This is a genomic window from Shewanella yunxiaonensis (assembly GCF_018223345.1).
GTDB classification, from domain to species: domain Bacteria; phylum Pseudomonadota; class Gammaproteobacteria; order Enterobacterales; family Shewanellaceae; genus Shewanella; species Shewanella yunxiaonensis.
Map to the genome: position 1 here is coordinate 2,802,705 of NZ_CP073587.1, position 44,796 is coordinate 2,847,500.

General features: G+C 45.2%; 38 protein-coding genes, 2 tRNA genes, 2 rRNA genes and 1 pseudogene (2 of these 43 running past the window's edge). 19 read left to right on the plus strand and 24 right to left on the minus strand.

Translation table 11 applies throughout. The annotated features are described in order from the left end of the window. On the minus strand, positions 1–310 hold the start of the coding sequence (locus KDN34_RS12870; protein WP_212594150.1) for a hypothetical protein. 347 nt of this gene lie to the left of the window's left edge; only the first 310 of its 657 coding nucleotides appear in the window; it begins with the start codon at positions 308–310; its stop codon lies off the left edge, out of view. Positions 311–500: 190 nt separating this feature from the next. Then, entirely contained in the window at positions 501–1,634 is a 1,134-nt protein-coding gene (gene chrA / locus KDN34_RS12875) for a chromate efflux transporter (RefSeq protein WP_037444854.1), read from the minus strand. Between the two features lie 419 nt (positions 1,635–2,053). Between chrA and KDN34_RS12880 the strand changes: the two genes are divergently transcribed. From KDN34_RS12880 to KDN34_RS12890, 3 genes are all read left to right on the plus strand, one after another. Further along, a complete protein-coding gene (locus KDN34_RS12880; protein WP_037444851.1) occupies positions 2,054–2,257 on the plus strand; it encodes a hypothetical protein in 204 nt (67 codons plus the stop codon). Between the two features lie 205 nt (positions 2,258–2,462). Next, entirely contained in the window at positions 2,463–3,674 is a 1,212-nt protein-coding gene (locus tag KDN34_RS12885; protein ID WP_037444848.1) for an NnrS family protein, read from the plus strand. A 47-nt stretch (positions 3,675–3,721) separates the two neighbouring features. Further along, on the plus strand, positions 3,722–5,077 hold the full coding sequence (locus tag KDN34_RS12890) for an ammonia-forming cytochrome c nitrite reductase subunit c552 (protein WP_407695807.1): 1,356 nt from the start codon (positions 3,722–3,724) through the stop codon (positions 5,075–5,077). 102 nt (positions 5,078–5,179) lie between these two features. Here the strand turns inward: KDN34_RS12890 and norR (KDN34_RS12895) are convergent, their stop codons facing one another. After that, complete coding sequence (gene norR / locus KDN34_RS12895) at positions 5,180–6,718, minus strand: nitric oxide reductase transcriptional regulator NorR (RefSeq protein WP_133040658.1); 1,539 nt, start codon at positions 6,716–6,718, stop codon at positions 5,180–5,182. A 224-nt stretch (positions 6,719–6,942) separates the two neighbouring features. On the opposite strand from norR (KDN34_RS12895), the gene hmpA reads away from it, so the two are divergent. Next, entirely contained in the window at positions 6,943–8,127 is a 1,185-nt protein-coding gene (gene hmpA / locus KDN34_RS12900) for an NO-inducible flavohemoprotein (protein ID WP_133040659.1), read from the plus strand. Positions 8,128–8,702: 575 nt separating this feature from the next. Here the strand turns inward: hmpA and norR (KDN34_RS12905) are convergent. Beyond that, on the minus strand, positions 8,703–10,256 hold the full coding sequence (norR, locus tag KDN34_RS12905) for a nitric oxide reductase transcriptional regulator NorR (RefSeq protein WP_037444839.1): 1,554 nt from the start codon (positions 10,254–10,256) through the stop codon (positions 8,703–8,705). 189 nt (positions 10,257–10,445) lie between these two features. Here norR (KDN34_RS12905) and norV point away from each other — a divergent pair, with 189 nt between their 5' ends. From norV to KDN34_RS12925, 4 genes are all read left to right on the plus strand, one after another. After that, entirely contained in the window at positions 10,446–11,903 is a 1,458-nt protein-coding gene (norV, locus tag KDN34_RS12910) for an anaerobic nitric oxide reductase flavorubredoxin (protein ID WP_037444836.1), read from the plus strand. Beyond that, positions 11,903–13,045, plus strand: a complete 1,143-nt coding sequence (gene norW, locus KDN34_RS12915; protein WP_037444834.1) for an NADH:flavorubredoxin reductase NorW — start codon at positions 11,903–11,905, stop codon at positions 13,043–13,045. Before norV ends, norW begins: the two co-directional genes overlap by 1 nt. 56 nt (positions 13,046–13,101) lie before the next feature. Further along, positions 13,102–13,659, plus strand: a complete 558-nt coding sequence (locus KDN34_RS12920) for a class I SAM-dependent methyltransferase (protein ID WP_037444830.1) — start codon at positions 13,102–13,104, stop codon at positions 13,657–13,659. Between the two features lie 92 nt (positions 13,660–13,751). After that, positions 13,752–14,087, plus strand: a complete 336-nt coding sequence (locus tag KDN34_RS12925; protein ID WP_037444828.1) for a DUF1971 domain-containing protein — start codon at positions 13,752–13,754, stop codon at positions 14,085–14,087. Between the two features lie 662 nt (positions 14,088–14,749). Here KDN34_RS12925 and KDN34_RS12930 read toward each other — a convergent pair. Beyond that, a complete protein-coding gene (locus KDN34_RS12930; RefSeq protein ID WP_212594151.1) occupies positions 14,750–15,475 on the minus strand; it encodes a hypothetical protein in 726 nt (241 codons plus the stop codon). 639 nt (positions 15,476–16,114) lie between these two features. Between KDN34_RS12930 and KDN34_RS12935 the strand changes: the two genes are divergently transcribed. The 4 genes from KDN34_RS12935 to KDN34_RS12950 all read left to right on the plus strand — a co-directional run bounded on the left by KDN34_RS12935 (position 16,115) and on the right by KDN34_RS12950 (position 19,178). Next, a complete protein-coding gene (locus KDN34_RS12935) occupies positions 16,115–16,501 on the plus strand; it encodes a hypothetical protein (protein WP_072670310.1) in 387 nt (128 codons plus the stop codon). Further along, on the plus strand, positions 16,494–17,657 hold the full coding sequence (locus KDN34_RS12940) for a hypothetical protein (RefSeq protein ID WP_212594152.1): 1,164 nt from the start codon (positions 16,494–16,496) through the stop codon (positions 17,655–17,657). Before KDN34_RS12935 ends, KDN34_RS12940 begins: the two co-directional genes overlap by 8 nt. A gap of 2 nt (positions 17,658–17,659) precedes the next feature. Continuing rightward, the gene (locus KDN34_RS12945) at positions 17,660–18,019 is read left to right on the plus strand and encodes a hypothetical protein (protein ID WP_212594153.1); all 360 of its coding nucleotides are present in this window, start codon (positions 17,660–17,662) and stop codon (positions 18,017–18,019) included. Positions 18,020–18,521: 502 nt separating this feature from the next. Beyond that, positions 18,522–19,178 carry a hypothetical protein gene (locus KDN34_RS12950; protein WP_212594154.1) on the plus strand — a complete coding sequence of 219 codons (657 nt, stop codon included), beginning with the start codon at positions 18,522–18,524 and terminating at the stop codon, positions 19,176–19,178. A 433-nt stretch (positions 19,179–19,611) separates the two neighbouring features. Here KDN34_RS12950 and KDN34_RS12955 read toward each other — a convergent pair whose 3' ends face one another. From KDN34_RS12955 to KDN34_RS13000, 10 genes and pseudogenes are all read right to left on the minus strand, one after another. After that, positions 19,612–20,001, minus strand: coding sequence for an ABC transporter substrate-binding protein (locus KDN34_RS12955; protein ID WP_212596716.1), 390 nt, complete (start codon positions 19,999–20,001; stop codon positions 19,612–19,614). Between the two features lie 31 nt (positions 20,002–20,032). Beyond that, the gene (locus tag KDN34_RS12960; RefSeq protein ID WP_109402156.1) at positions 20,033–20,845 is read right to left on the minus strand and encodes a hypothetical protein; all 813 of its coding nucleotides are present in this window, start codon (positions 20,843–20,845) and stop codon (positions 20,033–20,035) included. A gap of 236 nt (positions 20,846–21,081) precedes the next feature. Next, positions 21,082–21,342, minus strand: coding sequence for a vWA domain-containing protein (locus KDN34_RS12965; RefSeq protein WP_099659518.1), 261 nt, complete (start codon positions 21,340–21,342; stop codon positions 21,082–21,084). Positions 21,343–21,488: 146 nt separating this feature from the next. Next, positions 21,489–23,012, minus strand: a complete 1,524-nt coding sequence (locus KDN34_RS12970; protein ID WP_228730340.1) for a hypothetical protein — start codon at positions 23,010–23,012, stop codon at positions 21,489–21,491. Between the two features lie 99 nt (positions 23,013–23,111). Further along, on the minus strand, positions 23,112–26,222 hold the full coding sequence (mobF, locus tag KDN34_RS12975) for a MobF family relaxase (protein WP_212594156.1): 3,111 nt from the start codon (positions 26,220–26,222) through the stop codon (positions 23,112–23,114). After that, positions 26,219–28,186 (minus strand): type IV secretion system DNA-binding domain-containing protein, encoded by a 1,968-nt coding sequence (locus KDN34_RS12980; protein ID WP_212594157.1) that lies wholly within the window; start codon positions 28,184–28,186, stop codon positions 26,219–26,221. The genes mobF and KDN34_RS12980 overlap by 4 nt, the downstream gene beginning before the upstream one ends. After that, a complete protein-coding gene (locus KDN34_RS12985; RefSeq protein WP_010377289.1) occupies positions 28,173–28,529 on the minus strand; it encodes a hypothetical protein in 357 nt (118 codons plus the stop codon). Before KDN34_RS12985 ends, KDN34_RS12980 begins: the two co-directional genes overlap by 14 nt. 11 nt (positions 28,530–28,540) lie before the next feature. Continuing rightward, positions 28,541–28,933 (minus strand): hypothetical protein, encoded by a 393-nt coding sequence (locus KDN34_RS12990; RefSeq protein WP_212594158.1) that lies wholly within the window; start codon positions 28,931–28,933, stop codon positions 28,541–28,543. Next, on the minus strand, positions 28,933–29,397 hold the full coding sequence (locus tag KDN34_RS12995; protein ID WP_212594159.1) for a hypothetical protein: 465 nt from the start codon (positions 29,395–29,397) through the stop codon (positions 28,933–28,935). The genes KDN34_RS12990 and KDN34_RS12995 overlap by 1 nt, the downstream gene beginning before the upstream one ends. 616 nt (positions 29,398–30,013) lie before the next feature. After that, a pseudogene (locus KDN34_RS13000) lies at positions 30,014–30,930 on the minus strand (IS5 family transposase). 172 nt (positions 30,931–31,102) lie between these two features. Here KDN34_RS13000 and KDN34_RS13005 point away from each other — a divergent pair. Continuing rightward, on the plus strand, positions 31,103–31,360 hold the full coding sequence (locus KDN34_RS13005; protein ID WP_212594160.1) for a hypothetical protein: 258 nt from the start codon (positions 31,103–31,105) through the stop codon (positions 31,358–31,360). A 136-nt stretch (positions 31,361–31,496) separates the two neighbouring features. Continuing rightward, positions 31,497–32,828, plus strand: coding sequence for a HEPN domain-containing protein (locus KDN34_RS13010; RefSeq protein ID WP_212594161.1), 1,332 nt, complete (start codon positions 31,497–31,499; stop codon positions 32,826–32,828). A gap of 106 nt (positions 32,829–32,934) precedes the next feature. Here KDN34_RS13010 and KDN34_RS13015 read toward each other — a convergent pair whose 3' ends face one another. The 4 genes from KDN34_RS13015 to KDN34_RS13030 all read right to left on the minus strand — a co-directional run bounded on the left by KDN34_RS13015 (position 32,935) and on the right by KDN34_RS13030 (position 35,663). Next, positions 32,935–33,648 (minus strand): replication protein P, encoded by a 714-nt coding sequence (locus KDN34_RS13015; RefSeq protein WP_228730341.1) that lies wholly within the window; start codon positions 33,646–33,648, stop codon positions 32,935–32,937. Further along, positions 33,648–34,484: a hypothetical protein gene (locus KDN34_RS13020; protein ID WP_212594163.1), complete on the minus strand. Its 837-nt coding sequence runs from the start codon at positions 34,482–34,484 to the stop codon at positions 33,648–33,650. Before KDN34_RS13020 ends, KDN34_RS13015 begins: the two co-directional genes overlap by 1 nt. Continuing rightward, a complete protein-coding gene (locus KDN34_RS13025; RefSeq protein ID WP_212594164.1) occupies positions 34,481–34,714 on the minus strand; it encodes a hypothetical protein in 234 nt (77 codons plus the stop codon). Before KDN34_RS13025 ends, KDN34_RS13020 begins: the two co-directional genes overlap by 4 nt. A gap of 382 nt (positions 34,715–35,096) precedes the next feature. Beyond that, positions 35,097–35,663 (minus strand): hypothetical protein, encoded by a 567-nt coding sequence (locus KDN34_RS13030; RefSeq protein ID WP_212594165.1) that lies wholly within the window; start codon positions 35,661–35,663, stop codon positions 35,097–35,099. Between the two features lie 336 nt (positions 35,664–35,999). On the opposite strand from KDN34_RS13030, the gene KDN34_RS13035 reads away from it, so the two are divergent. The 3 genes from KDN34_RS13035 (at position 36,000) to KDN34_RS13045 (ending at position 39,722) form a co-directional block, all read left to right on the plus strand. Further along, on the plus strand, positions 36,000–36,668 hold the full coding sequence (locus KDN34_RS13035) for a hypothetical protein (RefSeq protein WP_228730342.1): 669 nt from the start codon (positions 36,000–36,002) through the stop codon (positions 36,666–36,668). 418 nt (positions 36,669–37,086) lie between these two features. Next, positions 37,087–39,258 (plus strand): hypothetical protein, encoded by a 2,172-nt coding sequence (locus KDN34_RS13040; RefSeq protein ID WP_228730343.1) that lies wholly within the window; start codon positions 37,087–37,089, stop codon positions 39,256–39,258. Between the two features lie 50 nt (positions 39,259–39,308). Then, the gene (locus KDN34_RS13045) at positions 39,309–39,722 is read left to right on the plus strand and encodes a hypothetical protein (RefSeq protein ID WP_212594166.1); all 414 of its coding nucleotides are present in this window, start codon (positions 39,309–39,311) and stop codon (positions 39,720–39,722) included. 57 nt (positions 39,723–39,779) lie between these two features. Here KDN34_RS13045 and KDN34_RS13050 read toward each other — a convergent pair whose 3' ends face one another. Beyond that, positions 39,780–39,920: a hypothetical protein gene (locus KDN34_RS13050; RefSeq protein WP_212594167.1), complete on the minus strand. Its 141-nt coding sequence runs from the start codon at positions 39,918–39,920 to the stop codon at positions 39,780–39,782. A gap of 486 nt (positions 39,921–40,406) precedes the next feature. Here KDN34_RS13050 and KDN34_RS13055 point away from each other — a divergent pair, with 486 nt between their 5' ends. Both KDN34_RS13055 and KDN34_RS13060 read left to right on the plus strand, forming a co-directional pair. After that, a complete protein-coding gene (locus KDN34_RS13055) occupies positions 40,407–40,634 on the plus strand; it encodes a DUF4224 domain-containing protein (RefSeq protein WP_011625439.1) in 228 nt (75 codons plus the stop codon). Continuing rightward, positions 40,627–41,643 carry a tyrosine-type recombinase/integrase gene (locus KDN34_RS13060; RefSeq protein ID WP_212594168.1) on the plus strand — a complete coding sequence of 339 codons (1,017 nt, stop codon included), beginning with the start codon at positions 40,627–40,629 and terminating at the stop codon, positions 41,641–41,643. Before KDN34_RS13055 ends, KDN34_RS13060 begins: the two co-directional genes overlap by 8 nt. Positions 41,644–41,736: 93 nt before the next feature. On the opposite strand, the gene KDN34_RS13065 is transcribed toward KDN34_RS13060, so the two are convergent. From KDN34_RS13065 to KDN34_RS13080, 4 genes are all read right to left on the minus strand, one after another. Further along, positions 41,737–41,813: transfer RNA gene (locus tag KDN34_RS13065), tRNA-Trp, on the minus strand. A 301-nt stretch (positions 41,814–42,114) separates the two neighbouring features. Then, positions 42,115–42,230: ribosomal RNA gene (rrf, locus tag KDN34_RS13070) — 5S ribosomal RNA — on the minus strand. A gap of 62 nt (positions 42,231–42,292) precedes the next feature. Then, a tRNA-Val gene (locus tag KDN34_RS13075) sits at positions 42,293–42,368 on the minus strand. Between the two features lie 128 nt (positions 42,369–42,496). Continuing rightward, a 23S ribosomal RNA gene (locus KDN34_RS13080) occupies positions 42,497–44,796 on the minus strand; it runs 589 nt beyond the window's last position.

The window sequence follows — 44,796 nt, forward strand, 5'->3', positions numbered from 1 at the left end:
CAGGATCGAAATGAGTTGTTGCCCAAGCACCAGCACCAACCTTCATATCAGGAAGATAGTAAGCAATAAAAGTCCTCTCATATTTCTTTAGCTCCGAATTCTTTAATTTTAGAGCAATCGTTTTTAGCACCTCTGCCGATACTTTCTTATCCAGCCTCACATCAACACTCCGTTTTACGTCACGAAAGCCGTTGTCGGAAATTATTGTGTAGGTTGCTCCTTCTACAGTTGCAGCTTGTACCCGTACCATTAGGACCATACAAATAATTAACATGGTAAAGCTGAAAAGACGTTTCGATAAAGTAATCATGCTCATTCCCTTTGAATTGCAACCATTCCTCTAGTCACTCTGTAGCATTACTTAAATTTGGTCAACTAGATCGAGCCATACAGATATGGACATAACGGGCTGAGAAACGTTTGGGGGCAGAAGTGGTTAATCCGCAAAGAACACGAAGCCATGCCGACGGTGCAACCATCTTTCGTTAGTGTTTTATTCATCATGAAACCAGAGAACCTGCCATAACAAAAAACAGTATTGTCCAAAGTAGTGATAAGTTGAACTTCTTGTATATGTAAAATCCAGCAAGGATCAACGCAACATCGGTCAATGTGCCAACGGCACTGCTAAAAACTGGTTGATATAGTGCAGCAAGCAAAAGTCCAACTACAGCGGCGTTTACCCCTTTAATTGCTCCCGCGATTCTTGGTTTACTTGCAAGTAGTTGCCAATTCCTCAACACGCCTAACAGCAGCAGAAATCCCGGCATAAATATACCAATAGTTGCTACCAGAGCTCCGATAATAGAGCCTGAAGACATCACATAACCGATATAAGTTGCCATTGTGAACATCGGCCCTGGTACAACTTGTGCTGCGGCATAGCCCGTCATAAAGGCATCCTGAGAAACCTGCTCACCAACCAATCCCTGGAGAAGTGGAAGAACGACATGACCACCGCCAAAAACGAGGCTACCAGCCCAAAAGAAGTTGCTAAATATCGCTAAAAGCGAGTGAAATCGCGTTGTTAGCGGCAAGCAAAAAAGCAGGAGCAAAAATAGAAGCAGTGGCATTACTGACGGTTTAAATGATCCACTTACCGCAGTAGCAGAAGCAACCAGATAGCGACTGCCAATCAATCCAGCAATCATCAGCAATATCATTTGAGTGCTGATTTGCGGTACAAGTAGCAGGACGCTAGCAGTAACAATGCAAATGCCAACAGTAAGTCGGCTTTTGCAGAAATTGCTATACATCCCCCAAACGGCATCAGCAACCACTACAACCGCTAACAATTTGAGGCTATGAACGACACTCTCATATACTTCTGAATCAAGAAAATGACGACTGAGCATTGCCAATAGCAACATGATAGTGACAGACGGTAAGGTAAAGCCTAAAAATGCAGCTATTGCTCCGGATAAACCACCTTTTTTATAGCCAAGTGCAAAGCCGACCTGACTAGAGCCTGGTCCCGGTAAGAACTGACTGAGCGCAACGATTTGAGCATACTCACTATCTTCCAACCATTTGTGTTTTTCCACAAAATACTGTCTGAAGTAGCCAATATGAGCTGCCGGTCCACCAAAGCTAATCCAGCCAAGAAAGAAAAAGCTTTTAAATATCGACCACATTGTTGATTATCCGATTTGGCATTTTAGCCTATTACTGACGCTCCCTGTCGTGAATGTCAATGCAGACAATCTAAGGGCAACGGATGTACCCAAAACTGTTCAAGGCCACTAACTTCTGTACAGCGATGAAACCCCGTTAAACGGGCACTCTGCATTTCCACACCCTACATTTGGTCACTTTGTAGCATTAGTACAACTTGGTCAGAATGAGTAACCGCCGTCTCATATCAAGTGGCGACTTGTAGCTCTTGAAATTATGCTGTTTAAAACGCACCACTTTGTAGTCCTTACGCTGTACCCACAAAGAGATAAATTTACTTATTAAAGCCAAAAAAATCTTGTATCAAAAACACACAATCTTTACATTTACGATACAAAACCTTAAAAATTTGTGATATTTCCGTGACGGAGAAAACGTTATGAAGACATTAGCGTTAACTATTCCGCAGGAAGCACCAGTTTGTATGGATACACTTTTCGACTACGTCCGCACATGGCACTCCAACAGCTACGTTTATGAACTCGGACAACTTGAAATCAAAGTTGAAAAAGAAATTATCCAAAGCGAGCTAATGATATTTCGCGAACATTTTCCTTGGCTAAACACAAACATAATTAATTGACGAGAGTATTTTGAGTAGTACAAGTTATTCCCTGAGAGCCAAAGGTCATCTGGAGTATTCACCGGATCGATAGAAATATCCCAAATCTCAATGGTCGTATCAAAGTGAGATGTTGATACCAAAATTGGAACCTAGATTTGGTATGGTGATGCCAAAACAATAAGCTGCATAATATATACACCTTTGGTTTTGGCAGTAACTGAACATGTTGAATATTGATGATCCAAGCAAAGTTGCTAAAACACCGGCCATTTGGCGCTTAGGTTTTCGGCCCTTTTTTCTTGGTGGGGCGATTATTGCTGCTCTCTACATTCCTTTGTGGGTGATAACTTGGCTCTTACCATCATACTCCTTATTTGAAGATACATTCTGGTCGCCAATCCTACCGTTGTGGTGGCACCCCCACGAATTACTATTCGGATTTGCCATGGCAATTGTGTCAGGATTTTTGCTGACAGCAGTACAAAACTGGACAAATCAGCCATCTCTTAAAAATTGGCCATTAGCGCTAACATTTTCTTGTTGGGCGTTGGCACGCTTGAGCTTGCTCATCCCTACACCGCTCCCCATTATTCTGCCCGCCGTATTCGACATACTATTTTTAGGAATAGTTGGCTCCACCTTATGGAGGAGTATTTATAAGGTAAAACAGTGGCGCAATATTGGATTTCCACTGATGATTATTGTCGCATTATGTATCAATATTCTCAGTTACTATTCATTGTATGTCCGTGATTTTATTCTGGCACACCAAATTTGGCAGTCTATGCTTTGGTGGCTTTCGTTACTGATCACGATTGTTGGCGGTCGAGTGATTGGCTTCTTTACTGCAATGAGATTGAATGCAATCAAGCAACCCGCATTACCTTGGGTAGAATATCCGTTATTACTGATCATGCTCACGCTGGTTTTACAAGCATTATTCGAGCTATTACCAAGTGCATTTATCCAAGTGCTGCTATTCATTGCGGGTGTACTCCACCTGATCAGAGCTTCTCGCTGGATGCCGCTAAAATCTTTCAGGGAACCACTGCTTTGGTCCTTACACATTGCTTATTTTACGTTGCCAATAAGCTTACTGATGATGAGCTGGTATTTTAACGACGAATTTGCTTATCGCTGTCTGCTACACTTATTCGCAATTGGCGGCATGGCAATGCTTTGCCTATCAATGATTTCGCGAGTTTCACTCGGCCACACTGGGCGGAATATCTACCAAGGACCCAACATGCGAATCGCATTTATCTGTCTGCCTTTGGCTGCAATTTTTAGAGCCATCATGCCGATTTACTTTCCCAGCCAAACCCACCTTTGGCTATGGTTTGCAGCAGTGTTCTGGTTTGGTTCATTTGCCATTTTTGTGTACCACTACACCAAGATTTTAACGCGTCCAAGAGTTGATGGACGTCCAGGATGATGCAAAACACTTTGGATAAATTGAACGTGAGACCATCTATGAAAATAATGTCGCCTCTGAACCTAAAACTGTGGTTATTCATTTTGCTTGGTGCCTCCGGCAATGCTGTTGCAACCGATGGAACAACTGATATAGCTAAATCCTACCCAAAGCAGTACAAAACGTGGGAAGCAACGCAGGAGCAATCAGAGCGAGAAGATGTACTAGCAAACAACCCGCGAAATGTCATTCTTTGGGCAGGGTCTTCGTACGCCAAGGAATACCACACACCTCGTGGCCATCAATTTGCTGTAGCCGACGTGAGTCATACACTCCGAACCGGCGTTGCGCCAAAGGCAGGAGAGAAAGGGCTATCTGCGAGTTGCTGGACATGTAAAACTCCGGATGCGCCACGCCTGATAGGCGAACTTGGCTTTGAAGGTTATGCAGCGAAAAACTTTACCGATTTAGGCTCTGAAATAAAAAATGTGGTGTATTGCAGTGACTGTCATGAATCGGGCTCAGAAAAGCTAACGTTGCCGCGCCCTCACGCCCGTGACGCGATGGCCAAAATCCATCAACCCTTTGAACAGCAAAGTGCCACAGTTCAAGGTGCTCAAGTCTGCGGGCAATGCCACGTTACTTATTATTTTCGCCCAGAAAAGAGCAATGTTGTTAACATCCCTTGGATCTTTGGTAATTCCGCTGATGACATAGAAAAATATTACGACACTCGTCGATTCTATGAGTGGATCCATCCGATTTCAAAAACGCCAATGCTTAAAGCTCGTCATCCAGAGTATGAACACTGGAATCGCAGTAAACATGCGGAACTTGGTGTAACCTGCGTCACCTGTCACATGCCTGAAGCAATCGATGAAAATGGTAAAGCATTTACTAACCATAAAGTTGATAAGGCCATGCCCTACTTTAAGAGCAGTTGCAAAGGCTGTCATAGCAGCCAAGAAAAAATGAAGCAACGCCTTACGAACTTGAAGCACGAGATAAATGCTAAGGCAAAAGACGTAGAAGAACTACTGGTTAAGGCGCACTATGAGGCCAAAGCCGCATGGGTCGCCGGCGCGAATTGGGAACAGATGAATGACGCCATAATGGACATTCGTCACAGCCAATGGCGCTGGGATTTTGCCATGTCATCACACGGAATTTACGCTCATAACCCAGAGGAAGGTAGACAGCTGCTCAATAAAGCTATCGAACAGGCAAAGAGCGCACGTAGCTCTTTGTCAAAAATATTGAAGCAACTCAAAGTCGAGCATGTCTATTATCCCGACATCAGTAGCAAAGCCAAAGCCCAACAAGCCGTGGGGATAGATGAAGCAGAATTAGTCCTTGAGAAAAAGGCGTTCATTGAGGAAGAAATCAATAAGCACTGGGATCCGGTTGCCCAGCGCGGTTACTAACTAACTGCATGATATTCCCCATCCTGATATTTAGGGATGGGGAATAAGCTGGATTTTCTTCATGCCTCTGCAACTTTTTAACACTGATTATGTTTAAAAATGTCATTTCAGCCCAAGCCGCCTCGCGAGCTTATGTAAATTGCTAGGGTCAAGCTTTAATAAACGGGCTGCTTCCGCCCAATTATCTTGTGTTGCTGCCAAAGTCTGTTGGATAAACTGACGTTGGAAATCTTCGATACTGTCCTTTAATGAACGTCCAGAGAGCACTGACGGTTCAGGCGACGTGCTATCGAGAGCTTGACTAAAATCACGAGGATACGTAAGCAATTCTTGATCCAAATGACGCGGTTCAATGGTCACAATTTCGGTCTTATTGGCACCTTGACTTACTGTACGCAAAGCTGCTCGGCTGATAACATGTTCTAGCTCACGTACATTCCCAGGCCATGGATAGCGCTGCAACAACTGCTCCGTCGCAGGTGCCAAACGTAAACTGCGAAAACTGAAGCGACTACGATTCAATTCCACAAAATAACCCGCTAATAACAGGATATCATCTCCGCGTTCTCTTAGTGGCGGAATGACCACCGGATACACGGACAGGCGATGGTATAAATCGGCACGAAAATCTCCTCGTTTGACCATCTCTGCCAAGTCCCGGTTCGTGGCGGCAACAATACGCACATCTACTTTTATTGGTTTATCTGCGCCTAAGCGCTGGATTTCACCGTTTTGTAGTGTTCTCAATAGCTTGGCTTGAACGGTCAACGGCAGCTCACCTATTTCATCAAGAAACAACGTGCCACCATCGGCAGATTCCACGCGACCAGCACGTTCTGATGCGGCCCCAGAAAATGCACCTTTGACATGGCCGAACAACTCACTTTCAACCAATGTTTCCGGCAGAGCAGCACAATTGACGTGGATCATTGGAGCAACTTTACGCTGGGAACGCTGATGTAAGCGCCAGGCAAATAGCTCTTTACCAACGCCCGTTTCCCCTTGGAGTAATACAGGTAGATCTGAAGTCGCCACAACATCTAGCTCTTTCAATAAGTTTTGTACCTGTGGATGCTGCCCAATCAGCTCTTGACTAGCGGAAATGCTACCATTGTCCTGTTTCAGTTGCTCATCAAACTGTCGTAATGCCCGCATTTCACTTTCAAGTCGATTAACTCTTAGGATGGTTTCACAATACACCGCAAGTTGCGGTATGAACGCTATCTGCTCGGCGCTAAAATGGCCTTTATACAGGGAGTCAAGCGTTAACACCCCCCAACATTTACCATCGGGCCATAAACTAATGCCCATACAGTCATGTACCGGCAGCGGCACTCCTTGCTGTGTAGCTAACAATCCATCATAGGGATCTGGTAGAGCACTGTCGGGAGCAAAATGTACTAGTTTGCGTTGCGATAAAATAGCCGACAACCGTGGATGATGAGCCACTGCAAAACGGCGTCCACTGGTTGTAGTCACTAAACCTGCGAGAGCCACAGGTTTCAGAATGTCGCCATCAAGTTGTAGCAGTCCGACTGCGTTACAGTCTAACAACTGTTGAACCTGATCAACGAAACGCTGTAAACGAACCGGCGGTGACAACTCGAGCTTTAAGTCACGAAAATCTAATGGGAATAACATGGTTCATTTTACCCTAATGGTAAATTATACCTATAATTATAGGGTGAAATTCACCATATAAAAATATTCATTTCTATATATTTCAACTAATTAACACTTGGCACGTCGTTTGATATAGACCAAGCAGAACAGTGAACGCCTCAGTATGAATTAACCCGTAATGACGTCACTGCTTTGGCATCACATCTCGGTGATTGCATTTTCATTTTCAGGAGTTGAAGTTTATGAATGAACAGCAAAAAGCTTTGGTTCGCGCGACTATACCAGTATTACAAAGCAGCGGTGTCGCCTTAACTAGCCATTTCTATCAGCGGATGCTAAGCCATAATCCCGAACTAAAACACATCTTCAATCAGGGGCATCAGGGCGCAGGTCGTCAACAACAAGCACTGGCAGGTGCCGTGCTAGCCTACGCTCAACATATCGATGATCCCTCAGTATTACTCCCTGTGGTCGAACGTATTGCCCATAAACATGTGAGCTTAGGTATTCGCGCCGAGCACTATGCGATTGTTGGCAAACATTTATTGACCAGTATTCAAGAAGTCCTCGGCGACGCGGCCTCCGCCGAATTGATTGATGCTTGGGCGGCAGCCTATGGCGAATTAGCACAATTGTTTATTGGGTTGGAAAATACGCTTTATCAGCAAAGTGTTGATAACACTGGAGGTTGGAGTGGCTGGAAACCCTTCCGTATCGTGCGCAAACAGCCTGAAAGTGACGAAATAACATCTTTCTATCTGCAACCTATTGATGGAGGCCGTCTGCCGAACTATCAACCCGGCCAGTATATTAGCGTCCGAGTATATGTTGAAGAGTTAGGGATTTTCCAACCTCGCCAATACAGCTTGTCAGATATTGCCGGTGGTAGTGCATTGCGTATTTCAGTTAAACGCCAAGGTGCCGGAGAAACTTCACCCGAAGGCAAAGTTTCCAACCTGCTTCACAGCCAATATGATGTGGGTCAGATTGTTGAGTTATCTGCGCCAGCTGGCGAATTCGTCCTACAACAATCTTCCGAACGTCCAGTAGTATTGCTTAGCGGAGGTGTCGGTATTACACCAATGATTGCTATTGCTCGTACGTTGGCACAACAAGGTAAACGTGATATCCATTTCGTACATTCAGCGCGTAACCGTCACGTACATGCGTTTAGAGACGTCAGCGATTCATTGGCCGAAAAAGGGGCAAAAGTACATTACTTCTATGATCAAACTGACGCACAGGATCAACATGTCAGCCCCGCACCATTTGCGTTAACCGATGTCCTACCTGAAGCACCACATGATGCAGAGTATTACCTGTGCGGTCCTGCTGCGTTTATGCGTCATTATCTTTCAGAGTTAAAAGCCCACGGTGTACCAGAAACGCAAATTTTCGCGGAAGCTTTTGGTTCTGGCGGCGTATAAACCATTTAGCTAAAGGGAGCATGAGCAGTCCCTTTTTAACATTATAAAGCAGCTCAAACATAACAAGACGCTTAACTAAATTAGTTGGGCGTCTTGTTGTATTCGAGTCGAACAGGCTTGCCACGGCTTCTCATCAGGTGACGGTGGGATTCACTGAAGTAATGATGCGTTGCGGCATTTTTTGTAGCACAACAAAATCTGCATGTTATTAAGACATCTCTTGATTGCATGAATATTTGAGTAATCTCAGGCCTTACCAAACGGAGTTAGGGACATAAATGCCATCGCTATTACGGCGTTGGTAGATAGCATAGGCTTGGTGCTGCCAATAGATTTCCATTACGAAGGTTTTCGTTCCAAATACTCTGTCCATGAGCATCGTCCTTTGATATTCCGACGTTCCAAGAACTAGCGAGTCGTCTAAGGGCCAACAGCCAGCTAGATCAAGGAGAGCAGAAAGAACACTGGTTTAATGTATTAAACTTAGCTGTGGAAAATTCCAATTACGTCACGAGGAACTTGAATGATACGAAATTGTAGACCAATTCAATTAGTGTCAAATGGTTACAAAATCGTTATTTTAAGTTGAGACGTTTCATTAACCGGTGCAAATTACCCGGATTGACTTTCAACTGCTCTGCAGTAGCACTTAGCTTCTTATCATTCTCCAGATAAGCACTCTGCACAAGCTGTGTCTGAAATAGATCAATGGCCTCTTTTAATCCTAGGTGCAGATACTCAGTTGTATTAGTTACCCACCCACCGTCAACCGGCAGGGAGTCAATAACGTGCTGGTTTGTCATCTCAATAGAAAAGTTAAAATGGTGCGGAAGCAGAATTATCTGCTCAGATTGGGTATTAGACTTTGCAATCACTGACGCTCTGTTTATCGCATGTTCCAGTTCACGGACATTACCGGGCCAGCTGTAATTCTGAATAACGGTCAGGGTTGCCGCATCTAGGCTGATATTGGCGACACCTAACTTATGTGCGCATCGCTCCGCGAAGAAGCCAGCAAGCAATACAACGTCTTTATCACGTTCTCGTAAGGGAGGCACAAAAACAGGAAAGACACCCAGTCGATGGTACAGATCTGCTCTGAAATTACCTTGCTTCACTTCTTCATGCATTACCCGGTTAGTGGCAGCAATAATTCGGACATTTACCTTGATATTCCGGTCATCGCCGACTCGCTGTATATCACCATACTGAAGAGCGCGGAGTAGTTTGGCCTGCAGTGAAAGAGATAGTTCACCAACTTCGTCCAGAAAAAGGGTGCCATTATCTGCCAGTTCAAATTTACCCTTACGGTTACTAATGGCTCCAGTAAAAGCCCCCTTTACATGCCCAAACAACTCACTTTCGGCCACAGATTCCGGGAGCGCCGCGCAGTTCAGGTATACCAAGGCATTGTCCGAGCGACGGGATTGGCTATGAAGCGCATTTGCTACCAGTTCCTTACCTACGCCCGTTTCCCCCATGATCAGTACCGAGAGATCAGTATCTGCCACTGCATCAATTTGAGATTTAAGCTCCAGCATTGGTGAAGACTGGCCAATAATCTCTTCAGGGTAATTTAGTTTTCTTGACCGCTTTGGGGATGCAGCTCCAACCCCAGCAGTCCGTTCCAATTGCTCCATCAATAAGGCCGTATTCAGGCTGCTGGCAGCCAAGGCACTCACAATCCGAAGATCATCATTGTTAAAATAATCAAATTGAGCCGGATCAAAAGCGTCGATGGTAACAGCACCAATTAAACGATCGTCCAGCATTAGCGGCAGACCGATACAGGAGTGAACCTTGAGCTCCTCCTCATGATTGGGTATCAGGCCGTCATAGGGATCGGGCAGATCACTATCGGGGGGAAAACGCACAATATCTCCAGCCCTAGCTATGGCCTCAAGGCGGGGATGCTTCTCAATATCAAACCTGCGCCCAAGTACATCCTCACTTAGTCCATTAATCGCCAAAGGTACAAACTGCTGATTGCGGAATAGTAACAAGGCTGAAGCATCACATTTCAGAGTATGGCGGATAGTAGAAAGTAGTCGGTCAAACCTATCCTGATCAGAAATACCGGAAGTTATGTCCAGCGCAACCTGTACCCATGCGTTACCAAGCTGTTCCATGACTATATCCTCACCCTTAAAAATTATCTAAACGACAATATTATTATCATATTGATAACTGCAATAAAATATCAAAATGACAAAAAGAATAAGCTGATAAAGTTATCTTGATGATATGAAAGGGATAATTTTTTGGCACGCTTCATGCCCTTATAAGACAAACCTTCACAACTGATTTAGGGTAAAAAGATGACGATTCATGTAAAAAACAATATTCACTGGGTTGGACAACGTGACTGGGAAGTTCAGAATTTCCATGGTACAGAATATAAAATGACAAAAGGAACCAGCTACAACAGTTACCTGATCCGTGAAGAGAAAACCGTACTGATCGATACGGTTGATCACCGTTTTAGCTACCAGTTCCTACAGAACCTAGAGATGGAGATAGATCTGAATGATATCGACTTTATCGTGGTAAACCATGCAGAGGAAGATCACTCAGGTGCTCTATCTGCACTGATGGAAAAAATACCGGGAACTCCCATCTATTGTACTGAAGCAGCAATCGACTCTATTGTCGGACATCACCACCATCCAGAGTGGAATTTCAAAACCGTCAAAACTGGCGACAGTGTTGATATCGGTAACGGAAAACAACTTATCTTCATTGAAGCCCCAATGTTGCACTGGCCTGACAGTATGATGACCTATATGACAGACGATGCGGTCCTATTCAGTAATGATGCTTTCGGCCAGCATTACTGCGATGAGCACCTGTTTAACGATGAGGTAGATCAAAACGAATTGATGGATCAGTGCCTTCGTTACTACTCCAATATCCTGACGCCATTCAGCAACCTAGTGACAGCGAAAATCAAAGAAGTTCTAAGCCTTAATGTACCTGTGGATATGATCGCCACCTCCCACGGTATCGTGTGGCGTGATAACCCGACTCAAATTGTTCATCAGTACCTTGAATGGGCAGACAACTATCAGGAAGAGCGGATCACCATTTTCTACGACTCAATGTCTAACAACACCCGCATGATGGCCGATGCAATTGCTCAGGGAATTCATGATATTGACCCGCAAGTGGCGGTAAAAGTATTTAACGTATCTAAACACGATAAAAACGAAATTCTGGCAAATGTGTTCCGCTCCAAAGGAATATTCGTTGGCTCATCCACCATGAACAATGTAATGATGCCCAAAATTGCCGGTATGCTGGAAGAGATCACAGGCCTGCGCTTCAAAAACAAGAAAGCAGCTGCATTCGGCAGTTATGGCTGGAACGGAGGTGCCGTTGACCGCATTCATGCCCGCTTGACCGATGCAGGATTTGAAACAGCCTTAAGCCTGAAAACCAAATGGCGCCCAGATGGAAAAGCTATGCGTGAATGTCGTGAACACGGCCGTCAGCTTGCGAAGCAGTGGGCACTGAATAACGAAACACTGATAGAGACAAAACCTGCACCAAGTGAATTGGCAGAACCTTCTGACAGTAAGGTACACCCGACAAATTGCCAGTGCATGATTTGTACTGTGTGTAATTGGATTTACGACCCTGCAATTGGCGAACCCAATCAGGGCGTTGAACCTGGTACACAGTGGGACAACGTACCAGACTATTTCCTTTGTCCAGAGTGCAATCTGGGTAAGGAAGTCTTTGCGAAACATGCGAACAATGACCAGGAGGCAGCCTGATGTATCCTCCTCTGATTATTATTGGGAGCGGCTTTGCCGCTTACCAACTGATAAAAACACTTCGTCGTAAAAATAGCGATATGCCTATCCAGTTATTTACCGCTGATAACGGGGACGAGTACAACAAACCGGATCTGAGCCACGTGTTTACCCGCCAGCAAAGAGCTAGTGACCTTATCACTATGACGGGAAAAGCATTTGCTACCCAGCAAAAAATTGAGATCTTTGCCAATACCAGAGTAGATAAGATTGATACCGACAATCACACCATTACCGCTAATGGCATCTGTTATCACTACTCCAGGCTTGTTTTAGCAACCGGCGCCAAAACCTTTATTCCTATATTGACTGGTGATGCGACTGCAGAAGTTATTACGCTCAATAGCCTAGAAGAATATCGTGTTTCTGAACAACGTGTTACACAGGCACAACGAATCTTAATCATGGGCGGCGGTCTTATTGGTACTGAACTGGCGATGGATCTTTGTTCCGCAGGTAAGAAAGTACAGATACTGGATCCGAGCCCCCATCTTATGGCCAGCATGATACCTGACTTTGTCGCTACAGCCCTTGAACAGCAGTTACGGAACGATGGGGTCCAGATTGACTGTCTGGACCATGTCATCAGTGTTGAATATGACCAAAGCTGTCTAGTTGCCACGACCAGAAACGGCTTACGCTACAAAACTGACTGCATAATCTCTGCCGCAGGACTGGTACCCAACACAGAACTTGCAAAAAAAGCCGGGTTAACGGTGCAACGAGGCATTGTTGTTGATAAGACACTGCGAACTTCGGTTGACAATATCTACGCCCTTGGGGATTGCGCCGAAATTAACGGCAAGGTGATGGCATGTATGCAACCTATTGTACTCAGTGCAAATGTGCTGGCCAGTCAGTTACTTTCCAGTACAGGAGAGCTAAGCCTTCCAGCCATGATGACTAAAGTGAAAACTCCTCGCTATCCGATCCAGTCTGGTGGTAACTGTGACTCCGCAGCGAGTTGGCAGGTGAATATCAACGAGCACGGCATTCTGGCCAGAGCCTACAATCATAGCCAGCACCTGACCGGTTTCGTCGTTACTAAAGACAATATAAGCCAAGCTTTCCCGCTGCTACGAGAGCTTCAGGCTGCTAACTAAGCGAATTGATTATTGTCGTCCGGTTAAATCAATCCATACATAGTGAGTAGATAAGCATGATGAATATCAGCTTCTCAGAGCCCGAAAGGCTAAAAGCAATTTTTGATAGCGAGAACCGAGAAGAGTGGCAAAAAACCAGCCATATCATTCGCAGCCTTGCGCTGAAAGAAAATGAAATTATTGCCGACATAGGCGCCGGCACCGGTTATTTTTCCGAAATTTTCTCGCATACAATCAAGGAAGGGAAAATCTATTCAATAGATTGTGAGCCCAATATGGTGGCCTATATGCGAAATAGATTTTCTAGTGAAGCGTTCAACAATATAAAGGTCATCTTGTCGCAACCGGACGACCCATCCATTCCCCCTAGGGTCGATACCGTGTTTATCGCTAATACCTACCGTTTTATCCAGAACCGCGATGCGTTTCTGAATAAGATGCGAGAACAGACGAGTCGGAAGACCAAGTTTGTCATCGTCGATTTTAGAGGCAGTAACGCACGCGTATCACCACAACTAGCGATTGATGAAGTTCAAAGAGCTGGATTTGAAGTGGTGGATTTTGATGTGGCGGGATGTCCAGAACACTATATTTTAACCTTCACGTTAAATTAGTAGCCGATTCCTACTTTTGCTATGCCTGCTTGTTAGACAGCGATTAAGTGTTTATTCAACCGCGAAGCGGATATTTATAGAGAAGAAAGATTATGAGTCACCAACGAATTCCAAAGAACTGGACCATTCAACGCTCAACACCATTTTTTACTAATGATAATGTACCCACAGCACTGCTTTCTCACCATAACACAGCAGCAGGTGTTTTTGGCCAACTCTGCGTGATGGAAGGTGTTGTAACCTACTACGGGTTTGCTGATGAAAACGCAACTGAGCCTGAAATTAAGATCGTTATTCCTGCAGGTAGTTTCGCTACTAGTCCGCCACAATACTGGCATTGTATTGAACTAAGCGATAACGCTCAGTTTAATATCAACTTCTGGTCTGATTCAGATAAAAAAGACCAACGGATGTACAACACCAAATAATAGTCGTAAAGCGGGCCAATCTCTCATTACCCTGCGCGTCAGTGATAGACTCAGATGGGTAGCGGTTGCCGCACCCAAATACCTCAGCCACGCTCCAGAAATCGATGAGTCAAGGATCTGAAGCAGCATAACTGCATCCAGCTACGTACCGGCTTTGGTGTTATATACCAGTGGAACTTTGAAAAATGGCAATAAGATGCGCCATCGATGTACCAGGTCAGTTATGCGTAAATGAAACGGCTATAGGTATGATATGGCGCTTGCTGGCAGAGGTATTAGGTACTTTTGGAAGAACGCATTGGACCTTTTTTGGAGAGTAGCACTCTACAAGTTGTATTGCCCGATTGGACACCAGTAGAAGAGCCGTTTTATCTCTATTATCCGGGCTGTAGACAAATACCGCCTAGCTGGAAAGAGTTGATTGATATCTTAAGAACTGACGCTAAAACGTGGGAAAGATGAACACTTGTCAACTAAACCGCCATTACAAAAATTAGGGCTAGTTTCGCCCCATGCTTAGTTCCGTCTTGAAGGTGCGAAAAACGGAATGGGGCAAAGATGCGTTAGCGATTCCTGTGCAGGCATACTTTTGAACAAAATTCCGCTTCTAGGCATTGTAGATTAGCAAACCATAAATCAACTAAGCTCTTAATATAATTAATCTAAAATCTGTAATCATTTAACGGCCAAACCACTCCTCTTTCAAATGATTGCATGTCCGTATTTAAACTCGGCACATCCAGCTCGTATGGAATCGCACCTAAATATCCATTGGAAAACCGTCTAACAATATAACCACTCAGATCTTTCTTGTAATCGGTAGGTATACACTGAGGCCATACACCACATAACAGTATTAAGTTAAACGATAAGTAGTGCCTGTCATAATTTGCACTTTCATATGAAATAGAAAGAGAAAGACCGTTACCGTACTTGACCTGAATTTGTACTAATTGACCATTCATCTTCAAACGAAAGTTCCCAAGTAAAAATATCAAACAGAAAACAAAATCACGGAAGCGTAGTTCGTTTCTAGACTCTATCGCATGGTTAATTCCAACGAGAGCAAAGATAGAACATAAACTAGCCTTAACTTCATCAAGAACGCCAATCCCGCTATTTCTTTGTTTCGGTAGATCTGCTCCATCAAAAGTTTCTAGAGTATTATCATCAAAAAAATCAATGACATCTTGGAATGCTGTGATCACTAGACCTCGGTCTTTTTCATCTGGATGAGCTAAAAAATCACCTAGCTCTCGAAAGATGCTTCCTTTAGGTGTGTAATCTCTAGCTAATACAATAAACATAGCAATATCATCTTGATCAAAAGATCTATTGATGAATTTTTCATAGAAACGTTCAATGTGATGATGTGTGTATTTATTCATTTCAACCACTAACTTAACAGATGTTTTTTCAGTCTATATGGGTTAATTATATTGGGTCAAACTAAGGACAAGTAAAGCGAGATAACTATCGCTCCAAACACAGAATGGGGCATAACTTTCTTCGCCTCAACTTAGCCCTGTTCATAAGCTTTAAAAACCTGAGTTTAGCAACAGTGCAACGTTCCCATAGACCTCCTAGTTAACCGTGCAACGGCCCCACATACGCTCTCAGACCAACGAAAAAGTCCGCATACAAGTGATTTGGCCTTCATTTTGTTCAGTAAACGCCCCCAATTGGGCTTTGTGCAGCCCCTATCGTGCAACCATCCCATGGGTTTAAGGGGTTAATCGTGCAGCCAACCAATATATCCAAGGCTTAAACGTGCAACGTTCCCACATATGCCCTTGCAGTGGCGTTACATGTCACATTTTACATTCGTGACATGTAACGATACATAAATATCTTTTTAAATTCATATATATACAATCAACCGGCAACACCAACCTAGCTCAAAATCTGGAAATTCCCTTCTGACTCTACAGACAAGACATTTGTCCAAATCGGGCAGTTTGGCGTGCCAATCTCGGCGGTTATCAGCGGGATAATGGCTCCGTCCACTAAGCACGGGAGTTATTTTTATGAAGTTAAATGGCATTGAACTGCTCAACCTAGCTGTAGCACATGAGCTAAGAGAAGTTTGGGTCGTCAGGTTAGACCCACCCGATCAGCCCGGCAATCGAGGACCAGATGGAGAACTGCTCTGGCCGGAGGTTTTGCTGTGCAAGAGTTCTGACGATGCAACTCATTTGGCTGAGTACCTAAGCAAAGCAGCCTTTGATGATTTTTCTGATTTTATGGCCGCAGAAGAAGATGGGGAAATCCATTCAGAACCTCAGGACGCAGATCAGTACATAGTTGCGCTCTGTAAAAGCATTCAAAGGTACAGATACGCTTGGCTGGTAGAGCCGAGCATCAATAGCATCTCACAAATCACCTTGCTCAAGGAGGCTTTTCAACATGATTAAAAAGTCATTGAGTTTGCTGGCCTTTACATTAATTGCATACTCAAACATTACACTTGCTCAAGAAAACGCCACTGTGGGCCAAAAATCCTCACAGGAAAAGCGCACCCAAAAAGAAACCACGTTGAACGATGAGACAAGCATGGAGTTACAACGCCAAAAGGGAGAGGAAGCAAGAAAAGGTGAGGAAAAAAGAGACACGACTTCCACGTCAGCTCGACATGCAAGCGAAGCATCATCTAGGCAGCAATATCAAAATGCTCGCCGTCTTTCAGTAAAAACAGCACCACTTTCTATTCTCATAGAGCTATTTGCCTATGTCGAAAAAGGCAAATCTATAAGAGGGAAAACAGCAAACCTCATCAGAAATTGTTCGCTCATTACAAACCCACAAGCGCCACAATTTCCAGAGCTAGAACCCAAACCCCTAGTTACAAGCGTGCAGGCCTGCATGGCCTGGAACAAAGAAAAAACACTGGGACAATGCCAAGTTGAGTTGCAGCAGGCAGCTTTCAACTGGGCGACCACTGGCATGCCTTCATCCATAAGAGTTCCATCTGAACGACTGAAAAAAGAAGGGGTTTGCTGGGCAGTCTACGGACTTGTAGCAGAAGCAACGCTGGATGAAATATCAAGCGGGATTTCGGTCAACGGAAGTGGCAAGTCAGCGATAAAAATGGCGCTTGCCAAGGCAATGAGTAAACAGCTCATACGTAATGACTTACCAGAAAAGGCCTTGAAGATAGTAGATAGACAATTTGGAAGGAACTGCGTAGTGCCATCTACACGAGGGTATCAGTATGAAGGAAAATACGAATGGTCTTGTGGCTCTTTTTCTGCTGATCCAAAAAATCTGTCAGCTTCAATCGGCGAGTTCACTGTCTTTGGCCGAGGAAACTCACTCTTTGGAGAGTCATGGGAGCTGGAGACATCATTAAATCACGACACTCTTTTTTCATTATCGACTACCAGAACTAACTCAAAAGAAGCATCAACGTCTAATGCTCATTATGCAAGTACCGACAACCGCTCATCCAAGTCCCGTAATCTTTCAATGAGAACGTCTGAACGATTACAAACCGAGGAAGCATCCAATCTCAGCAATTCCACGGAGGCAAGCTTCACAGTGTCTCAGCCAGGCATAAAAGGGGGTAATTAAAAATGAAATCTGTACTGTATGGCATCATCATTGCCTGCCCAATAACAGCCATCGTGATCTACTTTGCCTTAACTGGTAGGCAGGAAGTTCTTATCCAACAAAAAACACATGAAGTTCAACAACAAATTCGCTCGGAAGAGTTTCATCGTGACTTCTCCAAGGCCTGGGCTGAGTTTGATCTACCCAACCAGCATGATAAGGCCCTTCTCTCGTCGGAAAACGCTGAACGGAACGAGCGAATAAAACAGCTCAAAAAACTTCGCTCTCAGTTGGAAGCGGATAACGGTGAGTCAATGGATGACCTCAAAGGAGACTTAGCAGAGATGAGAAAAGCGTTAAAGGAATCCGCGCAGGAAAAGTAGTTGTAATACCATAGTGAATTTGACCACTTCATTACTGTTATATAAGTTATTTATCTGCTGCGGAACAGGGGGATTACGCCATGAAGCATCTTTTCTCCAGTTAGGTTACGCACTTAATTGTCCTATATGGACTCGGTTAGATTGAAGAATTGGTTGCCTTGCTAGGCATCCTCCAATGTCAGTGACCTAGAAAAATTGAAAAACCATAAAATATCAGTGAATATCACCAATTATCATTAAATCATCAGTCGCGTGATTTTTTGCCATTGATAGCATGTGCCTTGTACTTTTATACAAACAAGGAGACGACAAATGTCTAAGCAAAACAATCACAATTCAGATATGACTAACGCCAATAAGAGTACGTCTGGTACGAACAAGACTTACTCACAAAACCAAGGAAATCGAGGGTGGCAAATGAACCCTCAAAATCCGCAGAATGGCGGGAAGAAAAAATAAGTTGTGAAGGGGGCTTAATGCTCCCTTTTCTTTAAGGGGCTACATGGACAAGAGCAAAAACAGTAAGAAAAAACCGTTCAAATGGACAAGGGAACTTGTTCGGCTTGCCCTGAACGATGGATGGACGCAACAAGAGATTGCTGAAAAATGCAGAACACAGCAATCCATCGTAAGTGCATGGAACAAAGGTTCAAAACAAGGCACTGAACAACAACTGCTGCCATTGCTCAATATCTATGGCAACAAAATTCGTCGTAACAGTTTTAAAGTTTATTGGTCATTAAACACTGACACTATGGAGAAAACCTTTTACCGTGTTGAAGGAAAGGTAATTCTTAGCCAAGCATTTTATGATCCGCGAAGAGACCAACGAGGCAAACTGGTCAAAAAAGTTCCCGAACTAAAGCTTGTGATACACCATCAAGGTGCCGATCAGTTTCGCGTCATCAGTCAAAGTCGATTGACTTTCAGGCATACGAATGAAGAACTTGATCATAGCGTAGAGGATGCTGTTTGGAATTCACGGGTGCTCGAACCTGTAACGACGACGCAGCTTATCGATTTCATTGATCATTATTCCAATGAACAGTTAAGCAGATACCCAAGTGATGCTAATACATTGCCGTTTTTAATCAGACAATCTCTTTTAAACCATGGATTCCCAGTATCGGGTATTGTTGAATATCCTGCCGTTTGGTAGTGTGTAAATCCAACCCAAATGGAACGAGCGCCTAAAGCTCAAAATATCAGGCTAGTAGCCTGTTTGAATGTACTCCTACAGGGAAAGCCCCGCTAACTGCCTTTTGCAGTGGCGGCGCTAGCATTCTTTTCGGTATTCATGGCCGCCGCTTGAAATCAAGCTAAGTGAATGGGAAACCTATTAACTGAAACGCCGTCATGATAAACGGGTACGGGGTGGGATGACGCCCAAGCCGTCAGATATCTGGCCGCTTGGGCGTTTTTATTGTAATCAGGTGCCCAGTAAACAGCCCTGATTACTAGAACTGTTGTACCAACGACTTCGTGAATGCTGGCAGCAACAGGTAAGGTTTCAGACATAACCCTTTCAACGACTGTAGAGGTATTGTGGAGACCCATACCGCCACTAATGCCTAAGGTAAAGCCATCAAAGCTTATTTTGTCTTATCCGGTTTTAGCGCTACAAGTTCCTCTAATGGGCTTGGCCCTGTCAGTCTATAATTAATCACCGCCGGATTATTGTAACGAACATCAGAGAAGTCCAGATGTAATCCCACTTGGCTCTCTCCTGTTACATCCTCCAGGCAATGTCGAGATTCCATATCAAGAGCAGCCATATATTTCTCTTCATTACTTTGAGGGCCGAGCGCCATGGTAATGAGACAGTCTTTTCCATGCTCAATCTTGTAAGTAACATTAATAGTGTCACCACTTGCTGGGAACTTAGAAACCATAAGTGAAGCGTCGTTAATTCCAGGCTTTGTCGCACACCCAGCCAAAGAGAGCATAGATGCGGTTGCCACTGCTAAGATTGCTTTTTTCATTTCAGTTTCCTCATTTATTTGAATGTAATTCTCAACGACCAATTGACTGGTTTTTGTCGCGGTCGATTCTTTTTTCACTGTGTTGCTGGTGCTGAATTGACGATGCAGCTTGGCGTTCTTTTTCTCTCGATTGAGCCTGGGATATGGATTTTTGATGTTCTGGGCGAGGTTGATATTGGCTGTACTCTTTCTTGGCAGAATGAGATAGCTTGTTATAGGTACTAACTATCAGCTTATCAGCCTCCTTCTGTTGGCCGCTTTGTTCCAACCGTTTGGCATTGCTTATCGCATCTGACATCAGTTCATGCCGCTGTTCTGTTTTAACCTCTAGTCGAAGGCGGGATAACTCAACACCTAGCGCCTTTGTCATTTTCCCAATATCTTTTTTTAGCTCCTGGGCAGCTTGTTGCTGCTTAGCGTTATCTGACTCAAAAAAGATTTTCTGGATAGCCTTTGCAGCCATCCACACCATGGCTCCTGCTGCTTCAGTGAAAATATCGTTCTCCAGATAACCTCTTTGATAGTTAGAAAGCGTTTTAGATAGCCAGTTATCTTGAGTTGGTTTATCGAGCCCCATGCTTTCAACCTGCTTCATTAGCAACTGGACAGAATCAACAATTTTCATCTGCTGCTCAGATAGCTGTCGATACTGCTCATTCATGTGAGCATGATCAAAAACGCTAGTTTTAATCTGCTCATCTTTAATAGGATGACTATTCATACTTTGCACAATTGACTTAGCCGCCGATTCAAGCTGCCCAACCAACTTGTTAGGGTCAGAGACATCAGCTTTGCTAAGTTCTTGATAGAGCGCCGCAACTTTCGCTTTTTCGTTCAATTCCATTCCAGTTACCTCTTAATGACGATGTTTTACATGTAGATTTCCATTAACCCACTCTGCGCTAATGAAATTATTGGGCTCGGTAATGTGTTCAAAGTGGCTAGCTGACGCCTCTATATCTGCATGAAAGCGCTCGATCTCAGCCTGATAATTCCGAATTTCAGCCACAAGGTTGGATAGTTGAGAGTACAGATCAGGCTTGGGCTCTCTTCTGAAGATTTTTCTGAAAATACTGGTAATCATTGAGTGCCGCCTTGATACCAAGAAGCAATAGGTTCGAAGTGATCTCCCCACTCCATGATCTTCAAAAAGTCATCGGTGTTATCGACTCTGGCAAGTCCACAATATGTTTTCGTGTATCGACCATCGAGACACTTCAATACAGTGAAATGAAGAGGTTCACCAGACGCTGCTCTTGCAGCGGTTACGCCTCGTCTTTGATGAATGTGAGCATCATTTATTGGAAGTACTAATCCGTTAAGTTGAATCTCTGCCGCCATAGTGTCCTCATTTATCTCTACTCTCTTTGAGCTAATATTTTCTCAGGTGAGCAAGCGTTAGATGGCACGCCAAAGTGCCCAATTTGGACAAAAAGAAAGGGGCCATAGCCCCTAAACGAATGAGTGGAGAAGTTGAATTCGATGATCTAGCGTTTGTGTTCACCAGCTTCTATCTGTTCGCGAGAAAAGACTGTGGGACAACGTGACAGATCCGGTTTTCCATAACCATTTAAAGCCTCTGATCTGCTGCATATGTAGGCATCAAACCGACCTGCGGTTTGCATCATTTTTTCTTTGGCCTTCATTGACTCGCTTGCCTTTTCTAGGTAATCACAGGCAGGATAAGACCATGTTGCGAGTCCTGAATGGCCTGCCGCATATGTAGAGCAGGTTTCTCGCTCCGTGACTTTCTCTGTGTAACTTGCAATACCACTTCCTTTTTTCTGGAGTTGAGTCTGAATAGTTGAGTCGTGCTGGTACGGACCGGGATAGCTCCAATACGGCACCTGATAGTTGTTGAATGCAGGAGAGTACACCGACATAAACCCACGAAGACCCTCGCTTTCGCCAGCAATGTAATCAGCAATACGTTTCCAGTTACCGTCTGTCCATTTCAAACAATGGTAACCTCCATCCGCTTGACGAGGTTTAGCTCCCAGCGCGATAGCGAGCTCATCAATTTCGATGTCACTATCCTGGCTGCTATTATCTGTACCAAACGCTGCACACATACCACCCACGTGCATTACGGATATGACACTGGAGCGGCCTATGGCGTACGGTTTGATATCAAACGCATCAAAGTATCCAGTTCGTTGATAATTATAGAAGTTGGCAGCAATCATATTCATTGCTCCAGATCTGGATTGCATGTTTAACACATCACGAGACATTTTAAGCGCACTATCCCAACCAACTCGCGACGCCGCTGCCGCAATAAGGCTGCCCATCACATCATTATCATGAGCCGAGATAGTGTATTGAACAGATGAAACTGGAGTCCGCACTGCACAGTATTCGTAATATTCATTAAAGGCTAAATCCTTACGCGCTTGTGGAGCGGCTGTATTGTGCTTCACCAAGAATTTATCCAAGCTCAGTTCCTGACCGTTCTCCGTACACTCACTACCTCCGTTGATTAGACAACGCTCATAAAGCTCAACCGTGCTTTTGAAAGAGGCAACGTTGGTAAGCGCATAATGGTCGATAAAATCGTCTACTGAGAACAGTTGACCAGAATCATTGAAGCAATCATGGAATCCATACTTCATAGCCTTATCTGCTTCGTCGGAATAGCGATCTATTTTTGAAAAATTCACCTTCCTTTCTTTTTGGCGTCGCTCATCGTTGGCTGTACGAATGCGTTCTAGGGCTGCTGATTGATAACCCGGCTCTAGCAACGCCTCGGTCCAAGAGTTAAAGGTTTGCCACTCGGCACCTAAATTTGCCACCATCTTAGCTGCCGAGTTGAATGCCTCCTCACTGCCGAAGTCTTCCTGTCTGAATCCAACGAGTTTCATATCGGCTAGTGCCGCTTGTGTATCCGGATCTGTTTTTTCAATATTCTGGACCGACGTATCTGTCTTAGTCTTGCCGGCGATGTTAGGCATGGTCGCGGAGCAACCTGCCAGTGCAGTCATTACAACTATTGACGTAAAAAGAACTTTCACTTTTAGATCTCCCTTTTGGTTCTGTATCCATTCCATTTTCAAATAAAAGGGCAGTCTAGCCAGTACGCCAAACTGCCCTTTTTGGACAATAGACCGCAATTATCTAGTTAGACTGCGTTCACTGTCGCCTCTTGATATACCTTTAGCCTGAGATTTACCTGTTATCTGCGTTGACGAGCGTCCTGACTCTGGTTGTTGCCATAGCTTATCAATCAAGTGATCCAGCGGTTCCAGAGACTGGTAACGGCTTTCCTTAGCCGTCTGTTTTTGACCTGATCGTTGCTCTACAGCTCGAACCAGCCCTTCTTTTGAATCGGTATAGAGATACACGCGGTCCTTTGCTCTTGATATCTGCACATAGAACTGTTCCGTGTTCAATAAAGCTTCTCGGTTGGTTTCAGCGTGCACAAACACGTTCTGGGCTGTCTTACCTTGGGCAGCGTGAACAGTCATGGCGTAACCGTGATCCCAATGGGAATTAGCCAGCTTGGACATATCAAACTCACCAGTTTTACCATTTGAAAGTCTGAAGGTTACGTTCGTGCCTTCTATCTTCTCAACAGTGGCCGTGTCATTGTTCAATCGTCCAGTCGGCTTATCATTATCACGCCACACGATCTTCTCACCAACGGCCAAACCACTTTCAGTTAGTTCGAACAACTGGATGTTCTTGGCCGCATAGTTTTCAGGAGAGAAGCGAATCAGCTCAGCCTGCTCATTACCCCCCAACTTCTTCAATAAGAGATCGTGATTCTCTCGACCAACGACCTGATAATAGAGGCCCTGCTTGATGCCCTCACGCTTGAAGCTACGCGCAAACCGAACGATGCACCCATTTTGATATGACGTCACCATACGCCTTTCAGCTTCTGTTGCATCGACCGGTGATAGCTGGTTAGTACGCAGCTCTTCGCCCAGAGCATCTTCTTTTTTTAGGGCGTCACGAACTAATTCATTCGTGCGACGGCGGCCCTCACGGCTTGGTTCGAGGATAATACTTTTGGCTCGTTCATCCGGCGCAAGAGCCATGTAGTTCTTCACAAGCTCTTGTCTGCGGACTTCACCGCTTTTCTCATGGTCAATTTTTCCACTTTTCTTATGCGCGACCAATTCTTTTATCGTGCTGCCACTATCCTGTAACCGACTTAGAGCATTAGAGGCCCTTTTCATTAGGGAGAGGTATACCGCATCCCTTGTTCCTCGGTTCGTCTGCCGAACGATTTCTTCCAGATGGTAGGTTTCCATCCCGTGATTTTGAAGCTGCCTGAAAGCAGCCCCAGCTTCGACTGAGGCTAGCTGACGAACATCACCGGTCAATACGACACGAGCCCCCGATTGCCCCGCACGTTGCAAGAGGTCTCGCATTAGCTTGGTTCCTACCATGCTGGACTCATCCACAATCCAAAGTTGAGGAGTTTTTTCCAACATTTTTCCAAGACCGTCACGTTCTCCCTGTAACTCTGATCTTTCATATTGGAGTTCGTCGAGTCGTTTCTGATAGAGCGGCGAATTCTCGGGAATCCGAACCCCAGTCTTTTCATCAACATATGGATTGGAGAGGGCTTTTTCGATTTGCTCTAACCGCTTATCAATTTTATCGATCTGGGTATGAGTTTTCCGTTCTTGAACCCACTCGTTGCGGTTTTGTGCCAGAAAAGACTGAATTGTTCCAGACTGAATTTCAGCACCATCAATCAAACTCTGACCAGCAGAATTCGTAGGGGTAAGCCCCCTAACCTCATACCCCATATCCCTCGCGGTCTCAGCTACAGTTCGTAGGACGGAGGTAGTTTTAGCCGTACCTGCGAACCCTTGCACTCCAACGATCCGATTCTCTGTGAGCAGAATGCCCTCGGTAGCTCTCCGTTGGTCAGCGTTCCACTCATATCCCAATTCGTTGGCTTTCTCCTCGGCATTGGAAATGGCCACAGCCGCCTGTTCCCGGCTGCACAATGCCTGAACTCGGTCGCGGCCAAGGTATTCCTCCTTGATCACCTCATCCTCTATGGCGACGGCCGCTTTCGACGTATATCCACGCACATCAATCTCTTGCTTGCTGACCTTATCAAAGGTTCTAACCGACTTCTCTATGAGCTGACCACTGCCAATTGCAGCATCAATCGCATTGTTAACATCAGAAAGTAGTACTCGCGATCCGGCATAACGGCTAGCCTCTTTGACTAGATCGTGGTGCGTCCAAGATGTATCACGCTCTCCAAGGTGCTCAGTCGCCCACATGACGGCTTCGTTGGCTAATTGAACCCGCGCCAAAATCGTCTCGGATTGCTGCTCCAGGGATGGGATATTTTCCCGAGACTGAGCAATGACCCCTTCCAATTCTGCCAGCTTCTCTTCGCCCAATTCGGTATGCCAGCGATTCAGAAGCTCACCACGCTCAGCGGCGACTTTTCGATCCCGCGTGTCGAGCGTTGCAGTCTCCTTTTCCCCAGCCGTGGCCGTCTCGCGAGTCTTTCCCCTAGCCTCCAACGCATCTCCGATTGCCTCTGATCGTTTAGACAGTTCACGCACTGTATCTTTACTTACCCCTGCAATCTCCCAGATCCCATCTTTACCCTGGTGCTCTAGTCGAAAGCCCAGTGAACCAACCTCTTGAGCGAGAAATTGACGGTAGACCAGACCAAGGTGCTTTTGGTCAATGAAGATTGGTTTATTCTCCGTTGAGCGCCACTGGCCGTCATTTCGCGGTGTTAAGTTCATTACCACGCAGTGTGTGTGAAGCTGAGGATCAAGGGCACGACTGGTTGTGTGTTTGAAAGTGGCTGCGACCAGCGAACCTGTTTTCTCGTATTCAACGGTATCCTGAGTACGGTTGCGATTCCTTGTGACAATATATTCGCTCTCTATATGTTGAAGTACCGCTTGGACAGCCCGATCATGGGCTTCGAGAAGCCGTTTGTCACCTGCAACCTCTGCCAGAATAGAAACACTCTTAGGGGCCGAAAACGTAAGGTCGGTTCCTGGTTGATGTTTCCATTCGCCGTCACGGAAAGTGCCAACCTGTTGACCGTCAGGGAGCCGCCCATCCAGAAGTGATTTAAAAGTTTCCCGCTCCACCTCACCAACAAGACTGAGAGCCTCAGCTCCAGAGCCTACCCATGCGGAAGGAGATAGCCCGTCTACATAGTAGTCATCATGCTCAAAGTAATGACCGGCAGCTCCGGCACTTTTAATAGAAGACGCAGACATCATGATTTTTTGCCTCCTTTCCCAAGCAGGCCAAATACCAAATCATCATCCACTCCAACCGTTCCCAATACTGAATTTAGTTCCTGCTCTAAGTCACTTGGTATTGGCCTTTTAGACTCATCAACGTCCCGCTCATCGGAAAGCTCTTTCGGAACATAGCCAACATCAGCTTCCATTTTTAAGGCTCGTGCGGCATTGAGCAGGCGCATACCAACCGTCTCATTCTCATCACCTTGAATAAAACCGTCAGCGATCTTCGGAAGCCTCAAGAAAGGAATATCAATACGGGCTTTACTCTCCACGCCCCAAATTTTGGCAAAACAAGACAAATCAGGCAGGTCCATGATTTCACTGGGAAGCACAATTTTTCGGTTTTGACGTTTAGAACTGACCCGAACGCCGTCTCGAATGTCATCGGCGGAGTAGTTTAAGTCTTCATCAACTTCCTCACGCTCAGCTTCACCAAGCACCTTGGAGACCCATTCCGCAGTGTCGGCATTATTCAAACGGAAATGAAGCTGCGTGGAGCATAAGCCTAGTATGGTTTTAGAGGTGTTTTTCCCGAACTCTTCCTCTAATTGGTTTATTTCCTGAATACCCAAAATAACAGCGGCACCGAAGCCCCGCCCTTCAGCCATCAACATTGAAAGAGCAGGAATTTTTTTGAGGCTTGGTAGCTCATCGACAACAATCCAAAGAGTCCGCTCGTTATTAACCCCGCGTGCCATCAACCCTTTGGCCGCAGCTTGTATCCATGTCGAGATAAGCGGTTTCTGTATTTCTATTTCAGATTCTCGTACTGGTAAGAATAACCAACTATCATCGGCATTAGGTTCATCGCCTTCTGCTATCCAATCTCTTATTGAGAAAAACCCCTTTGTATTTTCTTCTTTCAGTAACCGCAGTGGTAAGACTCCATTAACTAAGGTTGACCGAATACTTGCTAACGTCTTCTCATTGCCTTCAGAAAAATGAGTTTCAGCCGGTGTCCCTGCTACTAATTCTGTTAATAGCTCTAAATCACTCCAAGCAGTAGCCCGCAAAAGGGTGGTTAAAGATCGGAAGCCATCCATATAGAGTTTTTGTAACACAGCGGAAAACACATGGCGCGGCGAGTCCCTAAAAAATGGATCACCTCCTTTAGATTTGTCCTCCGGAATGAGTGTCTCCGCTATCCAGTCTGCATCAAATGGTGAGGCCATTTCTTCCCATGGAGTCCATTGGTGTGAGCGGCTATCTGCCGGATTGAGTATGTGATCAATTCCGTCCCGATAGAACATCTCTACGAACTCGCCTTTTTTGTCATATACCACGGCTCGGTCTCCACGAGCGCGAATGGCTTTAAGCAAATGAGTTAGTGCTGTAGATTTACCGGCTCCGGTGGTGCCACTAATCAAGGTATGCTTTTTTGAAAATCCTGTGGGTAAAGGGAAATCGCCGAGGGTTAAATTAGAAATACCATGCTTTTCTACGATTTCTCCTTTCAACTTTTCGGCTGAAACGAGTTTTGCCCCTCGAATATATTTGTCTTCTTTGATTTCCTTACCTCTTTTAACGGCCTTAACAACAAGATAAACACCAATAGGCAAGTACAATACAAAGAGCGAACTGAAAGCCCATCCAAAGGATTTGAGAAGCTTAACAGCAGCGCCCTGGAATAGTGGTTCATTTATCACCACAGAGGATGGCAGAGATTCTCGCCCATCTAGGGCAACACAGGTTCCTACAGTTACGCTTGAAAATGGTTGTACTAGTCCCTTCAATTGTGCCCAAAGATATGTACTAGTGTTTTGCAAGACACATTTATCGGCGTCTACCCATAGGTATAACAGGCCCACGACAATCGCCAACAAAACACCAGGCAGAAATATCCAAATCCCGCTGAATAACAACATCTGCTGGCTATGAAGCCATGTGTCAGCACCACGAACAAAGTCACCGACTCGACCTTTTCTAATCGTTGCCATTTTCAGCACCTCCAATGAAATACTCTCGCAAAGCATTTGTGCGGGCTGAAATGACCTGTTTAGCCTCAGCCATTTCATCCTCAGAGCAGGTCTTTTTGAGCAGAAAATCGGTGGTTGCTACGTTGATCGACAGCAGGTTAATTAGCTGCTGATAAATCTCCTTCTGATCCACTTGTACATTTCTGATTTCGTGCAGTGTTGAGTCATTATTTAATGCCTGCTCAATCAAAGACACCGCCGTTTTACTAACTGTTTGCCCTGATTCTTTAGCTAGTTCCTTCAACAAAATATGTACTTGTCTAGGTGGATATATTTGTACGCGGTACGCCTTAGAAACTCCCATTGTAGTCCCCCTTATCCCTTATTCTCTTGCGTGCGACTCCTTTGCAACTCTGCATGTGCAGAGGCGCAGGGAGTCCCCTCAGAAGGCGCTACTGCGCCGGATGAGACAGACCACTCGCGGTGAGTGGGGTGTGGAGAAAAATCCGGGCGGAGCACGGCTTTTTCTTGCTGTGAGATGGGGTCCCCGAGCGCTAAGCTCGGGGTGATTGAAGAAAATAGTTCCGCTAGTTTTCTGGTAGAATATTCGCGTTGCTCTGCTGCCAAAAGTGCCAACTGAGAAGCTATGGTATTGATTGCATCAACGGCGGTACTAGATTCAGCAGCGATCTCTAATATTTTTAGATAGCTACTACCGCAGCAATGCAGGCAGGTATAAGGGTTGTTAAGACTAAATTGATTACGCATCACTTAGCCTCCTGCCATCGGATATCAATGGAATCACAGTTTGGTAAATTGAGCTCCGCCATTGATTCATAAGACCGACTGATGGCTGCTGGTTCATCTGGCCATAAACCATGTTTACCTTCATTTTTAGCTTTTAATGTTACTGAGCAAACAGGTCTCTTACCTCGATTATCCCATTGAAATTTAACTTCAGGATTAAGATACCGGCCATGAATCACTATGGAGTCACACTGATACTTGTAAATGGTATCCCGAATCTCACCAAGATCTTTCTTAAATTGATCCGAGTTGCCAGTATCGTGAGACACGATGCATGACTCATTTCCGTTTTTTTCGTCAATAACGAACAGGTCGCGGGCATTAAGGAAGTAGTGGTGCATCGTGATTGAATCAATGCTTTTGGTTGTACAACCAGCCAGCATACCGACAGCGACGAGCGCAGTAGTTAAAGTGATCAATTTCATTGGTTTATCTCCTGATTGATTAAAATCAGGATTATTTTTACTTAGAGGGGAGTCATTGTTGGCACGCCAAACTGCCCAATTTGGACAAATCGGTCACTTGGAAAAATGCCTGACATCACTCAAAAACCACCTGTTGATGGCTTTCTGATGTAGCACTGCCACAACTCTACTTGGTGGTCACCAAAATGCGACCTATTGATGGTGTTTCGGTTGCATTAACTAGAGTTCAGACAGCCTCCCCCCTCAGAGTCATCGAAAAGCCACCTATTGGTGGTGTTTCGGTGGCTATTGAGATAAACAACGAATGCAGTTTTTTTTTAGGATTCAAAAAACAATAGGTTGGGCTTAAGGAATGCACACAAGCCTAAGGGTAAATAGATTTAATCTTCAGGTCACAGATATCGGGATTTAATGGAAGGCTGTACATCATTTAGCTCGTCACTTTTCCTCTGCAAGTTAATTTGGGAGAAATGATGGTAAACATCTGGTCGAAAAAAGGCTTTTGCCCCAAAATCATTCAGATCTGACAGTGAGACAAGCTTCTTTTGGCAGTTATTGACGGCGTTGTTTCCTAAATCCGACAAGGAAACGCAGACCTCTAAAGGGCTGACTACCCTTAGCTGACCGCCTGGCGAACTGGCATGCCTAAGGTCAGAATTTTGTTCACGACCTTCACCCCTGCCAGGGCCTCGGCAACCTGGCCGTTGTAACTCCTCAGGCTGAGCTTCGGGCTGATGAGCTGCTTGTAACGCGACATCGCTGTTTCCGCTTTTGACCGTTGGTGATAGCCGCTTTCCCTTTTCCACTCGGCCAGTTGCCCGGCTTTCATTGCCGCCACGGCAGCGTTTAGTGGATGCCCGCGTTCCCAATACCCTGCCGTTTTGTGCGGCGGTATGGTTGCCTTAGCGCCCTTCATTTTCAGGAGTCGGTTGCAGGCTTTGCTGTCGTAAGCCCCATCAGCACTGACTTGGTGGAGTCGGCGGCGCAGCGGGTTTAACAGGCTAGGCAATACCTCGCTGTCACCGACGTTTTCCAGGCTCACTTCGGCAGCAATGGCCTCATGGGTTTGGCGTCTACCGTCAGGTGCAGCTTGCGCCACACCCGGCGCTGTTCCTGGCCGTACTTACGTTGTTTCCACTCGCCTTCGCCAAAGACTTTTAGGCCGGTGGCGTCGATAACCAGATGGGCCACTGCCCCTTTACTGGGTAGGCGGTACTGGATGTTGACCGTCTTGGCACGCTTGCTGATGCAGCTGTAGCTGGGGGACGTCAGTAGCAGTTTCATCAACTGACACAAGGAATTGATAAAGCCTTCCAAGGCCCGCAAGGGCAGTTTGAACAGTGCCTTGAGCATCAAGGCCGTCTCGATAGCGGTGTCACTGTATTCAAAGCCCCGCCCCCGCTTGCCGTGGTGTGCGGTGCAATACCAACTGGCGATGGCCGCCTTATCCATCCAAAAGCCTAGCAACGCTCGATTGATCAACGCGCGGTTGTACTCAGCCCAGTTACGGATTGGATGTTTGGCCTTGCCCATGGGTGCTCCCCTTCGATATGTCGAGGATCACAGTCTGGCGGATTGGTTCAGTGGATTTGGGAAACAACGCCGTTATTGACCTACTTTTACTAATGGTTGATTATGAACCTAGTTTGGCATTTGATTTTAGATAGCCATTGTTAGTTTTATCTCACTGTAAAAGGAAACTAATATGATTAGTTACAATGAAGAAACTGTTTTTAAGATTACTTTTGAAGCTAATAGAGCCGGAGTTTGGGCAGATATCTTTAAAACTGAAATTAACTTCAATTACCTTCCTCGTGTAGGTGATATTATCAATATCGACTCTTGCTACATGAAAGTGTTAGTTGTCGAGTACGATTATAAGTCTCAGTTTAATCCTACTTTACGGGTAGAAGAGCTTGGACACTTTGAAGATTATTCTCAAAATATCCTCTCAAATTTATAAAACAAACTGCTTAAGAGGGATTCGCAGCGCGTGGAATTTTGTCATGCGTTAATTTTAGTGAGTAAGGTGGCATGCGGCAGCATCGGTATTACGTTACCCCCTAGCAGGGCGTTATATTTCAAGAGGAGTAAATCAGATGGAAGTTACGCTCCTTCCTTTTTTGGATATGGATTTCAAGTTTAAGCTTTGTGAATATCAGTTAGCTCCTTTGAAGCTATTAAAAGACAGTTTGAAAGATTCTACTTTTGAAGAGTTGTGCGAGTTAGAAAAAAAGAATAATTTGCTATTAAAAGAACTTCATGGCGTCGAAAAAGGAAACCTTGTTGTTCTAATTGCTCCCTCTGGAAACTCAAAGCTGTTTATTGATAGCCTTTTTTTTCATATGCATAAAGGGGGACATGAAAAATTATTATGCTCTCCAAATCGATTTTCTATCGAAGATTTTAAGTATGTAACATATGGAGTCCCTGAGTATAATCCAGGTCAATTGATAGAGAGACAAAAGTTTAAATTTAATATCCACAATAAAATCAGCGATAAGTTATTTCTACCTTCAGGTTATGAAAATGTAACTTTGGGGATGACTGAATATGGTTATGATTTTAGGCTTCAAACAGAACATTTTTCTGCCTTCGACATGTTCTTTAAAGCTTGTAAAGACGATTTAAAACTACAGAGAAGTGTTCATTTTTATAATAAGTCAATTGACAACTCTTTAAACGATGATGAGAGGATATTATTTTCTTGTTGTGCAATCGAAGTGATTTTGGATGTCGCTGAAGAAAAGCAAAAAAGGGAAACAATCAAAATACGGCTTGAAAAAATAATTGGTGAAATATCATTTAAGTTTCTAGACAGTAACGATGTATCTAAACGTCTAAAAAATGTTATTGACGTACTATATGACTTTAGGTCTGGGTATGTTCATAGTGGTAACGCAGTAACGCAAAAAGCAATATCAGAATGGGATTTTATAGAAGAAAGCCAGCTAGCAATGTTTTCTCTTTCTTTGACATCATTCTTGATATCTAAGGACTTTATAAGAAGAGAAAAATTCGAAGGTTTACTTTGTAGTTACTTTTTTAGTAAGGATCTGCTAAATGAAACGATCGATTATTTTCGAGTCTCAGTAGATGACATATCCCAGAAAGTACAACGTAATCGCTTCGATTTTAATATACTCAAAGCTAACTTAAGATTCTTAAATTTATGTGACTTACAGACTTTAATATGGGATGAAAATTTAGAATCTAAGTGGTTAAGGTCTATGGACTATATAATCGGGTGGCTTTATCCAACACTCAAACCTTTAGTTGAAGGTATAGATAAAAAATCGCCCGTACGGCATGACAAAATTTCGGATCTCCATGCCGAAATAGAAGGGATATTGAGTGATGAGGCTTTGTTAGTCTATTCGATCTATAGGAAGTTATATCAATACAATCAACGCAAATGGGCGCTTTATTGAAATATAATTAACGAATATTGTTTTAAGATACTTTTTCTAACCCGAAGCAAGCGTGTTAGTGTTATAACCCTAACTCTATTTTGTCCCATTTTCATTTAAGGACGGCTTACTGGCCGCCCTTCAACATCTTTTTCAACCGCTCGATGTGCTGCTGCGCTACCTTTGGATCGACCGAACGCGGTTCCCGTTTTTGGGGTAGGGCTTTCGGAATTTCGCCGCTGAGGTCCTCCCCCTCCAAGACTCGGCGAACAGTGATAGAGTACGCTCGCTGGAAAAGCGGCCAGGTTTTATCGCAAGGAAGATTGGCAAGCTCGAACTTTCCTGCCTCCCTCGCGGCGACGTATACAGCCGGATGCGTCCATTTGCAGTCAACCGATGCCGGATGCGAATTTCGCGACGCTTCCCGGAAGGCTGCTTCAGGTGTAGGCAAACCGAATTCCGCCGGATCTGGCTGGCACCACTTGATGAACTGACCAACACTCGGCCAAAACGGGGATTCTGATCGTCGAGCCTTCCTTAGTCCCCACTGGAGCTGTTGTTCAGAACTGATACCAGCTTCCAGCAAGCCCTTGGTCCATGTCCTCTTCGCCGCGTCAACGTCAGATTTGCTCGGGAATGTCGTCTTCCAAGCGGGGAAGCATGACTGGAGCTCGGCAAATAAGATATTGATGATCCTTGCCGTAGCTTGAAGTTGATCAGAATCTGGTTTGCTTTCCACTTCATGAAAATAAGACTGTGTAGGCCCTGCGTTTTTTGCCGAGCAAACGACACGCTTCTGTTGATCAAGCTCAATAACTTCTGCAATGGATTTTAGTGCCATCACCATCCTCCCTGTGCCCAGCTTGTGTCAGTTAGGTCTTCAACAAGCGAGCGAGTTTGTGAGCTTCGCTCGTTGTTGGGTGTCAGCCAATCAGCCTTAAATCCGGCCCACCCCCTCAATGCGCAGGTCTCGATCGCATCTCCCAGGTTGATTCCTGCTTTCTCTGCCTCCCGTTCTGTGAGTAGCACCGCGTCCTTTGTGAGAGTCGCGCGTTTTTTCTTGCGGATAGCTTGCCACTCGCGGGCATGGATTGGATCTACTCCCCGCGATACAAGGGCATCAACAAAATCAAAACGCGCTTTAGCGCGGGTATTATTAATATCTTTGATGTTCTCTGGATACTCTCTGGAATAGTTTGCTGAAACCTCGCATTCTTGTGTGCGGCAACCGTGCAAACTAGTTTGCGGATATTCGGCGTCCAGTTTACGACTTTTCGCAGTCTGGATTTTCTGACCGCAGTCAGCAAGAAACTGTATATACGCATCATGATTTACACGGTAATGAAGTCTTGCTGGCACCCCTGAACGTTTTTCTTCTAGAATTTGCATATCACACAGCTTACGGCGAATTTTCCGTAGTGCATCTCTCTGAATCCCGAGGCAGGCTTGCCAGCTCCCGAGCTCTGAGAAAATATTTTTAGGCTCTGGGTCTGGTTCTCCCTCGGCAGGTAGGTCAAACCATCCATTCGCTTCTGCCTTGAGGCTGCTTAGAAACGACGCTTGTTGTAAAAATGCAGCGGCTTCCAGTCCAAGAGCTTGAATTGATGCACGAGGTATTGCGATCCGTGGGCCATCAATTGCTCTGGCGAGGTCCGTTGAGTTTAAAGAACTGTTCATTTATCCCCTCCAGCAACGCAGACGGGACTCATAACAAAACGACGATTAATTTCAGCTTCTAATGCTGGACTTACAGCGGCTGGAAGCAATTTGGCAAAGTGAGCAATAGCCAAGCATATGTAGGCCTTGTGAGTTATTGAGCCACTTGTAGCCGCCACATCGAGCATCAATGAAAATGGTTCCGACGAAACAATCTTGCGGAAATAAGAAGGGTGAATTTGTACGTTCATAATAAACCTCAACAGATAAATAAGTTGAGGCACTGCGCTCGCGGCTTAAATTTCAGCGCTCAGCTCCACCCGTGCCAGTTTGATGGAGGTTGATGGCGAGACGCAAAAGCTCAGGCAGGCTATCAACCTGCAAGGCCGCTCAGGACTTAGCCCAAACTCGCATTGGAACTTTCACATGTGAAAGTTTTTGCTTACCAAATCAATTAATCTGCTGTTTGTTTATGGAGGCCAGCTACCTCACCAGTTTAAAAACTTACTATTAATATGGAGGTAAATATTTTGCTGGCGATTCGAATTATGTCCACTCCGAACAAACTTGCGATTAGTAAGCCAGCGATTACCATTTCAATTTTTGTGATTTGTGTGTACATAACAAATCTCCTCAAAACAACGGTTGTTGGTCACCAGATCTAGGGCGGGTAACAATATGCCCCAGGCGATGCTCACTTTTTGGATGCTCCCAATTATTTTTTCCACAAGCAGGGCAGTATTTACTGACAACTTTATCTCTCAAACCCGGCCCACTGAAAACCTCATTATCACAATGTACGCACTCAGAAAAAAAAGCCTCACCTGTACTGATTTCCTCACAAGCTTTGTAGAACCCTGAAATATCAAAGTCTTTTTTACTTTTTAGACATGCATATGCTTCAAGAACTGATTCTAAATGAGTTAATTTCTCACGTAATTCACAGTAACTTTGTATTGCAGATGAATAATTCACCCAATCCTCCTTTGACAGAATATCCTGCCCGTAACTCGCTCGGCGATGTTCCTTAATGGCTAAATCTTCCCTTATTTTTCTAATTTGCTTATAAGTAAATGAGGTCTCTTCCATAATAATGGAAGTAGAAAACCCTTTTTTCACAAGAAAATAGCCAAACGCCCATCGATTAAGGTGATGGTTACCTGGCAGGAACGGTAGTGGTTTGAATACATTGGAACGCATAAAGCCCCCTGTTCAAAGTTTAAAACAATGAACAAGCGAGACCCCATGCCTTACTTGGTGTCCTAATCACAAATTGTGAATAGGCTATTTGAATGGGCTGAGTTGAACTCAGCTAAAATAATATGCTGTTTAAAGGCCAGCTACCTTTATATAAATAATAGCAACACATAGGGAGTTGTCAACAACTCCAAGGCCATAATTATTCAAAAATTTCATTTAGTTAAATTTGTTTCGTCAGAACAAATCTTAATTACTGTAATTATCATAATTACGATAATACCGTAATTTTCGTAACCCTAATCTTTTTTCCATTTTGTCCAAATTGGGCAGTTTGGCGTGCCTAAATATCTGCCGCCCACCCGCAAAATTCTCCATGCGAAAACGCATTTTCTATTCAATCAAGTGGAGATACAAGCAATGCAAACATTTAAATACGCCACCCTCACTACCGTTATTTTCCTGTCGTCCGCTGCCGCTTATGCAGGTACAGGGACGGGAACTTCTCAAATTTCAGCAACCCCGCCAGCTTTGTCTGTAGTCGAAGTTCAGCCGTACACGATGACCTTGGAACGCCTGCCGGGAGCCGCCCCAACTGGCGGGTTCTCTTTAAAAAGTTGGGCGACTTATTTGGCACAAAATCCGGAAGACACTGTACAGCCCGGTTGCTTAAAAGTCGCTGGAGACATGAATAAATCGGTCGGAATTACCATCACCAACCTGTCAAACCCGACTGCGCCGGGTGGAGCAGCTTTAAGCTTCTCTGGAACACCAAAAATTAACCTAACTACTTCAACTGTTGACTGCACAGATGCGATCTCCAAAACGAGTACAGGCATCGGTATAAACGCGGCACCAGTTGCAGCAACTACTTCATCTTCTGGCGAGCTTTATATCGCCTGGTCGTATCGCCAACCCGCCACCGCCTCGTCAGGATTCATGCAACTCAGTGCGTGGGAAGAAGGGGTCTTCACAGGAACCGTCGATCTTCAAATCGACTACCAGTAATCACTCTTTAGGGACTGACCAAGTCAGTCCCTAGTCCTTTGGAGGTCCCTATGAAGCCCCTTATTAATTCAATCATGATGGCGACGCTAGCAGTTCTTCTATCAGCACCCGCGACTGCATTTCAACTTAAAGCCCATGACGTAGAGATCAGTCGTAAGTCAACGACTGAAATCCCAGTATCAAATACCCTAAATTCGCCAATAATAGTGAAAATCACCCCACCAGATGGGGTACAAGTATTTCCCCGACGCTTCCAACTGCTGCCTGGAGAGCGGCAAGTAGTAAAAGCTCGAGAGAGAGATGGGAAAGTCTTATCTCAAAACGCAAAGATGGCATTTTCCTATGCCGTACAAAGCGAAGAAAAACAAGGCGTTCACTCGAGAATCACGCTCAGACTCCCAGTTAGGGAGGTGTCCCGATGAAGAAAAAACTTTCACATGTGAAAGTTTTTGTCCCCACTGTCTTGGCCGCAGCTTTCACACTCACAGCTTCACCAACACGTGCGGATAACTACCTGATGAAGTTTGTCGTGAACGGACAAAACAAGGGGGAATACCTTGTTTCTCGTGAAGTAGATAGCGCCATTGCTGAACCAGGGCTATGGCATGCTGCTGGTGTAAACACAACAGCATCACTTCCCTTGGAAAGGTTAAACAATCTTGGTCATGCCAAAATTGTTTGGTCAGAACAAACCATCTACTTTTACCCACGCAAAAACGCAGCCAAAGCCAGAAAGGTCAAACCAGAGGTTACAATTGAGCCAAATGTATCCAATCTGGATGTAAAATCCTTTGACTACTTTCTCACCTATCAAAGCAAAGGTGATATTTCGGGTAGCATCACGGGAACAGGCCGCGTCGCAGATCTCGATGTTGATGTTAGAGCAGGGTTAGGAGGGCAAGAATCATATTTCTCCAGCCAGTGGCACGACGAGGAGAATAGCAATGTCAAAGACATTGAAGTCGGTCGTGTTCAGCGTTACGGGCTGGATGGTTTCTCACTCACGAATGAAAGTAGCCTTGCCACTGGATCATTTTCTAATGACCAAATTGAGCTTTATTGGCCTGTTGGAACACGGGTAGATGTATACCGTGACGGGACCTATTTACAATCCTTGGTTCTGGATAGAGAGCCGTTCTCTTACAAAATCGAACTGGATTACAGCAATAATCAATATAAATTTGACGCTGTATTGCCCGATGGCACAACGGACACCAAAACAGTAGAAAGAGCCATTTCGGGACGACTTGCACCCGTAGGAGGGCTCAACTATCAAGTGGCTCTAAGCAAGTCTCCAACCACGGATGAAAGCAAGTTAATTGGACGCTTGAGCTACGGGATGACCAGTGAATTGTCACTTTTCGCTGGTCAGGATGAGCAGGAAAGACAGTATTTTTCCGCTTTATATTCAAGTGATAACTTTTCATTTGAGCCTGCTTGGTATGGCAGTAGTGGATACGCTCTGAACAGCTCTTGGCAGAATGATAAGTTCTCTATTTTTGGACAATTTAGCGATTTGGATAACTATCAACTACGCTCTTTTAGCATTTCATCTCGCTCTCTGTTCCAACCAACTATTCAATACTCTTCCCGCACGCACGGCGGCTATGAAACTCAGGAAACGACGCTACGCACGTATCACAGCACGCGCATTGAGGCACTGAATACATCAATTTCTTTATCTCCATACTATTCGAATCGTTTAATCAATGGTGTCAGCTCCAATATCTTTGGAGGGCGGATGCTTGCTAGCATGGCAGAAGGTTGGCAGGTTTTGGCGTCTTATGAGCATGAAAATAAAGATCTTGATGGTATTGGAGATATAGAACGCTTCAGTGGAGAGGTATCAAAACGATTCAGCTTGGGGCGGATCACCTACCGCTACACGGCAAGCAATTTTGGTCATGGGTGGGAAGGTCAGCAACAAAGCTTGCGTGCAGATCTTTGGAACTGGAAATTTGCAACCGTGTCAGCTTCGTTCAATCATTCGTCTGGTGGGGGTAACAACATTACCTTATCAGTCAGTGGTAGCTTTGGCCGCACGGGATTCTCAAGAACTCCTCAACGAAATCAGGCTCAGTTGGAGCTATCAACCTGTGAAGATTTAAACCTTAACGGCATCTGTGAACCATCTGAGCCAGAAGTAGAAGGCATTAAAGCAACAGTCGCTGGGCGGGAAGTAGTAACACCAGCCATCATTGGTTCACTCACACCCTATCAAAGTTACACCATTCAGGTAGGTAGCAGCTTCAACTTGTCCCCTCGTTACAAAGCTGTTGAATCAACAAGATTGATTAGAGGCGGAGTAAATAGGTTGCGTTTACCGTTAACTGAAATTAGAGAAGTTGAAGGCCAGCTTGAGCGAGATGGAATTAGAGTTGCTCTTGTTGACACAGAAACGGGGAATGTTCTGGCAGAACAAACCACGGAATTTGGGGGATGGTATCTGTTTTATGCTCCATCTGGGCGCAAGGTCAAGGTTGTGAAAGAACCTGAGTTAAACCGGCTAAAAACTTTCACATGTGAAAGTTTTCTAGTACCAAAAGTGACCGATTTGTCCAAAATGGGCACTTTGGCGTGCCAACTATGACTAGGTTTTGAGTAAAAATAGCTCTGTGTTAAGCAACTTGGAGATTGGTCATGGCATATCATTTACATCTTGATTTTGAAAACAAAGAGTATTTTTTATCAGATGGCGCGTGGTCAACCAAAGAAACGATTCAGGGCCTTCTTCTGCCAATAGGTGCGTATCAACACGCCGATGAAAAAAGTGCGTGGAATGCCGTCGATGAACTTAAATCTTTGGTAGATGAGATTCTTGATAAGGTTGAGATTGAGTGGAACGACTGGATGACTCAAAAACCAACGTTCATCTACAAGGAAGATGTTAAGTTGTTGATAAGAAAACTTAAAGAGGAATTTTATGTTAACTCATATCTCTCTTACCTAGACAATAAAAAAATTAGTGAGGGACATAAACAAGTCGCCCGTGGTGAGTTTTTTTCCCAGGATATCCCCTGCATGAGAGATGAAGGTGGATTTGCCTTCGATTGAATCATGCTAAGGCAGAAAAACTTTCACATGTGAAAGTTTTTTGTGCCTACTCCATAGTCAGCCGCCTGATTTATCGCCAGCGGCTGACGCCTCAGCCTTCTCATCAATATCTTTTATAATTTCCTTTGCTTTTTCATGAGCTTGCTGAACAACCTCCAGTTTCTCATGCTCGATGATTTCATCTAACGATCTTGCCATGATGCCCTCCTTCTAAGTTCGAACTATTATAAACTATAGGTATTGAATAACGAGAGGGATGAGCGATGACGCCGTTAATATGGGGATTACTGGGATTGTTCGTTTTCTTCACAGTGGTGACTGTCGGAAGCTTGTATCTTTACAACAAGCGGGGCTTTGTTTCCTAATAGCGAAAACACACAGTTATGGGCTCTAAATCAGGATAATATTCTGCCTCGTGGAAAACAATCAACGACGGGACAAGGGCTATAGGCTCGTTTCTCCTGTTGTGATAAGCACTGCATAGCTGTTTATCCTTTTAGGAAACAAAGCCAACAAGCGGGATAAGCATTAACTCCAATTCTAATCACCATAAAAAAGGCTTTATGTGTCCGTATTGGGCAGTTTGAGAGTTCATAACTTGAAAAAATGAATGAGAAAATAGTCGCAAATATATCGGAGCCAAAGGATTAATAATTCTTTGCTCAAGCATTATGGATAACTAATATGGCGACCATTTTAAACGAAATGCTAACAGAGCAACAATTAATAGAGCTAACCGGCTATACGAAAGCAAGCGCCCAAATCAAGCAACTAAAGTTACAAGGAATACATTATCACTTACGTAGTGACGGTAAGCCTGTAGTGACATGGACGGCGGTAAACTACCCATTTACACATCGAGCGGTAGCAAATGACAATGTTCCTAATTTTGGAGCAATAAGCAATGGCTAAACGCAAACCAGAAGATGCATGGATGCCAAAAGGCGTATACCTGCACAAGGTGCGTGGCAAGGATACAAGTTACATCATGAAGAATGGCAAGCGCACAGTAACCCTGTGCGCGGCTTCATCTACCCGCGCCGAAGTTTGGACAGCATACGAAGCCGCTGTTGAACAATCACTTGCTAAGTATACGTTCAAGCGAATGGCTGATGAGTATCAGGCATCGGCAACGTTCAAAGAGTTAGCGCCCCGCACTCAGCGCGACCGCGAACGCGAGTTAACGATGTTCAGTAAAGTGTTTGGGGAGATGGAACCCGACACCATCAAGCCGCATCATATTCGCCGTTACATGGACATTCGTGGCAACACTAGCCGCACCCAAGCCAACCATGAGCTATCGGCCTGCAGTGTTGTGTTTGGGTGGGGCTATGAGCGTGGGCATTGCAAAGATAACCCAGCAAAAGGCGTGAAGAAGTTTAAAAGCAAATCACGTGATCGTTACATCACTGATCGTGAGTTCAGCGCACTGCTTGAATGCTGCGAACTGCGGTTAAGGTTGGCATGTGAGATCAGTTATCTGTGTGCTGCACGCCAAGCTGATGTGCTAACACTTAAATGGTCACAAGTGTTGGATGAAGGGATTTTTATTCAGCAGGGTAAAACAGGCAAGAAGCAGATCAAAGCATGGTCACCTCGCCTGCATGAACTCATGAATGAAGCAAAGGCATTGCGCGAAGGTGTGGCCAGCATTTTTGTGATCAACAAAACGGGTGGCGGCAAGTTAACCGCAGATGGATTGCGCAGCAGCTGGCGCCGTGCGATGGATAAACTCGCGGTAGAGCATCCAGACATTGAGCGCACGTTCACGTTTCACGACATTAAAGCCAAAGGTATATCAGACTTCGATGGCACCATTCACGACAAGCAGCAATTTAGCGGCCATAAAACCGTTGGACAGGTGAACGTATACGACCGAAGAACAGAAGTGGTACCGACAATCGGCAGTGTTAAGAAGTGAGTCATTATTCAAAAAACCGCTTAGACATTTCTAACAACTTTTCTAACACAAAGAAAAACGGCTCGCACATTACATGCAAGCCGTTGAAATATTTGGCAGGGGTGGCAAGACTCGAACTCGCAACCGTCGGTTTTGGAGACCGCTGTTCTACCAATTGGAACTACACCCCTACGGAACGACGGGCATTATGCTAAAACCCCGGTTAAAGGTAAAGGACTTTTTGTCACAACAAGCGCCGATTGCAGTTTTTTCAAACAGAGATTATCTATTTTACCCTTCTAACTAATGATCTTCAGCGAAACGTCTATTTATCTATGAATAGGTAAAAAACTGCACGCTTTTTATTAGCACTGAACCATGACGATAAGCCGCAATGATCATTTAAATCATGAGGTTGTCTTGAAAAATCTAGAATTATAACTGAAAAGCAAAAAGGCCACCGCTAAGGGTGGCCTTTCTGTTGTATTAGGCGTCTGGCAATGACCTACTCTCACATGGGGAGACCCCACACTACCATCGGCGCGATTGTGTTTCACTTCTGAGTTCGGAATGGGTTCAGGTGGGACCACAATGCTATTGTCACCAGACAAATTCTGTTGTTATTTCCGCATATCTGCAAAAACAACCAATCCGGAAAGCTGTCAAATAATGGTGGTCGCTACTGGGTTCGAACCAGTGACCCCCTGCTTGTAAGGCAGGTGCTCTCCCAGCTGAGCTAAGCGACCTTATCTGTTAGTAGTTCGTTCTCTACTTCAACCAAGCATGTATATTCATTCAAGGTTAACGACCTCCAGGGATGGAGGAAGTGCTAGAAAACATCTGGAATGTTTTCAGTAAAACCCATCTGGGTTGTATGGTTAAGCCTCTCGAGTCATTAGTACAGGTTAGCTAAACGCCTCACAACGCTTACACACCCTGCCTATCTACGTCCTGGTCTCGAACGGCTCTTCAGTGGACTCAAGGTCCAAGGGAAGACTCATCTTGGGGCTCGCTTCACGCTTAGATGCTTTCAGCGTTTATCAATTCCGAACATAGCTACCGGGCAATGCCATTGGCATGACAACCCGAACACCAGCGGTTCGTTCACTCCGGTCCTCTCGTACTAGGAGCAACCCCCCTCAATCTTCCAACGCCCACGGCAGATAGGGACCGAACTGTCTCACGACGTTCTGAACCCAGCTCGCGTACCACTTTAAATGGCGAACAGCCATACCCTTGGGACCGACTTCAGCCCCAGGATGTGATGAGCCGACATCGAGGTGCCAAACACCGCCGTCGATATGAACTCTTGGGCGGTATCAGCCTGTTATCCCCGGAGTACCTTTTATCCGTTGAGCGATGGCCCTTCCATTCAGAACCACCGGATCACTATGACCTGCTTTCGCACCTGCTCGACGTGTCTGTCTCGCAGTTAAGCTGGCTTGTGCCATTACACTAACCGTACGATGTCCGACCGTACTTAGCCAACCTTCGTGCTCCTCCGTTACTCTTTAGGAGGAGACCGCCCCAGTCAAACTACCCACCAGGCACTGTCCCTAATCCCGATAAGGGACCAAGGTTAGAACATCAACACTGCAAGGGTGGTATTTCAAGGTCGACTCCATCAGGACTAGCGTCCCAACTTCTTAGTCTCCCACCTATCCTACACATGCAGGGTCAATGTTCAGTGCCAAGCTATAGTAAAGGTTCACGGGGTCTTTCCGTCTAGCCGCGGGTATACGGCATCTTCACCGCAATTTCAACTTCACTGAGTCTCGGCTGGAGACAGCCTGGCCATCATTACGCCATTCGTGCAGGTCGGAACTTACCCGACAAGGAATTTCGCTACCTTAGGACCGTTATAGTTACGGCCGCCGTTTACCGGGGCTTCGATCATGAGCTTCTCCGAAGATGACCCAATCAATTAACCTTCCGGCACCGGGCAGGCGTCACACCGTATACTTCCTCTTGCGAGTTCGCACAGTGCTGTGTTTTTGATAAACAGTTGCAGCCAGCTGGTATCTGCGACTCCCGTCAGCTTAGAGAGCAAGTCTCATCACCAACAAGAGCGTACCTTCTCCCGAAGTTACGGTACCATTTTGCCTAGTTCCTTCAGCCGAGTTCTCTCAAGCGCCTTGGTATTCTCTACCCGACCACCTGTGTCGGTTTGGGGTACGATTCCTGCTAACCTGAAGCTTAGAAGATTTTCCTGGAAGCTTGGCATTAACCACTTCATCACCTTAGTGACTCGTCATCAGCCCTCAGTATTATGTGCCCGGATTTGCCTAAGCACACTACCTACAACCTTAAACGCGGACGACCGTCGCCGCGCTGGCCTAGCCTTCTCCGTCTCTCCATCGCAGTTAGCAGAAGTACGGGAATATTAACCCGTTTCCCATCGACTACGCCTTTCGGCCTCGCCTTAGGGGTCGACTCACCCTGCCCCGATTAACGTTGGACAGGAACCCTTGGTCTTTCGGCGTGGAGGTTTTTCACCCCCATTATCGTTACTCATGTCAGCATTCGCACTTCTGATACGTCCAGTGTGGGTTACCCCTTCACCTTCATCCGCTTACAGAACGCTCCTCTACCGCTCATACATAGTATGAACCCGTAGCTTCGGTGTATTGCTTAGCCCCGTTACATCTTCCGCGCAGGCCGACTCGACTAGTGAGCTATTACGCTTTCTTTAAATGATGGCTGCTTCTAAGCCAACATCCTAGCTGTCTAAGCCTTCCCACATCGTTTCCCACTTAGCAATAACTTTGGGACCTTAGCTGACGGTCTGGGTTGTTTCCCTTTTGACGACGGACGTTAGCACCCGCCGTCTGTCTCCCGAGTAGTACTCATTGGTATTCGGAGTTTGCAAAGAGTTGGTAAGTCGGGATGACCCCCTAGTCTTAACAGTGCTCTACCCCCAATGGTATTCGCTCGAGGCGCTACCTAAATAGCTTTCGAGGAGAACCAGATATCTCCCGGTTTGATTGGCCTTTCACCCCCAGCCACAGGTCATCACCGTCTTTTTCAACAGACGTGTGTTCGGTCCTCCAATTGATGTTACTCAATCTTCAACCTGCCCATGGCTAGATCACCGGGGTTCGGGTCTACACCTAGCAACTATTCGCGCAGTTAACACTCGGTTTCCCTACGGCTCCGCTATTCGCTTAACCTCGC

Bases quoted from the DNA above. Each gene is read 5' to 3' on its own strand.
- KDN34_RS12985 (WP_010377289.1), bottom strand. From the start codon at position 28,529: ATGGGAGTTTCTAAGGCGTACCGCGTACAAATATATCCACCTAGACAA.
- KDN34_RS12880 (WP_037444851.1), top strand. From the start codon at position 2,054: ATGAAGACATTAGCGTTAACTATTCCGCAGGAAGCACCAGTTTGTATG.
- KDN34_RS13020 (WP_212594163.1), bottom strand. From the start codon at position 34,484: ATGAACAGTTCTTTAAACTCAACGGACCTCGCCAGAGCAATTGATGGC.
- KDN34_RS13060 (WP_212594168.1), top strand. From the start codon at position 40,627: ATGGCTAAACGCAAACCAGAAGATGCATGGATGCCAAAAGGCGTATAC.
- KDN34_RS12950 (WP_212594154.1), top strand. From the start codon at position 18,522: ATGGACAAGAGCAAAAACAGTAAGAAAAAACCGTTCAAATGGACAAGG.
- KDN34_RS12955 (WP_212596716.1), bottom strand. From the start codon at position 20,001: ATGAAAAAAGCAATCTTAGCAGTGGCAACCGCATCTATGCTCTCTTTG.
- mobF (WP_212594156.1), bottom strand. From the start codon at position 26,222: ATGATGTCTGCGTCTTCTATTAAAAGTGCCGGAGCTGCCGGTCATTAC.
- KDN34_RS12980 (WP_212594157.1), bottom strand. From the start codon at position 28,186: ATGGCAACGATTAGAAAAGGTCGAGTCGGTGACTTTGTTCGTGGTGCT.
- KDN34_RS12885 (WP_037444848.1), top strand. From the start codon at position 2,463: ATGTTGAATATTGATGATCCAAGCAAAGTTGCTAAAACACCGGCCATT.
- KDN34_RS13010 (WP_212594161.1), top strand. From the start codon at position 31,497: ATGGAAGTTACGCTCCTTCCTTTTTTGGATATGGATTTCAAGTTTAAG.
- KDN34_RS12930 (WP_212594151.1), bottom strand. From the start codon at position 15,475: ATGAATAAATACACACATCATCACATTGAACGTTTCTATGAAAAATTC.
- KDN34_RS12945 (WP_212594153.1), top strand. From the start codon at position 17,660: ATGAAATCTGTACTGTATGGCATCATCATTGCCTGCCCAATAACAGCC.
- norV (WP_037444836.1), top strand. From the start codon at position 10,446: ATGACGATTCATGTAAAAAACAATATTCACTGGGTTGGACAACGTGAC.
- KDN34_RS13040 (WP_228730343.1), top strand. From the start codon at position 37,087: ATGAAGAAAAAACTTTCACATGTGAAAGTTTTTGTCCCCACTGTCTTG.
- norW (WP_037444834.1), top strand. From the start codon at position 11,903: ATGTATCCTCCTCTGATTATTATTGGGAGCGGCTTTGCCGCTTACCAA.
- KDN34_RS12925 (WP_037444828.1), top strand. From the start codon at position 13,752: ATGAGTCACCAACGAATTCCAAAGAACTGGACCATTCAACGCTCAACA.
- KDN34_RS12890 (WP_407695807.1), top strand. From the start codon at position 3,722: ATGTCGCCTCTGAACCTAAAACTGTGGTTATTCATTTTGCTTGGTGCC.
- chrA (WP_037444854.1), bottom strand. From the start codon at position 1,634: ATGTGGTCGATATTTAAAAGCTTTTTCTTTCTTGGCTGGATTAGCTTT.
- KDN34_RS12935 (WP_072670310.1), top strand. From the start codon at position 16,115: ATGAAGTTAAATGGCATTGAACTGCTCAACCTAGCTGTAGCACATGAG.
- KDN34_RS13055 (WP_011625439.1), top strand. From the start codon at position 40,407: ATGGCGACCATTTTAAACGAAATGCTAACAGAGCAACAATTAATAGAG.
- KDN34_RS12990 (WP_212594158.1), bottom strand. From the start codon at position 28,933: ATGCGTAATCAATTTAGTCTTAACAACCCTTATACCTGCCTGCATTGC.
- hmpA (WP_133040659.1), top strand. From the start codon at position 6,943: ATGAATGAACAGCAAAAAGCTTTGGTTCGCGCGACTATACCAGTATTA.
- norR (WP_133040658.1), bottom strand. From the start codon at position 6,718: ATGTTATTCCCATTAGATTTTCGTGACTTAAAGCTCGAGTTGTCACCG.
- KDN34_RS13045 (WP_212594166.1), top strand. From the start codon at position 39,309: ATGGCATATCATTTACATCTTGATTTTGAAAACAAAGAGTATTTTTTA.
- KDN34_RS12940 (WP_212594152.1), top strand. From the start codon at position 16,494: ATGATTAAAAAGTCATTGAGTTTGCTGGCCTTTACATTAATTGCATAC.
- KDN34_RS12965 (WP_099659518.1), bottom strand. From the start codon at position 21,342: ATGGCGGCAGAGATTCAACTTAACGGATTAGTACTTCCAATAAATGAT.
- norR (WP_037444839.1), bottom strand. From the start codon at position 10,256: ATGGAACAGCTTGGTAACGCATGGGTACAGGTTGCGCTGGACATAACT.
- KDN34_RS13030 (WP_212594165.1), bottom strand. From the start codon at position 35,663: ATGCGTTCCAATGTATTCAAACCACTACCGTTCCTGCCAGGTAACCAT.
- KDN34_RS12920 (WP_037444830.1), top strand. From the start codon at position 13,102: ATGATGAATATCAGCTTCTCAGAGCCCGAAAGGCTAAAAGCAATTTTT.
- KDN34_RS13025 (WP_212594164.1), bottom strand. From the start codon at position 34,714: ATGAACGTACAAATTCACCCTTCTTATTTCCGCAAGATTGTTTCGTCG.
- KDN34_RS13050 (WP_212594167.1), bottom strand. From the start codon at position 39,920: ATGGCAAGATCGTTAGATGAAATCATCGAGCATGAGAAACTGGAGGTT.
- KDN34_RS13005 (WP_212594160.1), top strand. From the start codon at position 31,103: ATGATTAGTTACAATGAAGAAACTGTTTTTAAGATTACTTTTGAAGCT.
- KDN34_RS12960 (WP_109402156.1), bottom strand. From the start codon at position 20,845: ATGGAATTGAACGAAAAAGCGAAAGTTGCGGCGCTCTATCAAGAACTT.
- KDN34_RS12995 (WP_212594159.1), bottom strand. From the start codon at position 29,397: ATGAAATTGATCACTTTAACTACTGCGCTCGTCGCTGTCGGTATGCTG.
- KDN34_RS13015 (WP_228730341.1), bottom strand. From the start codon at position 33,648: ATGGCACTAAAATCCATTGCAGAAGTTATTGAGCTTGATCAACAGAAG.